Genomic DNA, 55,518 nt, shown 5'->3' on the forward strand with positions numbered 1-55,518 from the left:
CTGCGCTCGATGCAGCCGCTCGCCCTGAACCTCGCCAACTCGATCTTCCTCGGCGACTATCTGACCAGCGAGGGCCAGGCGGGCAAGGCGGACCTGGACATGATCGCGGACGCCGGTTTCGTGGTCGAGGGCGCGGACGAGGTGACGCTGCCGGAACACCGGGTGGACGCGGCGGCGGGCTGCGGTTCACACGCGGCGCGGGGCTGCGGCTCGCACGAGGGCCAGGGCTGCGGTTCGCACGAGGGCGGTGGCGGCTGCGGCCCCTGCGGGACGAGCGAGCCCGCGGCCGAGTCCGACGAGGCGCGCACGGACCCGGTGGCGGAGCCCAACGAGGCGCGCACGGACCTGGTGGCGGTGCGCCGCCGGGGCGCGGGAACGGACCTGGCCCCCAATGCCTGACCTTCCCCTGGGCGACCTCCGCGAGCTGGACCGTCGCCATGTGTGGCACCCCTACGGCCCGATGCCGGGGCGTGAGGATCCGCTGGTCGTCGAGTCGGCGAGCGGGGTGCGGCTGCGTCTCGCGGACGGCTCGGGCGAGCTGATCGACGGCATGTCGTCGTGGTGGTCCGCGATCCACGGCTACAACCACCCGGTGCTGAACGACGCGGTGCGCGGCCAGCTCAACCGGATGAGCCATGTGATGTTCGGCGGGCTCACGCACGAGCCCGCCGTGGCCCTGGCGAAGCGCCTTGTCGATATGTCTCCCGAGGGTCTCGAACATGTCTTCCTGACCGACTCCGGCTCGGTCTCGGTCGAGGTCGCGGTGAAGATGTGCCTGCAGTACTGGCGTTCGCTCGGCCGCCCCGAGAAGCGACGGATGCTGACCTGGCGCGGCGGCTACCACGGCGACACCTGGCAGCCGATGTCCGTCTGCGATCCCAAGGGCGGCATGCACGAGCTGTGGCAGGGGGTCCTGCCGACGCAGGTCTTCGCGGACGCGCCTCCGGCCGCGTACGAAGAGACGTACGCGGACCATCTGCGCGAGCTGATCGAGCGGCACGCGGGCGAACTGGCCGCGGTGATCGTGGAGCCCGTGGTGCAGGGCGCGGGCGGGATGCGGTTCCACTCCCCCGACTATCTGCGGGTGCTGCGCGAGGCGTGCGACGCGCACGACGTCCTCCTGGTCTTCGACGAGATCGCGACGGGCTTCGGCCGCACGGGCGCGCTGTTCGCGGCGGACCACGCCGGGGTCACACCCGATGTGATGTGCCTGGGCAAGGCGATGACCGGCGGCTATCTGACGATGGCGGCGACGCTGTGCACGCCGAGGGTCGCGGACGGCATCTCGCGCGGTGAGGTGCCGGTCCTCGCGCACGGGCCGACGTTCATGGGCAATCCGCTGGCCGCCGCGGTGGCGGGTGCCTCCATCGACCTGCTCCTCGGGCAGGACTGGCCGACCGAGGTCAAGCGCATCGAGACGGGGCTGCGCGAGGGCCTCGCGGAGGCCGAGGCCCTCGCTTCCGTACGGGAGGTCCGCGTCCTCGGGGCGATCGGTGTCGTCCAGCTCGACCACCCCGTGGACATGGCGGCGGCCACCCGGGCGGCGGTGCGCGAGGGCGTGTGGGTGCGGCCGTTCCGCGACCTCATCTACACGATGCCGCCGTTCATCACCTGCGACGACGACGTGGCACAGATCGCGCGCGCGGTGTGCGCGGCGGCCAGGGAGGGCTGACATGACGGTGATCGTGGTGTCCGGGACGGGCACGGAGATCGGCAAGACGGTGACGACGGCCGCGGTGGCCGCGGTGGCGCTGGCGGCCGGGCGGAGCGTGGCGGTGCTCAAGCCCGCGCAGACCGGGGTGGCGCCCGGGGAGCCGGGCGACGCGCAGGAGGTGGCGCGGCTCGCGGGCGGTGACATCACCACGCTCGAACTCGCGCGTTTCCCCGAGCCGTTGGCGCCCAACACCGCGGCGCGGCGGGCCGGTATGACGGTGGTGCGTCCGCACGATGTGGCCGACGCCGCGGGGAAGCTGGCGGCGGAGCACGAGTTGGTCCTGGTGGAGGGGGCGGGCGGACTGCTCGTGCGCCTCGACGACGAGGGCGGCACGCTCGCCGACGCCGCGAGGCTTCTGGACGCCCCGGTCCTGGTGGTGACGCCTGCGGGCCTCGGCACGCTGAACACGACGGCCCTGACGGCGGAGGCCCTGCGGGCACGCGGCGTACGTCAGCTGGGCGTCACCATCGGCAGCTGGCCGGCCGTCCCCGACCTGGCCTCCCGCTGCAATCTGGCGGACCTCCCGAGAGAGGCGGACGCCCCGCTCCTCGGCGCGATCCCGGAGAACGCCGCCGCCCTGGACGTCCCGGACTTCCGCGCCGCGGCCGGGAGCTGGCTGGCTCCCGTACTGGGCGGCACGTGGGACGCGGAGGCCTTCACGCGGGGGCAGGCGCCGGGGCCGGTGGCGCGCTGAGCGGCGCGGGGTGCGTGCGGGCGCGGGCGGGGTGCGTACGGGCGCGGCGGATCGCGCCGCGTACCGCCCCGCGAGGGACCCGTCGCCGTGGGCGGGAGGGGAATGGGCCCCACCGGGGCACCATTGCGGTAACCGCTCGCCCCGCCGAGGAGGGCCCATGTCACCGCGCTCCGCCAGACCGGCGTCCCGGGACGCCGTGCACCACCCCGTCTTCGCCCGGTTCTACGCCCGCCAGAGCGTGGCCGTCGAGCCCGTGATCTCCGCCCACCGCGAGGAGTTGCTCGCCGGGCTCTCCGGCCGGGTCATCGAGGTCGGGGCGGGCAACGGGCTGAACTTCGCGCACTACCCCGGCGCGGTCTCCGAGGTCGTGGCGATCGAACCGGAGCGCGTCCTGCGGCAGCTCGCCGTCTCCGCGGCCCTGCGCGCCGACGTCCCCGTCGACGTGGTGCCGGGCGTCGCGGAGGCGCTGCCCGTCAAGAGCGAGGCGTTCGACGCGGCCGTCGCCTCGCTGGTGCTGTGCAGCGTGCGCGATGTGCGGCGGGCGCTCGGCGAGCTGCGCAGGGTGCTGCGGCCCGGCGGCGAGCTGCGCTTCTTCGAGCACGGGCGGGCCCCGGGCGCCTTGATGGCCGCCACCCAGCGCGTCCTGGACCGCACGGTGTGGCCCCCGCTGTTCGGGGGCTGTCACGTCGCGCGGGACCCGCTGGCCGCGCTGCGCGAGGCGGGCTTCGAACTTGGCCCGTACCGCCGGGTCCTGGTGCCCGCGAAGGGGCCCCGCCTGCCCACCTCGTACTGCGTACTGGGCACGGCGCGCCGCCCGCGGGACTCGTGACGCCCGGGGCGCGAACCGCGCCCCGGACACCCGTGTCCGGTGTCAGATCGGCTGGATCAGGTTGAGCGCGTTGCCGTCCGGGTCCCTGACGTGCGCGACGCGCTGGCCCCAGGGCATGTCGTTCGGCTCCCCCAGCACCGTCCCGCCGAGCGGCTCGACCCGCTTGAGCACGTCGTCCACGGCGTCCACCCGCACGCTCAGGAGCACCCGCCCCGGCGTGCCGGTCACGGCCTCGGAGTTCGCGACGATGCCGAGTCCCGCGTCGCCGATCCGCAGGTCCAGGAAGAAGACGTCGCCGTCCGGCGGATACCGCTCGGCCTGCTCGGCCCCGAGCAGCTCGCGGTAGAAGGAGTGGAGGCGGTCGACGTCCGGGGTGACGAGGATCGGATGGATCGCGGCGGGCATGGGGTTCTCCTCCTGCTGACGGGCACCGGGAGCGGGCGGGTCCGCTGGGCGTGCCCGGGCCGCTGTCGGCGGGTCACCTCTGATGACCGTCCTCTCTGACTCTCCCCGAGGTGACAACTCATCGCCCGGCCGTGCTCAGAGGCTCCACTGGCGCAGCCGCTCCGCGATCGCGTGCACGCTCGCGCCGTCCTCCTTCGCCAGGCGGGCCAGGTCGCGCACCTGCTCGGGCGAGGTGACGACCTTCAGGCCGCTGGAGACGAGGTAGGCGTAGGCGACGGAGCAGGCGAAAAGCGCGTTCGAGCGTTCCAGCGCGGGGATGTGGAGCAGCAGTTGCAGGAGCGCCGCGGCCTTGTCGTGCGGCGTTTCGTAGACGGGCACGCCGAATATCTCCGCCTCGTGCCGGCTGAGGGCGGCGACGAGCGCGCCCCAGTCGGTGACCTGGGGGTCTCCGGGGGTCTTGTGTTCGGCGATCATCAGGAGCCAGGCAAGATCGATTCTGAGATTCAACGGCTCAACGACGACCTTCACCGAGCGGCCGCGCGGGGTCCTGCACGGTGTGGACGGGGCGGGGGGCCTCGCGGACCGGGCGGGTTCCTTCGCGGTCCGTTCCGAACTCCTCGGCGAACACGCTCTCGTACTGCTTCATGAAGTCGGCGGCCGCCTCGACGAACGTATGCCCGACCTCGCCCGCGTCCTGTCTCACGAGTTCCTCTATGTAGCGGTTCACGCTCATGCCTCGGGCCAGGGCGCGCTCCCGCGCGGCCCGGGCGGTGTCCTCGTCCACCCGCACGTTCAGCTGCGTCTTCGCCATGCCTTCAAGCTAGCGCCGGGGTGCTAGCGCGACAAGGGCCTTGGAATCTTGTCCCTTACATACGTCTGCGGGGCCCGACTTCGGAGGGATACCGCAGCGTGGTCCCCACCACTACTCTCGGCGCAGTCAAGGGAGTTGACACGGGCACAACCCAGGAGGCGGCCTTGTCCACACCTGCTTCGGCACCCTTCACCGGCCGTTCCGGAGCCGCCGGGACCGCCGCGCGCGCCCGCGGTCTGACCAAGGCGTACGGCTCGGGCGAGACGACCGTGCTCGCCCTCGACTCGGTCGACGTGGACATCGCGCGCGAGCGGTTCACGGCCGTCATGGGCCCTTCGGGTTCGGGGAAGTCCACGCTGATGCACTGCCTCGCCGGGCTCGACAACGTCTCGGCGGGCCAGGTCTGGCTCGGCGACACGGAGATCACGGGTCTCAAGGAGCGGGAGCTGACGCGGCTGCGGCGCGACCGCATCGGCTTCATGTTCCAGTCGTTCAACCTCATCCCCACGCTCAGCGCGCTGGAGAACATGACGCTCCCGATGGACATCGCCGGGCAGCGGCCCGACGGAGCCTGGCTGGAACACGTGATCGACACGCTGGGGCTGCGGGACCGGCTGAAGCACCGGCCCGCGCAGCTCTCCGGAGGGCAGCAGCAGCGGGTGGCCTGCGCACGGGCGCTGGCCTCGAAGCCGGAGCTGATCTTCGCCGACGAGCCGACGGGCAACCTCGACTCGCGGGCCGGCCTCGAAGTCCTCGGCTTCCTGCGCGACGCGGTCGACCAGCTCGGTCAGACCGTCGTGATGGTGACCCACGACCCCGGCGCCGCCGCCCACTCCGACCTGGTCCTCTTCCTCGGTGACGGGCGGATCGTGGACGACATGGAGCGCCCGACGGCGGACGCGGTGCTCGAACGCATGAAGCGGTTCGACACCCTGCACGCGGTGGCGAGCGGCCCGCCACCGGGCTCACAGGGCGGCCACGACACCGCCCGGGGCGCGCACGGCGGCCATGCGCCCACCGACAGCGCGTCCGAGCAGAGCTGAGGCGGGGCCACGGTGCTGAAGGCGACACTCAGGAGCTTCCTCGCGCACAAGGGCAGGCTCGTCCTGTCCGCCCTCGCCGTCATCCTCTCGGTCGCGTTCGTCGCGGGCAGCCTGATCTTCTCGGACACGGTGACCCGCACCTTCGACCGCCTGTTCGCCTCCACCTCGGCCGACGTGCTGGTCGCCCCGGAGGAGGACCTCGACGAGTCGGTGCCCTCCGGACGGACGCCGACGCTGCCCGAGAGCCTCAAGGAGAAGGTGGCGCGGGTCGAGGGTGTCGCGGACGCCCATCTCGACGCCTCCGTCGAGAACGTCACCGTCGTCGACCGCGACAACGAATCGGTGGGCCCCACGACCGGCGCGCCCACCATCGCCACCAACTGGTACGTCACCGACCGCAGCCCCGTGAAGCTCACCTCGGGCCACGCCCCGCGCGGCGCGGGGCAGGCGATGCTGGACGCGGACACGGCCGACGCGAAGGACGTGGAGATCGGCGACACCCTCACCGTCCTCGCCCGCCCCGGCTCGTTCAAGGTCGAGATCGTCGGCATCGCCACCTTCACCACCACGAACCCCGGCGCCGCCCTCGTCTTCCTGGACACCCCGACCGCCCAGCGCAAGCTCCTCGGCTCGGCGGACGTGGCGTCGAGCATCTCGGTGACCGCGGAGAAGGGCGTGGACGACGGCGTGCTGAAGCGCCGGATCGCCAAAGAAGTGGGCGCGGGCTACGACCTGCAGACCGCCGACGAACAGGCCGAGTCCGCCGCGTCCTCGCTCGGCGGCTTCCTGGACGTCATCAAGTACGTGATGCTCGGCTTCGCCGGTGTCGCCGTGCTCGTGGGCATCTTCCTGATCGTCAACACGTTCTCGATGCTGGTCGCGCAGCGCACCCGCGAGCTGGGCCTGCTGCGCGCGCTCGGCGCCGACCGCAGGCAGGTGCGCCGCTCGGTGCTCATCGAGGCGCTGCTGCTCGGTCTGGTCGGCTCGACGCTGGGGCTCGCCGTCGGCATAGGGCTCGCCCTCGGCCTCATCGAGCTGATGGGCGCGCTCGGGATGAACCTCAAGTCGACGGAGATGGTCGTCACCTGGGTGACCCCTGTCTCCTCCTACGTCGTCGGGGTCGGCGTCACCTTCGTCGCGGCGTACCTCCCCGCCCGCCGGGCCGCGCACGTCTCGCCGATGGCGGCGCTCGCGGACGCGGAGATCGCCGGGGTGGGGCGGCCGCTCAAGGTGCGGGCGGTGGCGGGGGCCGTCGTCGCGGTGGCCGGGGCGGCCGCCCTGGTGGGCTGCGCGGTCGCCGACGAGACCTCGTCGGCGGCCTCCCTGCTCGGACTCGGCATCGTCCTGACCCTCGTCGCCACCGTCATCGCGGGGCCGCTCCTGGTGCGTCCGGTGATCCGGGTGCTCGGCGGCGCGTTCCCCGCGCTCTTCGGCTCGGTCGGCCGGATGAGCCAGCGCAACGCGCTGCGCAACCCGCGCCGCACGGGGGCGACGGCGGCCGCGCTGATGGTGGGGCTCGCGCTGGTCGGCGGCCTCTCGGTGGCGAGCGCGTCGATGACCAAGTCGTTCGACCGGCAGATCGACGAGACGCTCGGCGCCGACTTCGTCGTGCAGAACAGCACCTTCATGCCGTTCTCCCCGGAGATCACCGGCAAGGTCGAGGAGACCGAAGGCGCGGGCCTCGTCGTACGCCAGCGCTTCAGCCCCATCGAGGTGGCACTGCCCGACGGCGAGAAGGTGGAGACGACCGCGGCCGGGTACGACACGCGGCTCGACGAGGTCGCCAACCTCAAGTTCGCCGAGGGCAGTACGCGAGCCGCGCTCGCGCCCGGGCGCATCGGCATGGACAAGGAGTTCGCGACCGAGCACGAGGTGCGCGTCGGTGACGTGCTGCCGGTGACGTTCCCCGGTGGGCGTGCGGCGAAGCTGACGGTGGGGGCGTTCACCGATCAGGCCTCGCCCGAGGGTTTCGCCGTCGAGGGCGGGCTCTTCCTCGGGCTCGACACGGTCGAGAAGTACGTGCCGGACGGGCAGGACTCGGCCGTGTACGTCAACGCCGCCCCCGGCACTGACGCGGACGCCCTGCGCGCCCGCCTGGAGAAGACCCTCGATCCGTATCCGCAGGTGCAGGTGCGCGACCAGGCCGACTACAAGGAGCTGATCCGCCAGCAGATCGCCGTGATGCTCTACCTCGTCTACGCGCTGCTCGGGCTCGCGATCGTCATCGCGGTGCTCGGGGTGGTCAACACCCTGGCGCTGTCGGTCGTGGAGCGCACCCGGGAGATCGGACTGCTGCGCGCCATCGGCCTCGGGCGGCGTCAGCTGCGCCGGATGATCCGCCTGGAGTCGGTGGTGATCGCGGTGTTCGGGGCGGTGCTGGGGCTCGCGCTCGGTCTGGTCTGGGGTGTCGCCGTACAGCAGGTGCTCGCGCTCCAGGGCATGAAGGAGCTGGCGTTCCCGTGGACGACGATCCTCGCGGTGGTGATCGGCTCGGTGGTCGTGGGCCTGGCCGCGGCGCTGCTGCCCGCGCTGCGCGCGTCCCGGATGAACGTACTGGAGGCCATCGCGCACGAGTGAGGGGCGGGGTCCGCGGACCGCCCCCGCCCTGTCCGCATTCTGGGAATCATCTGCGGCGCGGCCCGGGCCGGTGATGAGATGGATCCATGGACGATCTTCGGATACGGGCCGCTGTGCCCGAGGACCTGGACGCCGTGCTCGCCTTCTGGAAGGTGGCCGCCGAGGGCACGAGCATCAGTGACGACAGCACCGGAGTGGAGCGCCTGGTCTCCCGCGACCCCGAGGCGCTGATCCTCGCCGAGCGCGGCGGGGATCTCGCGGGCACGGTCATCGCGGGCTTCGACGGCTGGCGCTGCCATCTGTACCGCCTCGCCGTCCACCCCGAGCACCGCCGCCAGGGTGTGGGGTCGGCGCTGCTGGCCGCCGCGGAGGAACGCTTCGTACGCCTGGGCGGGCGGCGCGGGGACGCGATGGTCCTGGACCGCAATGACCTCGCCCACCACACCTGGCGCGCGGCGGGCTACGCCCCCGAACCGCAGTGGAGCCGCTGGGTGAAGCACCTCACGGACTGAGTCCGGACCTGGCTCCAGGGGAGTTCCGGAGTGGTTTTGCTGATCCTTTACCATGGACGCACTACTCGTATCCGATTGAAAGGTGTGAGCGTCCGCCCATGGGCGAGCCTCCTAGTACCCGACATCGCGCATTCCTTCCGCCCCTGCCCGATCATGGGACGGAGGTGACCCGATGACCGAAGTGCTCCTGCTCCTCGTGGCGGTGCTGCTCTGCGTGATGTGCGGTGTCTTCGTCGCGGCGGAGTTCTCCCTCACCACGGTCGAGCGCAGCGAGCTGGAGCGGGCGGCCGAGCGCGGCGAGCGCGGCGCCGCCGGCGCCCTCAAGGCCGTCAAGAACCTCACCTTCCAGCTCTCGGGCGCCCAGCTCGGCATCACCGTCACCAACCTCGTGGTCGGTATGCTCTCGGAGCCCTCGATCGCCAAGCTGATCGCGGGCCCGCTGCGGGACGTCGGCCTGCCCCGCTCGGCGGCGTCCTCGGTCGCCCTGGTCATCGGTACGGCGCTTTCGACGGTCTTCTTGATGGTCATCGGCGAGCTGGTCCCCAAGAACTGGGCGATCTCCTCCCCGCTCGCCGTCGCCAAGCGGGTGGCGACGCCGCAGCGGCTGTTCAGCGCCGCGTTCCGGCCGTTCATCGCCCATCTGAACAACACGGCGAACCGTTCGGTGCGCCGTTTCGGCATCGAGCCTACCGAGGAGCTGGCCTCCGCGCGCGGCCCCAAGGAGCTGATCGCCCTCGCCCGGCACTCCGCCAAGGAGGGCGCGCTGGAGGCGGACACCGCCGAGCTGTTCGTGCGCACGCTGAACCTCGCCGACCTCAGCGCGGAGAACGTGATGACGCCGCGCGTCCAGGTGATGGCCCTCGACGCCCACGCGACCTGCGAGGACGTGGCGAACGCGACGCGTGCCACGGGGCTGTCCCGCTTCCCCGTCTACCGCGGCAACCTCGACTCGGTGGTCGGCGTCGCCCACATCAAGGACGTACTCGCCGTACCGGCCGAACGCCGCGCACGTGTGCCCGTCGCCGAACTGATGCGCGAGCCCCTGCTCGTCCCGGAGTCGCTGACCGTCGACCGGCTGCTCGACCGGCTCTCGGGCAAGCGCACGATGGCCGTGGTCATCGACGAGTACGGCGGCACCGCCGGAGTCGCCACCCTGGAGGACATCGTCGAGGAGGTCGTCGGCGAGGTACGGGACGAGCACGACCCGCACGAGACGCCCGACATCGCCCACGCGGGCGCCGACGACGACGGCAGGGCCCTCTACTCCGCCGACGGCGCGGCCCGTACCGACCAGCTCGCGCGGGTCGGCCTGCGCGCCCCCGACGGGCCCTACGAGACCCTCGCCGGGCTCGTCGCCACCGAACTCGGCCGCATCCCGGCCGTCGGCGACAGTGTCGAGGTCGGCGGCTGGCGGCTCGACGTGACGGACGCCGCCGGGCGGCGCGCCGCGCGCGTCCTGCTGCATGCCCCGTTGACCGCGGACGAGGCGGAGGACGCCCGATGATCGCCATCCAGTTGTTGATCGGTTTCGCGACGCTCGTCGTCAACGGCTTCTTCGTGGGCGCCGAGTTCGCCCTCATCTCCGTACGCCGCAGCCAGATCGAACCGCACGCCGACGAGGGCGACCGGCGCGCCAAGAGCGTGCTGTGGGGCCTCAAGCACGTGTCCGCGCTGATGGCGGCCGCGCAGCTGGGCATCACGCTGTGCACGCTCATCCTCGGTGTCGTCGCGGAGCCGGCGATCGCGCATCTCCTGGAGCCCGCGTTCGACGCGGTCGGGGTGCCGCACGGCCTGGTGCACCCCATCTCCTTCGTCATCGCGCTGACCCTGGCGACCTATCTGCACATGCTGCTCGGCGAGATGATCCCCAAGAACATCGCGCTCGCCGAGCCGGTGCGCACCGCGCTGCTGCTCGGTCCGCCGCTGGTGGCGCTCGCGCGGGCGCTGCGCCCGGTGATCTTCGCGATCAACGCGTTCGCCAACGGGCTGCTGAAGCTGTTGCGGGTCGAGGCGAAGGACGAGGTCTCGGCGAGCTTCTCCGACGACGACCTGGCCCGCATGGTCAAGGACTCCGGTGACGCGGGCCTGATCGACGACCGCGCGCAGGAGCGGCTGCACGACGCGCTCGAACTGGGCCGCCGTCCGGTCAGGGACGTGGTCCTGCCGCTGGAGGACGTGGTCTACGCGCGCGTGGGCGTCACTCCGGAGCAGTTGGAGAGCCTCTCGGCCGAGTCGGGGTTCTCCCGCTTCCCGGTCGTCGACGAGGGGCGTCGCATCGTCGGCTATCTGCACGTCAAGGACGCCCTGGACCGGGCGCCGCGCGATCTGCCGTTCCGGGTGCCGGACATGCGGAAGATCGCCCAGGTGCGCGAGACGACGCCGCTCGACGACGTGCTGACCGCGATGCGGGGCAGCCGTACGCACGTGGCCGCGGTGCTCGGCTCCGACGGCAGGCTCGCCGGCATGGTCACCATGGAGGACGTGCTGCGGGAGCTGTTCGGGCAGCGGGTGTAGCTAGTCGGCCGGGGCCCGGGGCGCGGTGGTGCGCGCCGGGTTCGGCCGCTCCGTGAGGCCGGGGCCGCCCGCCCCGGCCCCGGAGGCGCCGATCGCGGTCAGGACCGCGAGGAGCGCCGCCAGACCGGCGGTGGCGAAGGCGGCGCCCCAGGCGACATCCAGGAGGCTCGTCGCCCCGGCGACCAGCACGGCGGCCAGCGCCTGCGCGAAAGTACGGATCGCGCGCTCCGCCGTGGCCTTCCAGAACGCTGCGGTCCACATGGCGGGCTCGCTCTCTCGCGACGGCGGTGTGTCTACGGCATACCGCCGCCGCGGCGCTCTGCCCAGACGCGCGGCAGCGCGGGCCCAGGCCGGAGGCCGGTGACGTGGCCGGTCCCTGGCGCCGGTCCCCGCTGAGCTGACACCGCGGCGGGATACCATCGCTTTCGCCATGGAGATGAATGCCAACTACACCAGTCTTGTCGCGCTCGGCGACTCCTTCACCGAGGGCATGTCGGACCTGCTGCCCGACGGCACCTACCGCGGCTGGGCCGACCTCCTGGCCGCGCGGATGGCGGCGCACACGCCCGGTTTCCGCTACGCGAACCTCGCGGTGCGCGGCAAGCTCATCGGGCAGATCGTCGCCGAACAGGTGGACGTGGCGGCCGCGATGCAGGCCGACGTGGTCACCCTGGTGGGCGGCCTCAACGACACCTTGCGGCCCAAGTGCGACATGAAGCGCGTACGCGACCTCCTCGAAGAGGCCGTGGAACGCCTCGCCCCCTCCTGCAAACAGCTCGTCCTGATGCGCAGCCCGGGGCGGAACGGTCCCGTGATGGAGCGGTTCCGTCCGCGCATGGAGGAGCTGTTCGCCCACATAGACGACCTGGCGTCCCGGCATGACGCGCTGGTCGTGGACCTGTACGGCGCGTCCGTCCTCGGGGACCAGCGCATGTGGGACGTGGACCGGCTGCACCTCACGGCCGAGGGGCACCGCAGGGTGGCCGAGGCCGTGTGGCAGGCGCTCGGCCACGCGCCGGAGGAGGACTGGCAGACCCCGCTCTCCGAGTCCGCGCCCCTCAGGTGGGCCGCGCGCCGTGTCGCCGACGCCCGGTTCGCCCGCCAGCACCTGGTGCCGTGGATCGGGCGCCGTCTGACCGGCCGCTCCTCCGGTGACGGCCGCCCGCCCAAGCGGCCCGAGCTGCTGCCTTACGACGGTCCGCTCCCCTAGCCCGTGTAGCCCGTGCCCCTTTCGTAGCTTCCGACGAACAGGGCCGTGGCGCTGGCCTGCATGAATGCCCAGTAGAATCCGTACACGTGACTGCTGCGCCTGCAAAGCCCCGTATCCCGAACGTCCTCGCGGGACGTTATGCCTCCGCCGAGCTCGCCACCCTCTGGTCGCCCGAGCAGAAGGTGAAGCTGGAGCGTCAGCTCTGGCTCGCCGTGCTGCGCGCGCAGAAGGACCTCGGGATCGAGGTCCCGGACGCCGCCATCGCCGACTACGAGCGCGTCCTCGACCAGGTCGACCTGGCCTCCATCGCCGAGCGCGAGAAGGTCACGCGCCACGACGTGAAGGCCCGCATCGAGGAGTTCAACGCCCTCGCCGGGCACGAGCACGTGCACAAGGGCATGACCTCGCGCGACCTCACCGAGAACGTCGAGCAGCTGCAGATCAGGCTCTCCCTGGAGCTGATCCGCTCCCGTACCGTCGCGGTCCTCGCCCGGCTCGGCAAGCTCGCGGGTGAGTACGCCGAGCTGGTCATGGCGGGCCGCTCGCACAACGTGGCCGCGCAGGCGACGACGCTGGGCAAGCGCTTCGCGACCGGCGCCGACGAACTCCTCGTCGCCTACCGCCGCCTCGACGACCTCCTCGGCCGCTACCCGCTGCGCGGCATCAAGGGCCCGGTCGGCACCGCCCAGGACATGCTCGACCTGCTCGGCGGCGACGCGGACAAGCTCACCGAGCTGGAGGACCGGATCGCCGGGCACCTCGACTTCGACCGCGCGTTCACCTCGGTCGGCCAGGTCTACCCCCGCTCGCTGGACTACGAGGTCGTCACCGCGCTGGTGCAGGTCGCCTCCGCGCCGTCCTCGCTCGCCAAGACGATCCGGCTGATGGCCGGGCACGAGCTGGTCACCGAGGGCTTCAAGCCGGGCCAGGTCGGCTCGTCCGCGATGCCGCACAAGATGAACACCCGCTCCTGCGAGCGCGTCAACGGCCTCACCGTCATCCTGCGCGGCTACGCCTCGATGACCGGCGAGCTGGCGGGCGACCAGTGGAACGAGGGCGACGTCTCCTGCTCGGTCGTGCGCCGGGTCGCGCTGCCCGACGCGTTCTTCGCGCTCGACGGCCTCCTGGAGACCTTCCTGACCGTGCTCGACGAGTTCGGCGCCTTCCCGGCGGTCGTCGCGCGCGAGCTGGACCGCTACCTCCCCTTCCTCGCCACCACCAAGGTCCTGATGGCCTCGGTGCGCGCGGGCGTCGGCCGCGAGGAGGCCCACGAGGCGATCAAGGAGAACGCGGTCGCCTCCGCGCTCGCCATGCGCGAGCAGGGCGCCGAGCGCAACGAACTGCTCGACAAGCTCGCGGCGGACTCCCGCATCCCGCTCGACCGCGCGCAGCTCGACGAGCTGATGGCCGACAAGCTCTCCTTCACGGGGGCGGCGAGCGCCCAGGTCGCCACGGTCGTCGCGCAGATCGAGGCGCTCCTCAAGGAGCACCCGGAGGCCGCGGCGTACACGCCGGGCGCCATTCTCTGAGGCTCGTGCCGCACGCCGCGGCCCCGGGGCATCGTGCCTCGGGGCCGCGGCGTGTTCCGTGGAGCCACAGGTCCAGGAGAGCTACAGGCCCACGTCCCTGCTGCGGAAGTCCTCCAGGGATTCACGGCGCACCAGCAGCCTGGCGTGTCCGTCGGCCACCGCGACCACGGGTGGCCGGCCCACGAGGTTGTACCCGGACGCCATCGACAGGTGGTACGCCCCGGCCACCGGCACGGCGAGCAGGTCACCGGGGCGTACGTCGCCGGGGAGCGGCACATCCGAGGCGAGGACGTCGCCCGCCTCGCAGTGCCTGCCCACCACCGTCATCGGCTCGGGCGCGGTGGCGGAGCGCCGGCCGACGAGCCGGGGCGCGTACCGCACTCCGTACAGGGCGGGTCGCGGGTTGTCGCTCATGCCGCCGTCCACCGCGACGAAGATCTGCCCGCCGGTCCGCTTGACGGCGAGCACCCGGTAGAGCGCCACCCCGGCGGGGCCCGCGATCGCCCGGCCCGGCTCCACGATGAGCCGCGGCACGGGCAGGCCCGCCGCCGCGCAGCTCTCGGCCAGTTCGGCGCGCACCTTGGCGGCGAGCGAGGCGATGTCGAGGGCGTCCTCGCCGGGGCGGTAGGCGATGCCGTGCCCGCCGCCGAGGTCCAGTTCGGGGAGGGTGACCCCGTGCTGGTCCTTGATCCGTGCCATCAGCCCGACCAGGCGGCGCACCGCGCAGAGGAAGGGCTTCTCCGCGGTGATCTGCGAGCCCAGGTGGCAGTGCAGGCCCACCAGGTCGAGGGCGGGCTGACCCAGGATGCGGGCGATGGCGTGCTGTGCCGAGCCGTCCGTGAGGGAGAGCCCGAACTTCTGGTCGTCCGTGCCCGTACGGATCTTGGCGTGGGCGCCCGCCGCGATGCCCGGCACCACCCGGACCATCACCTTCTGGCGGCTGCCCGGCGGCACGGCGGCGGCCAGGCGCGCGATCTCCGACGCGCTGTCGATGACGATGCGGCCCACGCCGAGCCGGAGCGCGGCCCGCAGGTCGTCGGGGCTCTTGGCGTTGCCGTGCAGCACGATGCGCTCCGCGGGGAAGCCCGTGGTGACGGCCAGCTCCAGCTCCCCCGCGGAGCAGACGTCCAGGCCGAGGCCCTCCTCGTCGATCCAGTGGGCCATGGCTCGGCACAGGAACGCCTTGGCGGCGTAGAGGACCTCGGCGTCCTTGAAGGCGCGCAGGTAGCCGCGGCAGCGGGCGCGTACGTCACCTTCGTCGAGGAGGTAGGCGGGGGTGCCGAAGCGCTCGGCGACCTCGGTGAGCGGCACACCTCCGACGGCGAGGTCACCGTGGGCGAGCGGCGTGGTGGACCCGGGCCAGACGGACAGGGCCTCGTCGGCCGGGGAGGGCGTCCGGGCGGCGGGGGCCGGGAACGGGGGTACGTGCACAGTGGTCATGGCAGGTTCTCTCTTCGCCTCGTCCTCAGCCGGTCCACGGGGTCGGCGCGCCCACGAGGGCCGCCGTGCCGGTCGCGCGCGGTGTGCCCGGCGCCTGCGGGTCCCGGTCGCGGCGGGCGGCGGCCCGCCGCTCGCCAGGTCGGACGGGCGCCGGGCCCACGGGGTGGGCGGCGAGCCGGGGGTCGACGGTGATGCCGCGGACGCCGAGCGGCGCGGCAAGGGCACGCAGTGCCGGTTCAGAGAGCCTGATCCACGTCTGCCCGGGGCCGAGGGCCGCGCTCAGGCGCCCCCGGCTGGTGAAGGCGACGGCGGTGCGCTCGCCGATGGGTGTGCGGAACAGGCGGGCCACGCAGCCCGCGGGTCCCGGCCGGACGGGGACGAACAGCTGCCCGGCCGGGCCGGGTTCACAGGGCTCGGGGTCCTCGCCGCACAGAAGCTCTGCCATGGGGGGGGTTCCTCCGGTTGGAAGGTGGGAGAGAGAAAGTGGCGCCTCTGCAGACGTTATGCCCGGCACGCAGTGCCAACCGACCCTCGGTAACGCCACGTTGACGCGACGCCGCCCCTCCCTGACGCGATTCTGGCGCGCCTTCGGCCTCCGCCGTCTCCGTGTGGGTGACCCTCCCGGGCCCGGGGCGCGTCCTAGCCGTCCGCCCGTTCGAGATCAAGAGCGACGAGAAGAGGGCAAGGTCACAGGCCCTGATGACACCGTGTGCCAGGGGTTGCGCCCTAGCATCAGGGCATGACGGTCCTGCCTGACGACGGGCTTTCCCTGGCCGCCGAGTTCCCTGATGCGACCCATGAGCAGTGGCACCGCCTTGTGGAAGGCGTGCTGCGCAAGTCGGGTAAGGACGTATCGGGCACGGCCGCCGAGGATGCTCTGTCCACCGCTCTCGAGGACGGGCTCACCACCCGCCCCCTGTACACCGCGCGCGACGCCGCGCCCGCTGTCGGCCACCCCGGCTTCGCCCCCTTCGTACGGGGCGGCACTCCCGGCGGCAGCGCCGCCGCGGGCTGGGACGTACGGCAGCGGCACGCGAGCACCGACCCCTCCCGTACGAACGAAGCCGTACTGGGGGACCTGGAGAACGGCGTCACCTCGCTGTGGCTGGGCGTGGGCGCGAACGGCGTACCGGTCTCCGGTCTCGCGCGGACGCTGGACGGCGTCTATCTGGACCTCGCCCCGATCGCGCTCGACGCGGGCGCCGAATTCGGTCCCGCGGCGGGCGCGTTGCTCCGTCTGTACGAGACCGCGGGCGTCCCGAAGGAGTCCGCGCGCGGCACGCTGGGTGCGGACGTGCTCGGCCACGAGGCCCGTTCCGGCGAGGCGTTGGACCCGGCGGAGGCCGTCGAGCTGGCCCGGCTGTGCGACCGGGAGTATCCGGGGCTGCGGGCCCTCGCCGTGGACGCGCTGCCGTACCACGAGGCGGGCGGCTCGGCCGCACAGGAGCTCGGCGCCTCCCTCGCCACGGGCGTCGCCTATCTGCGGGAGCTGACCGCGGCCGGCCTGACGGTCGAAGGGGCCTGCGCGCAGCTGGAGTTCCGTTACGCGGCGACCGCCGACCAGTTCCTGACCATCGCCAAACTCCGTGCGGCACGCCGCCTCTGGGCACGCGTGGCCGAGGTGTGCGGGGCGCCCGGCGCGGGCGCGCAGCGGCAGCACGCCGTCACGTCGCCGGTGATGATGACCCGCCGCGACCCGTGGGTGAACATGCTGCGCACGACGGTGGCGTGTCTCGGCGCGGGTGTCGGCGGCGCCGACGCCGTCACCGTACTGCCGTTCGATCACTCGCTGGGTCTGCCGGACGCGTTCGCGCGCCGCATCGCCCGCAACACCTCCACGATCCTGATCGAGGAGTCCCACCTGGCCCGGGTGATCGACCCGGCGGGCGGCTCCTGGTACGTGGAGCGGCTCACCGACGAACTCGCCCACGCGGGCTGGGAGTTCTTCCAGGAGATCGAGCGGGCCGGTGGCCAGGCCGCCGCCCTGCGCTCCGGGATGGTCGGCGAGCGGCTCGCCGCCACCTGGGCCGAGCGCAGCACGAAGCTCGCCCGGCGCCGCGAACCGATCACCGGCGTCAGCGAGTTCCCCCATCTGGCGGAGCGCCCCGTGGAGCGCGAGGCCGCACCGGCCGTGCCGGGCGGGGGGCTGCCGCGGGTGCGCCGCGACGAGGCGTACGAAGAGCTGCGTGCCCGCTCGGACGCGCACCTGGCGTCGAGCGGCGCCCGCCCCAAGGTCTTCCTCGCCGCGCTCGGCCCCGCCGCCGCGCACACGGCGCGTGCCACCTTCGCCTCGAACCTCTTCCAGGCGGGCGGCATCGAGGCCGTGCACGAACCGGCCACCGTCCACGCGGCGACGGCCGCCGACGCCTTCAAGGCCAGCGGCGCCTCCGTTGCGTGCCTGTGCTCCAGTGACGCCCTCTACGCCGAGCAGGCCGAGGCGGTCGCCCGGGCGCTCAAGGAGGCGGGCGCGGACCAGGTGTTCCTCGCGGGTCGCGGCGAGTACGACGGCGTCGACGCCTACGTCTTCGCCGGTTGCGACGCCGTGGCCGTGCTCTCCTCCACCCTCGACCGTATGGGAGTGGCGTAATGCGCATCCCCGATTTCTCCTCCGTCGATCTCGGTCCCGGCGCGGAAGCGGAGGGCTCGTACGAGCAGTGGCGCACCGCGGTGAAGGAGTCCACGGGCAGGTCCGAGAGCGATCTGCTGTGGGAGACGCCCGAGGGCATCGCGGTCAAGCCGCTGTACACGGGCGCCGACCTGGAAGGCCTGGACTTCCTGGACACCTATCCCGGTGTCGCCCCGTATCTGCGCGGGCCCTATCCGACGATGTACGTGAACCAGCCCTGGACGATCCGGCAGTACGCGGGTTTCTCCACCGCCGAGGAGTCCAACGCCTTCTACCGGCGCAATCTCGCGGCCGGTCAGAAGGGCCTCTCGGTCGCCTTCGACCTGCCGACGCACCGCGGTTACGACAGCGACCATCCGCGCGTCACCGGCGATGTCGGCATGGCGGGCGTGGCGATCGACTCCATCTATGACATGCGTCAGCTCTTCGACGGCATTCCGCTGGACAAGATGACGGTGTCGATGACGATGAACGGCGCCGTGCTGCCCGTACTCGCGCTGTACATCGTGGCGGCCGAGGAACAGGGCGTGCCGCCGGAGAAGTTGGCCGGGACCATTCAGAACGACATTCTCAAAGAGTTCATGGTCCGCAACACCTACATCTATCCGCCGAAGCCCTCGATGCGGATCATCTCCGACATCTTCGCGTACACCTCGCAGAAGATGCCGCGCTACAACTCCATCTCCATTTCCGGCTATCACATCCAGGAGGCGGGGGCCACCGCCGACCTGGAGCTGGCGTACACGCTGGCCGACGGTGTGGAGTATCTGCGGGCCGGGCAGGAGGCGGGTCTGGACGTCGACGCGTTCGCGCCCCGGCTCTCGTTCTTCTGGGCGATCGGCATGAACTTCTTCATGGAGGTCGCCAAGCTCCGCGCGGCGCGCCTGCTGTGGGCGAAGCTGGTCAAGCAGTTCGATCCGAAGAACGCCAAGTCGCTCTCCTTGCGCACCCATTCGCAGACGTCGGGCTGGTCGCTGACCGCGCAGGACGTGTTCAACAACGTCACGCGTACGTGCGTCGAGGCGATGGCCGCGACACAGGGCCACACCCAGTCCCTGCACACGAACGCCCTCGACGAGGCGCTCGCCCTGCCGACCGACTTCTCCGCCCGCATCGCCCGCAACACCCAGCTGCTCATCCAGCAGGAGTCGGGGACCACGCGCACGATCGACCCGTGGGGCGGCAGTGCGTACGTCGAGAAGCTGACGTACGACCTGGCCCGCCGTGCCTGGCAGCACATCGAGGAGGTCGAGGCGGCGGGCGGCATGGCGCAGGCCATCGACGCCGGCATCCCGAAGCTGCGCGTGGAGGAGGCCGCCGCGCGCACGCAGGCCCGCATCGACTCGGGCCGTCAGCCCGTGATCGGCGTCAACAAGTACCGGGTGGACACCGACGAGCACATCGACGTCCGCGCCGTCGACAACTCCTCGGTGCGTGCCCAGCAGATCGACAAGCTGCGGCGCCTGCGCGAGGAGCGCGACGACGCGGCCTGCCAGGACGCGCTGCGCGCGCTCACCGCGGCGGCCGAGCGCGGCCCGGGCCAGGGCCTCGAGGGCAATCTGCTCGCGCTCGCGGTCGACGCGGCACGCGCGAAGGCGACGGTCGGTGAGATCTCCGACGCGTTGGAGAGCGTGTACGGGCGGCACGCGGGCCAGATCCGTACGATCTCCGGTGTGTACCGCACCGAAGCAGGCCAGTCCCCGTCCGTGGAGCGCACGCGCGCGCTGGTGGACAAGTTCGACGAGGCCGAGGGACGCCGCCCGCGCATCCTGGTCGCCAAGATGGGCCAGGACGGGCACGACCGCGGCCAGAAGGTGATCGCGAGCGCCTTCGCCGACCTGGGCTTCGACGTCGACGTCGGTCCGCTCTTCCAGACCCCTGCGGAGGTCGCCCGCCAGGCCGTCGAGGCGGATGTGCACATCGTGGGCGTCTCCTCGCTCGCCGCCGGTCACCTGACCCTCGTACCGGCGCTGCGCGAGGAGCTGGCCGCGGAGGGCCGCGAGGACATCATGATCGTCGTGGGCGGGGTGATTCCGCCGCAGGACGTCGAGGCGCTGCACGACGCGGGCGCCACGGCCGTGTTCCCGCCGGGCACGGTGATCCCGGACGCGGCCTACGACCTGGTGAACCGGCTGGCGGCCGATCTCGGCCACGACCTGTGAGCCGGTGAGCGCCGACCCATGCCTGTGACGATCGACATCGACACGTATGTGAAGGGCGTTCTCGACGGGAAGCGCGCGTATGTGGCGCGCGCCATCACCCTCGTCGAGTCCACCCGGCCGCAGCACCGCGCCCTGGCGCAGCAGTTGCTGACCGAGCTGCTTCCGCACAGCGGGCGGGCGCGGCGGGTGGGCATCAGCGGGGTGCCGGGCGTGGGCAAGTCCACGTTCATCGACGCGCTCGGCACGATGCTCACCTCGCTCGGCCACCGGGTCGCCGTCCTCGCCGTCGACCCGTCCTCGACGCGCACGGGCGGCTCCATCCTGGGCGACAAGACCCGGATGGAGCGGCTCTCGCTGGATCCCGCCGCGTTCGTACGGCCGTCTCCGTCCGCCGGGACGCTCGGCGGGGTCGCCAAGGCGACCCGGGAGTCGATCGTGGTGATGGAGGCGGCGGGGTACGACGTGGTGCTCGTGGAGACCGTGGGCGTCGGGCAGTCGGAGACGACGGTCGCGAACATGGTCGACACGTTCCTCCTGCTGACCCTCGCCCGCACGGGCGACCAGCTCCAGGGCATCAAGAAGGGCGTCCTGGAGCTTGCGGACGTGATCGCCGTGAACAAGGCGGACGGCCCGCACGAGCGGGACGCCCGCTCGGCCGCGCGCGAACTGGCGGGCGCGCTGCGCCTGATGCACCCCGCCGACGCCGCGTGGACCCCTCCGGTGCTCACCTGCAGCGCCCGGGAGTCCAGCGGCCTCGACACGCTCTGGGAGCGCATCGAGCAGCACCGCACGCTCCTCGACTCCACCGGTCGCCTCGCGGCCAAGCGCCGCGACCAGCAGGTCGACTGGACGTGGGCGATGGTGCGGGACGAACTGCTCGGCAGGCTCCTGGGCCACGCGGACGTCCAGCGGGTGGCGCCCGGGCTGGAACAGCGCGTGCGGGAGGGGACGTTGACGGCCACCTCGGCCGCCGAACGGATCCTGGACGCGTTCCAGGGCAGCGGCCCCCACGCGCCCCCGGCCTGACCCGGGGGTTACGGTCTCCTTCGCACCGCGCCCCAAGTGAACGGAGCCACCCGCACCATGAACGCCACCCCCGACGACGCTCCCGTCCTGCTCCGCCGCGAGGGCCGTGCCGGGCACATCGTCCTCAACCGGCCGCGTGCCCTCAACGCCCTCAACCACGCCATGGTCCGGATGGTGGGCGACGCCCTGAGCGCCTGGCAGGACGACGAGTCGGTGGCGACGGTCGTCCTCACGGGCGCCGGGGAGCGCGGGCTGTGCGCGGGCGGTGACATCCGCTCCATCCACGACGACGTCAGGGCGGGCGGCGGGGCCGCGTCGGCCGCGTTCTGGTACGACGAGTACCGCCTCAACGCCCGCATCGCCCGCTTCCCGAAGCCGTACGTCGCCGTCATGGACGGCATCGTGATGGGCGGCGGCGTGGGCGTGTCGGCGCACGGCGGCGTGCGGGTGGTCACCGAACGCTCCCGGGTCGCGATGCCGGAGACCGGCATCGGCTTCGTGCCCGATGTGGGCGGCACCTATCTGCTGACGCGCGCCCCGGGCCTGCTCGGCACGCACCTCGCGCTGACCGGCACCGCGGTGGGCGCGGCCGACGCGCTGCTGTGCGGCCTCGCCGACCACTACGTGCCCTCGGAGTGCCTGGCGGAGTTCACCGCGACCCTCGCCGACACCGAGGCCTCGGACGCCGTACGGCGGTACGCGCGTCCGGCGCCCGAGGGTGAACTCGCCGCGCACCGCGAGTGGATCGACCACTGCTACGCGGCCGGCACCGTCGAGGAGATCGTGGACCGGCTGCACGCCTGCGGTGACCGGCACGCGAAGGAGACGGCCGAGACGATCCTGACGAAGTCCCCGACGTCCCTGAAGGTCACGCTCGCCGCGCTGCGCCGGGCGCGTGAACTGCCCTCCCTGGAGGCCGTCCTCGACCAGGAGTACCGCGTGTCGTGTGCCGCGCTCGGCTCGCCGGATCTTCCCGAGGGCATCAGGGCACAGGTCGTCGACAAGGACCGCAGGCCGCGCTGGTCGCCCGCCGCGCTGGAGCAGGTGACGGAGGCGGATGTGGACCGCTTCTTCGCAGGTGGCGGCTTCTTCGAAGGGGGCGGAAAGCTCCCGTCCGCGACTTAGGGCGGGTCGATCCCGGTGACCAGGGCGAGGAGTTGGAAGGGCAGCTCCTTGTCCCACTGGGCGACGCCGAGGGCTATCCAGCGGCCGTCGACGTGCCACAGGTGCAGGTCCGGCACGGACGAGCTGAGCTGGGCCCACGGCTCCGGTATCTCCTCGGCCTCCTCCTCGCCCTCGGCTCCCAGGACCGCGTCCATGGTGCGCTCGAAGAGGCTTGCCAGGCTGAACCTCTGGGGCGGCCCCCAGCGCTCGGCGAGCAGGACCGTCAGGCCGTCGCGCTCGGCCTCGTACTGCTCCTCGGTGAGGTCTCGGCGCGTGCCGTCGTCCTCCCAGAAGGTGTCGCTCGTCAGTAACTCGGCGATGTGGTACCCGGGACCCTCGGAGCCGCACTCCGACCTGCCGTGCTCGGCGGGGAACTCCCGCGAGCGCAGCAGGTCGATCACGGCGAGATGCTGTGCGGTACTCATGACGTCCAGTAAAGCGGGCACCACTGACAACCGGTCATGCGCCGTGGACACAGCGCGAATCGGGCGGCGACCCGGCGCGTTCCGCGAGCGCCGTGATCTACGCTGGCCGGAACCGGTCACCGTGACCGGCCGCAGCCGGGCGGACCCGCTCGCGGATCCGGTCCCGTCTCGCCCGGATGACGGCTGTACGCAGGGTGAATGCGGGCCCGGCCCTCGCCGCTGCCCCGTCCTACGAGTACGATCCGGCCATCACGCGCACGAGCTGGGAGGAAGGACGTTGGGGCAGCTGACCGGCGGGGACCCCTCTCTGTTGCGGCGGATCAACTCCGCGGTGGTGCTGCACGCGCTGCGCGCCACGGACTTGGCGACCCTCACGGAGATCACCCGAGTGACCGGGCTCTCCCGGCCCACCGTCGAGGGGGTCGTCGAGGGGCTCATCGAGGCCGGGCTCGTGGTGGAGTCCGCGCCCGAGGACACCGGCGCCCGGCGTCAGGGGCGGCCCGCCCGGAAGTTCCGCTTCCGGGCGGAGGCGGGGCATCTGCTGGGGCTGGAGGTCGGCCCGCACCGGGTGGCGGCCGTCCTCTCGGACCTGGACGGCACGGTGCTCGGGACGGCGTCCAAGGACGTCGGCGAGGAGGCCCCGGCGGACGAACGGCTCGAACGCCTGCGCACCACGGTCGCCGAACTGCTGCGCCGCGCGGGGGTGGCCCGCAGCTCGCTGCGCGCGGTCGGGGTGGGCAGCCCGGGCATCCTGGAGGCGGACGGCACGGTACGGCTGAGCACGGCGCTGCCCGAGTGGACGGGGCTCCAGCTGGGCGAGCGGCTGCGCCGCTCCTTCAAGTGCCCGGTGCTCGTGGAGAACGACGCCAACGCGGCGGCCGTGGCCGAGCACTGGAAGGGCGCGGCGACCGACACCGACGACGTGGTGTTCGTCCTCGCGGGGCTGAGCCCGGGCGCCGGGTCACTGATCGGCGGCCGGCTGCACCGCGGCTTCGGCGGCGCGGCGGGTGAGATCGGGGCGCTGCACCTGCTGGGCCGTGAGGTCACTCCGGAGACGCTGCTCTCCACCACGGGCGAGCCGCTGCACCCCCTGGACGAGCAGGCGGTCGCCGAGGTCTTCGCGCACGCGCGGGAGGGCGACGAGCGGGCGCGGGCGGCGGTGGACCGTTTCATCCAGCGCCTGGTGCACGATGTGGCGGCGCTGGTGCTCGCCCTCGATCCGGAGCTGGTCGTCGTGGGCGGCTGGGCGGCGGGACTGGACGGCGTACTGGAGCCGCTCCACCGGGAGCTGGCGCGCTACTGCCTGCGCCCGCCCCGCGTCGCGCTCTCGGCGCTCGGCGAGGCGGCGGTGGCGACGGGAGCGCTGCGGCTGGCGCTCGACCACGTCGAGGAGCAGCTGTTCGCCGTGGAGGGCACCGTCACCGCCCGTCGGTGAGGGGCGCGGGGCGCTAGTGCGCGCCAGGCGGCGGACGCAGCGCACAGCGCACAGAAACGCGCCCGGCACGTCGTGGGCCGGGCACGTTCGCGTGTCTGTTCCGGAAGTCTGCGCACGGCGGCTTCCGGAGGGGGGGTCAGGAAGCCTGACGCTCGGGACCGTGGTGGATCTCCACGCCGCCGGAGTCGCCGAAGGTGAGCCGGCAGGTGTCCGCGCGATAGGTGGCCACGGAGACGGCGGCCGTGTGGCCCTCGGCGAAGAAGCGGGTCGTCACGACGAGGACGGGGGCTCCCGGGAGCCGGTCCAGCGCCTTGGCGTCGTCCGCACGGGCCGAGCCCAGCTCGACGGCCCTGTCCTGCCCTTCCAGGTCCTGCCGCGCCAGCTCGCGCAGGACCACCCGCGCGCGTGCGGCACCGGAGGGGGCATCCATGCCGGTCAGTTCGGCGACGGACGACATCGGGACGTACAGCAGTTCGGTGGCGACGGGCTGGCCCTGCGAGACGCGGGTGCGGCGCACGGTGTGGACCTGCTCGTCGGGGTGGATCTCCAGGATGCGGGCGACGCTCGCGGGCGGGAGCGCCGGGGCGCAGTCCGCGGGCTGCCAGGCATCGCCCACCGCGCCCGGCCACGTGCCGTGCGCGGAACCGACGGCCACGCCCATCCGCGGCGGGGCCACCGTCGTACCGACCCCGCGGCGGCGCTGGAGCCGGCCTTCCAGTTCGAGCTGTTCGAGTGCTTGGCGCAGGGTGGCGCGGGCGACGCCGAAGCGGGCGGCCAGTTCGCGCTCGTTGGGCAGGATCTCCCCGACGGCGAACTCGGAGTCGAGCGCCTCACTGAGCACGGTCTTCAGATGCCAGTACTTCGGCTCCGGCACCGTTTCGAGCTGCGTGGTCCCCACCCTGTCCTCCGCAATCGCCGTTCACCGGCGGCTTTTTAGCGCCCTTGTTTATTAAAGGTTCCTGCACTATCCCTGCGACCATAGGCCTGCGCCCACCCTTGGTCAAGACCAATCCTCGATCCGTTACAGCCCGCACAGGAGTGATGCCACAGAGCATTCACGCGCTGTTCGCACGCGGCCAAGCAGGCGTAATCGGCCACGCGCGCGTGAAGGCGCACCGAAATTCCGCAGAAAGAAACCCCCACCGGCCGGTGGGGGTTTCTTTCTGCGGAATTGTGCGGTTTCGGCCGTCTTTTCGTCGCGGCGCTACCGCCCGAGGGCCACGAGCTTGTCCGGATTACGGATGATGAAGATGCTCTGGATGCGGCCGTCGACGACGTCGACCTGGAAGACACTGTCGAGCTTGCCGTCCACGAGGATGAGCAGGGACTCCGCTCCGTTGAGTTCGGTGAAGCGGAATTCCATCTCGGCCCCGGCGGCGCCCTTGCCCGCGACGCCGTGCAGGAAGCGGCCCACCTTGTCCGCGGTCTCGATGACACGCAGCGGGGCCTTCGCCTTGCCGCCGCTGTCGCCGACCAGGCGGACGTCCGGGGCGAGCAGCGACATCAGTCCGGCGAGGTCGCCTTCGGCCGCCGCCGCGAGGAACCGCTCGGTCAGATCGCGGCGCTCAGCCGGGTCCACCTCATAGCGGGGGCGGCCCGCCTCGACGTGCTTGCGGGCCCGCCCGGCGAGCTGGCGCACCGCGGCCTCGCTGCGGTCCAGCGTCAGCGCGATCTCGGCGAACGGGAACCCGAACGCCTCCCGCAGCACGAAGACCGCGCGCTCCAGGGGCGAGAGGGATTCGAGGACGACGAGGACCGCCAGGGAGACGGAGTCCGCGAGCACGGCACGCTCGGCGGTGTCGGGGACGGTCGGGCCGTAGTCGGTCACGTAGGGCTCGGGGAGCCACGGACCTACGTACGCCTCGCGCCGGGACTGCACGTGGCGCAGCCGGTCGATGGCGAGGCGGGTGGTGACGCGCACCAAGTAGGCGCGCGGTTCGCGCACTTGGCCGTGGTCGGCGGCGGACCAACGGAGCCAGGCTTCCTGGACGACGTCCTCCGCGTCGGCCACCCGGCCGAGCATGCGGTAGGCGACACCCATCAGGACGGGGCGGTGCTCTTCGAAGAGGTCGGTCACGCTGTCGGTAGCCACCCCTCCATCCCAGCTCACGGGGCATCCGCTGTCCAGAAGGAAACGGTGCGGCGCTCGGCACACCGGCCGCTGCCCCGGCGGCCTCCGGCACGTCCGCGGCAGGTTCCCGGCAGCTCCCCCGGCAAGTTCCCGGCAGGTCCCCGACAAGGACGAGCGGCCTGCCTCTTGAAGTGGGGCCTACCGAGCGGTAATTGTTGCTGACAACGTGTCTAACGCATCTGAGGATCCGTCGTCCGGCGGCGGGGACAGGAGCAGTCATGGCCGCAGAGGTGTCCTTCGGCGTCGCGTCGCCCAGCGGACCGCGCACCGTGAGCATCGCCTACGAACGTCTGGGCGCGGGCGAGCCGTTGCTCCTGCTGCACGGCATAGGCCACCACCGGCAGGCCTGGGACCCCGTCCTTCAGATCCTGGCCGCCGAGCACGACGTGATCGCGGTGGACCTGCCGGGCTTCGGTGAGTCACCCGCGCTGCCGGACGGCCTCGCGTACGGCCTGCCGACGATCGTCCCGGCGCTCGCCGCGATGTGTGACGCCCTGGAGATCGAGCGCCCGCACGTGGCGGGCAACTCCCTGGGCGGGCTGCTCGCCCTCGAGCTGGGCCGCGAGAAGCGCGTGCGCTCCGTCACCGCGCTCTCGCCCGCCGGGTTCTGGACGGCCGCCGAGCGCAGGTACGCGTTCGGCACGCTGCTCGCGATGCGCCGGGGGGCGCGCCTGCTGCCGCCGCCGGTGATCGAGCGGCTGTCCGGCAGCGCGGCCGGGCGCACGGCGCTCACCAGCACCATCTACGCCCGCCCATGGCGCCGCTCACCGGAGGCGGTCGTCGCCGAGACGCTCGCGCTGCGCCATGCCGCGGGCTTCGTCGCGACGCTGACGGCCGGGCGCGACGTCCTCTTCCGTGACGATGTGCCGGATCTGCCGGTCACCGTCGCCTGGGGCACCCGGGACCGGCTCCTCCTGCGCCGCCAGGGGATACGCGCCAAGCACACCATCCCCGGCGCCCGGCTCGTGCGGCTCCCCGGCTGCGGCCACGTCCCGATGAACGACGACCCGGCCCTGGTCGCCCGCGTCATCCTCGACACCTGCCGCTGACGGGCGCCGGCGCAGCACCCCGGACCCCACGGCCACCCCGGCGCCGACGAGGGCGCTGCCGACGGCCTGGGCGGCGCCGTACGTGCCCGTGCCGACCAGGGGCGCGGTGCCCGCCGCGGCGACCGGGATGAGGCCCGAGAAGAGCGTGGCCCGCTCGGCGCCGATGTACTGGAGCCCGGTGTACCAGAGCACGAAGCCGACCACGGTGACGATCACCGCCTGCCACAACAGGGCGGCGCCTTCGGTGAGGTCGGGCACCCGTACGAACTCGCTCCCGTCGATGACGACCCCGACGACACCGAGGACGGCCGACTCGACCGCGGCGAGCGCGCACACGGTCGCCGCGAGCAGCCTGGGTCCGAGCGGACGCACCACGGGTACGGCGAGCACCGCGAAGCCGACCTCCCCGGCGAGCGCGCCGACGGAGAAGAGGAGCCCCAGCGCGTCGGTGCGCCCCCACCCCTGGACGACGAAGGCGCCCGCGGCGACGAACAGCGCCCCCTGGATGACGGTGCGTTGAGGCGTCCGGCGTTCGAGGAGCGGCACAAGGAGGGCGACGACCACGGGGGCGCATCCTACGAAGACGCCCGGTACGGCAGGTTCCGCCGACCGTTCCGCGGCCAGGATGGCCATGTTGAACCCGACCATTCCCACGGCGGCCAGGAGCGCGAGGCGCACCCACTGGAGCCGTGACAGGCGCCGGAGCGCTACGGCTCCGCCCCTTCCCAGCCAGGGCAGAAGGAGCAGGAAGGCCAGTCCGTAGCGGACGAACTGGCCACCGGTGTACGGATAGTCGCCCAGCAGGCTGTTGGCGGTGAAGGAGCCGCCGACGAGGAGGCAGGCGAGGGCCGCGAGCAGCGCCCCGCGTGAGGAGTTCGCGTTCATGCCCCGACGCTAGGAAGCCGGGCGGTCCGCATTAAGGTCCACTTTCGTGGCTGGTTCGGGGACCACTTCCGGTCCGGGGACCACTTCCGGTCCGGGGACCACTTCCGGTTCAGGGAACACTTCCGGTTCAGGGAACACTGCGAAAAAAGGGTGCATCGCTCTGACGTCACGAGGCCTGCAAGCGACCGCCGCCTGGGAACTCCTCCTGCCGGCCGCCTCCGCCCCTGCCCGCAGCCGGGGGCGCGGCCTGCGCTCCGCGCTGCGGGAGGCCGTCAGATCGGGCCGCCTCGCACCCGGCACGCGGCTGCCCTCCAGCCGCGCGCTCGCCGCCGACCTCGGCGTCTCGCGCGGTCTCGTCACCGAGGCGTACGAACAGCTGACGGCCGAGGGCTATCTGCGCAGCGACCGGGGCTCGGGGACCTGGGTGGGCGAGGCGGCACGGGCCGCGGCGCCCCCGGTGCGCGATCGCGCGCCCCGCCCCGGGCACGCGCGCGTGGACTTCCTCCCCGGCGTCCCCGACCTCTCGCTCTTCCCCCGCGCGGCCTGGGCCGCCGCCCACCGCCAGGTCCTCGCCGAGCTGCCGCACCACATGCTGGGCTACCCCGACCCCCGCGGGCTGCCCCACCTGCGTACCGTCCTCGCGAAGCTGCTGGTGCGGCGCCGGGGCGTGGTCGCGGATCCCGAGCGCGTGATCGTCTGCTCCGGAGTGGCGCAGGCGATGACACTGCTGGCGCTCGCGCTGCGTGCGCGGGGGGCGACGGCGGTCGGCGTCGAGTCCCCCGGCAGCCCCGAGCACGAGACGCTGCTCGCCGCCGCGGGGATCACCCCGGTAGGCGTACCGGTGGACGACGAGGGTGTGGTCACAAGTGTGCTGCGGGAGCGGGACGTACGCGCGGTCGTCACCACGCCCGCCCACCAGTTCCCCTCGGGGATCGGCTACTCCGCGAGGCGGCGCACGGAACTCCTGGACTGGGCGCGGTCGGTGGACGGTCTCGTCATCGAGGACGACTACGACGGGGACTTCCGTTACGACCGTGCCCCTGTGGGCGCCTTGCAGGGGCTCGACCCCGAACACGTGGCCTACACCGGGTCGGTGAGCAAGTCGCTCGCCCCGGGGCTTCGTCTGGGGTGGCTGCTGGTGCCGGACGGCCTCGCCGAGGAGGTCGTCGAGCGCAAGCGCGTGATGGACCTGGGCAATCCGGCGCTGGACCAGGCGCTCCTCGCCCGGTTCGTCGAACGGGGCGACTACGACCGGCAGTTGCGCCGCTGCCAGCGCGCCTACCGGGACCGCAGGGACGCCCTGGTCTCGGCGCTGCGCGCGAGCCTGCCGGGTGTGCGGGTGACCGGGATCGCGGCAGGCCTGCACGTCATCGCCCGGCTGCCCGCCCGCTGGGGGCCGCAGGACGTCTTCCTGGAGCGGGCCGCCGCGGCCGGGGTCGCGCTCCGGCCGCTGAGCGACTACGGGACGCCGGCCGGAGCGGGCGTGAGCCTCGTCCTCGGGTACGCCCACCTGACGCCCGCCCGGATCACCGAGGGAGTCCGGCTGCTCGCCGAGGCCGTCCAAGGGGCGCGGGAGGTTCAGGCGTTGGACCACGCGCGCGTGCAGAGCACCAGACGGTAGCCGTCGGGGTCCTCGACCGTGACGCCCCACTCGTTCCAGTAGGGGTTGGGCGACTGGACCCGCTTGCCGCCGTGCTCCTCGAGGCGCGTGACGAGTTCCTCGGGGACCTCGCCGTCCACGTAGACGACGAGCAGGTCCTCCTCGGTGGGGCGCGGCTGGACCGGGGCCGCGGCCTCGTGGACGAGTTCGAGGTGCCAGGAGGCGTCCGGCCACCCGGCCATGAGCAGGTCGTGCTCCCCGGGGGCGTCACCGCCCTCCGCCCGGTACACCACCTTCAGTCCGAGTCCGTCGACCCAGAACCGCTCCGCGGCGGCCAGGTCGCGGGAGGGGCGGGCGATACGGATGTGGCTATGGCCGTTGACAGGCATGGGGGTCCCCCTTCGGTGCGGCACGCCCGGTTGCGTGCCGTGGCCCGAGCCTAAGCAGCCCGTGATCATCCGGCCATCGGTCGTACGTCCTGGTACGTACGGCCCCCGGGGGTCCGTCGGCGGACCTGCGACCTTCGGCCGGGGCCAGGTGGTTCGCGCGCGCCGGTTCCCCCGCGCACGCGGTGAGTTGTTCACTTGTGGTTCGCGTGGTCGCTGTGGCGCGTCCCTGGTCAGGCACCCGCACACTGGTCGCACCCGTCAACTGGAGGCGCATTCATGTCATCACGTCAGCCGAGCCCCGCTCCCCGCCGCCGCAGCGTGCTGCGCGGATCACTCGCCCTGCCGGCAGCGCTCGCCGTGCCCGCCGTGGCCGGGGCGGCGCCCTCGTTCGCCCTGTCCGGACGCCCGAAGGCCGGGTGGGGCGTACAGGCGGGGGACGTGACCGCGCACACGGGGCTCGTCTGGACGCGCTCCGACCGGCCGGCCCGGATGATCGTGGAGACGTCGGCGACGGAGTCGTTCCGCAACGCGCGGCGCTGGCGCGGGCCGCTGCTCGGCCCCGGCACGGACTTCACGGGGACGACGAGGCTGCGCGGGCTGCCCGCGGGCGAACAGATCCACTACCGGGTCCTGCTCGCCGACCCCGACGACCCCCGGCGCACCGGCGAACCGGTCACCGGCACGTTCCGTACGACGCCGAAGAGCCGCAAGGAAGGGGTGCGCTTCCTGTGGTCGGGGGATATCGCGGGCCAGGGCTGGGGCATCAACCCCGACCGCGGCGGCTTCCGTGTCTTCGAGGAGATGCGCCGCCGCGACCCCGACTTCTTCCTGTGCAGCGGTGACAACATCTACGCCGACGGGCCGATCCTGCCGAGCGTCACCCTGCCCGACGGCTCGGTGTGGCGGAACATCACGACGGAGGAGAAGTCCAAGGTCGCCGAGTCCCTGGCGGAGTTCCGCGGCGCCTTCCGCTACAACCTGCTCGATGAGAACGTACGGCGGTTCAACGCCCAGGTGCCGTCCCTCGTCCAGTGGGACGACCACGAGGTGCGCAACAACTGGTACCCGGGGCAGATCCTGGACGACGCCCGCTACACGGAGAAGAACGTCGACGTCCTGGCAGGGCGCTCCTTGCGGGCGTTCAGCGAGTACTACCCGCTCTCGACGCAGCGGCCGGGTGACGAGGACGGGCGGGTCTACCGGGTGCTGCGGCACGGGCCGCTCCTGGACGTGTTCGTCCTGGACATGCGGTCGTACCGGAACGCCAATTCCCCGAACAGACAGACCGAGGACGCCACCGGCATCCTCGGCGCCCGTCAGCTGGCGTGGCTGAAGCGTGAGCTGTCGCGTTCACGGGCGGTGTGGAAGGTGATCGCTTCGGACATGCCGCTGGGTCTCGTCGTGCCCGACGGCAGGGTGAACTTCGAGGCCGTGGCCCAGGGCGACCCCGGCGCCCCGCTCGGCCGCGAACTCCAGATCGCCGACCTCCTGCGGCACATCAAGCACCGCAAGATCACCGGCACGCTGTGGCTGACGGCAGACGTGCACTACACCTCGGCGCAGCACTACGACCCCTCGCGTGCCGCGTTCAAGGACTTCGCGCCGTTCTGGGAGTTCGTGTCCGGGCCGCTGGCCGCCGGCGGTTTCCCGGCGACGAAGCTCGACGCGACGTTCGGCCCCGAGCAGAAGTTCATCAAGGCCCCGACCCGCGCGAACACCTCCCCGGCCGAGACCCCGCAGTACTTCGGCGAGGTCGACATCGACGGGGGCAGCGGCGACCTCACCGTACGTCTGCGGCAGGAGGGCGGCGGCGTCCTGTTCACGCAGGTCCTGCGGCCGGGCCGGGTGGGGCAGTAGCCAGGCCGGGTGGCGCACGCAACCGGGGGCCGGGTGGCGACGGCAGGAGCAGGCAGGAAAGGGCGCGAAACGGACAGATGACCTCTTAACCCATCAGTCACAAGGCGTTCGTGATCACGCAACACCGGTCCCCCACAGTGTCCGTATGAGAGCTGAGATGCCTGACGTGACACGGACCAAGCACGGCCGCCCGGTTCACCACTGGCGGCGCGATGTGGTCGAGCTGGCCGCCCTGTTCACCGCCGTCGCGGTGGCGGACGCCGTGGCGAACATGATCGGCCACGGCCCCGACGGGCCCGCCCTGCTCGCGATCTCGGCCGTGGTGCTGCTCGCCACGGCCGGGTTCCACCTCTGGTGGGCGCGGCGCCACGACCATGCCCCGCCGCGCGCGCACGATACCGGCGCCCGGCCGCCCGCCGTCGCGGAGCAGGCCGGGCCCACCGCTTCCGGTTCCTCCGCCGAACACCCCGCCGAGCACCCCGCCGGCCCGTCCGGAGCGACGTCCGGGGCGACGACACTGTGGCGGATGCGTACGACCGTACGAGACGAGCCGGGCTCGCTGGCGGCGCTGTGCGTGGCCCTCGCCGAACAGCGGGTGGACATCCTGAGCCTCCAGGCGCACCCGCTGGCCGAGGGCACGGTCGACGAGTTCCTGCTGCGCGCCCCCGAAGGGCTGTCCGCCGCCGAGATCACCCGGTCGGTCTCCCGGGCGGGCGGCACCGGAACGTGGATCGAGCGCGCCGACGCCCACGACCTGGTGGACGCCCCCACCCGCATCCTGGGCCTGGCCACCCGCACCGCCCTCGACGCCGCCGAACTGCCGCTCGCGCTGCGCCAGCTGCTGGGCCGCTGCACGATCCGGTCGCTGCCCGCCGGGGCGCGGGCGGTGGGGCGCCGGGACGAGGCGGCGCCCGGTCAGCCGGTCCCCGTCGACGGCGTACTCGAAGGGACCGTGCTGCACCTGAAGGGCCCGGAGGGCGAGGTGATCAGCGTGGAGCGGCCGTACCTGCCGTTCACGCCCACGGAGTTCGCCCGCGCGCGTGCCCTGGTGGAACTCGACACCCGGCTCGGCCCGCGCGTCCCGCGCACCCAGGACGTGCTGACGCTGCCCGAGGGCAACTCCATCACTCTGCGCCGGGCCGACACCTCCGACGTCGAGGCCGCCAAGGCCATGCACGACCGCTGCTCGCGGCGCACCCTCGACATGCGCTACCACGGCCCGGTCCGGGACGCCGACCGTTACCTCAACCACCTGCTCAGCCCGCGGTTCGGCCGCACCCTCGCGGTGCGGACCGTCTCCGGCCGGATCGTCGGCATCGGCCATCTGCTCTGGGACGGCGACGAGACCGAGATCGCACTGCTCGTCGAGGACGAGTGGCAGCGGCGCGGCATCGGCGGCCAACTGCTCGACCGGCTCGTGGCGATGGCGGTCGAGGCGGGCTGCGGGAGCGTGTACGCGGTGACGCAGGCGTCCAACACGGGCATGGTCGCCGCGATGCGCGGGCTCGGTCTGCCGCTCGACTACCAGATCGAGGAGGGCACGCTGGTGATCACGGCCCGCCTCGACGCGCCGGCCGTCACTTCGCCATCGCCGTACGACCGTGAGCGGGACGCTCGTACGCAGGAAGGCAGTGAGCGGGACGGCCGTGTGGAGCGGCACCAGCGGGCGGCCCGCTGACCGGCCCGAGCGCGCAATCCAGATCGCGCCACAGGTCCTCCACGTCCTCCAGGCCGCACGACATGCGCAGCAGCCGGTCGCTCACCCCGGAGGAGTGCCGGTCCGCCGCGTCCACCACGCGGTGACTGATGGACGCCGGATGCTGGATGAGCGAGTCGACGCTGCCGAGGCTCACCGCCGGGGTGATCAGCCGCACTCCGGCGATCACCTCGTGCGGGTCGCCGCGCACCTCGAAGGCGACCATGGCGCCGCCGATCCGCGGGTAGTGGACGCGGGCCACGCGCGGGTCGTCGGCGAGGCGGCGCGCCAGCTCCGCCGCGTTCGCCGACGCCGCCCGCACCCGGACGGGCAGCGTGGCGAGGCCGCGCAGCAGCAGATACCCGGCGAGCGGATGCAGCACCCCGCCGGTGGCGAACCGCACCTGCCGCAGCTGCCTCGCGAACTCCTCGTCGCACGCGACCACTCCCCCGAGGACGTCGCCGTGACCGCCCAGGTACTTCGTGGCGCTGTGCAGCACCAGACGTGCCCCGCTCGCCGCGGGCCGCTGGAGTACGGGCGTCGCGAAGGTGTTGTCGGCGAGCAGCGGCACCTCGCCGCAGGCGTGGGCCACGGCGGCCAGGTCGAGTTCGGCGAGGGTGGGGTTGGCCGGTGACTCGACCATCACCAGGCCGGTGTCGGGGCGGATGGCGGCCGCGATGCCGGCCGGGTCCGCCCAGGTCACCTCGGTGCCGAGCAGGCCCGCGTGGAGCAGGTGGTCGCTACAGCCGTACAGCGGGCGCACGGCCACGACATGGCGCAGGCCCGCGGCGCCGCGTACGAGAAGCACCGCGGTCAGGGCCGCCATGCCGCTCGCGAACGCGACCGCGCTCTCGGTGCCTTCGAGCCGGGCGAGCGCGGTCTCGAAGCGGGCGACGGTCGGGTTGCCGAGCCGGGCGTAGACGGGCGGCCCGTCGTCGAGGGTCCCGTCGGCGGCGAAGGCGTCGATGCGGGCGGCCTCGGCGCGGCTGTCGTGGGAGGGGTACGTCGTGGAGAGGTCGATCGGCGGGGCGTGCAGGCCAAGACCGGCCAGATCGTCCCGCCCGGCGTGCACGGCCTCGGTGGCCAGGGCGCGCGGCACGGTGACCGCGTGCGCCCCTGTCCCGTCCGCCCCTCGCGAGCTGTCGAGCGGCACCTCGTGCATGGCTGTGTGCGTGTTCGCATCCATGCCCCATAGGCTGAACATTCGCCGGGGGTCGAGCGCCATATGCCGTGTTACGTTCGCCCTATGGCCGACTCCGTCGCACTGGATCCGGTGGACCTCCACATTCTGCGCCTGCTGCAGAACGACGCCCGGACCACCTACCGCGACCTGGCGGCGCAGGTCGGCGTCGCTCCCTCCACCTGCCTTGACCGGGTGACGCGGCTGCGGCGCTCGGGGGTGATTCTCGGACACCAGCTGCGGCTCGACCCGGCGAGGCTCGGCCGTGGACTCCAGGCCCTGCTCTCGGTGCAGGTCCGGCCGCACCGCCGGGACCTCGTGGGGCCCTTCGTGGAACGGATCCGGGCGCTGCCCGAGTCGTTGTCCCTGTTCCACCTCACGGGCCCCGACGACTTCCTGGTGCATGTGGCGGTGGCCGGTCCCGCGGATCTGCAGCGGCTCGTCCTCGACGAGTTCACGGCCCGGCGCGAAGTGGCGCGCGTGGAGACGAGGTTGATCTTCCAGCAGTGGGAGTGCGGTCCGCTGCTGCCGCCCGAGCCCGTCGCCGACGGGGGACGCGAAACCGCCGCCGAATCTTGGTGACGCGCGCCCTCTCCGCGTACGAGGATGTCCGCATGTCAGCCACGATGAACCCGCATCCGAACACCGGACCCCTCCCCCGCGAGGTCGCCGACACCTACGTCGACGAACTCATCGCCCTCGACCCCATCATCGGCACCTATCTCGGTGTGAAGGAGAGCCACGGCAAGCTCCCCGACACCTCGCCCGCGGGCCAGGACGCCCTCGCCCGGCTGGCGCGCACGACCCTGGTCCGGCTCGACGAGGCGGAGGCCCGGCCGGGCGCCGACAGGGAGATCGAGCGCCGCTGCGGCCGACTGCTGCGGGAGCGCCTCACCGCCGAACTCGCCGTGCACGACACGGGGGAGAAGCTGCGCTGGGTCGGCAATCTGCACACGGTCCCGCACGAGGTACGCGAGATCTTCACCGTGACGCCGATGGAGACCGAGGAGGACTGGGCGGCGATCACCGAACGGCTGCGGGCCGTGCCGGCCGCGTACGAGGGCTACCGCGCCTCCCTCGAACTGGGCCTTGAACGCAAGCTGTTCGCGCCGCCGCGCCCCACCGCCACGTTCATCGGGCAGCTCACCGAGTGGGCGGGCGAGGAGCCCGGCGCCGGTGGCCGCGGCTGGTTCGAGGAGTTCGCCGCCGCGGGCCCGGAGGCGCTCCGCGCCGACCTGGACGACGCGGCGCGGGCGGCCACCGCCTCCGTGGTGGCGCTGCGCGACTGGATGCGGGACGTGTACGCGCCCGCGATCGAGGGCTCCCCCGACACCGTGGGCCGCGAGCGCTACGCCCTGCTGTCCCGCTACTTCAACGGCACCGACCTGGATCTCGACGAGGCGTACGCGTACGGCTGGTCAGAGTTCCACCGGCTGCTCGCGGAGATGCGGGCCGAGGCCGAGAAGATCCTGCCGGGCGCGGCCACGCCGTGGGTGGCGCTCGCCCACCTCGACGAGCACGGCACACACATCGAGGGCGTGGAGGAGGTGCGGGTCTGGCTGCAGGAGCTGATGGACGAGGCGATCGAGGCGCTGGACGGCACCCACTTCGAACTCGCCGAGCGGGTACGGAAGGTGGAGTCGCACATCGCCCCGCCCGGCGGCGCCGCGGCCCCTTACTACACGGGCCCCTCCGAGGACTTCTCCCGCCCCGGCCGCACCTGGCTGCCGACGATGGGTGAGACCCGCTTCCCCGTCTACGACCTGGTCTCCACCTGGTACCACGAGGGTGTGCCCGGCCACCACCTCCAGCTGGCCCAGTGGGCCCACGTCGCCGAGGACCTCTCCCGCTACCAGGCGACCGTCGGCATCGTCAGCGCCAACGCGGAGGGCTGGGCGCTCTACGCGGAGCGGCTCATGGACGAGCTGGGGTTCCTCACCGACGCGGAGCGCAGGCTCGGCTATCTGGACGCCCAGATGATGCGCGCGCTGCGGGTCATCGTCGACATCGGCATGCACCTGGAGCTGGAGATCCCGGCGGACTCGCCCTTCCACCCGGGTGAGCGCTGGACGCCGGACCTGGCGCAGGAGTTCTTCGACGCGCACTGCAGTCGTCCGACGGAGTACGTCGCGAGCGAGATGACCCGCTACCTCACGATCCCCGGCCAGGCGATCGGCTACAAGCTGGGCGAGCGGGCCTGGCTGCTGGGCCGCGAGAACGCGCGTCGCCGCCACGGGGACGCGTTCGACGCCAAGGCGTGGCACATGGCAGCACTGTCCCAGGGCTCGCTGGGCCTGGACGACCTGGTGGACGAGTTGTCCAAGCTGTGACGGGACGGGCGGCGGGGCCGGACGCCCGGCCCCGCCGCCCGTCAGCGGCGGAAGCCGCCCTCGGAGTCGATGACCTGGCCGGTGATCCAGGCCGCCTCGTCGGTGGCGAGCCAGGCGATGAGCCGGGCCGGGTCGTCGGGCATCCCCCAGCGGCCCGCCGGGAACCGGGCCTCGATCTGCGCGTACGCCTCGCCGGTGAGGTAATCGGTGTCCACGGGGCCCGGGTTGACGCAGTTCACGGTGGTGGCGAGGTCGGCGAGGCCGGTCGCGAGCGAACGGGTCACCGAGGCGAGCGCGCCCTTCTGGAGGCCGTACGCGATCTCTCCCGGCATGCCGCCCGCGATGTCCTGCCCCGAGGTCATCATCACGACGCGCCCGCCGGGAGCCCGGGACGCCGTCCGGGCGCGCAGCCGTGCGTACGCCTGGACGAGAAGGATCACGGAGCGGGTGTCGACCGCCCAGTGCGCGTCGAGCATGGCGGCGTCCACGGCGTCGAGGGAGCCGTCGCTGCCGCTCAGCGCGTGGTTGGCGACGAGGATGTCGACCCGCCCGCCGAGGGCGTCGGCCGCCGCGTCGATCAGCTCGGCCGGAGCGGAGGGTTCCGAAAGATCTCCGGGCCCCGCGCAGACCGTCGCGTCCGGGTCGCCGAGCGCCTGGCGCACTCCTTCGACGACGTCCTGCGGCCGGTCGGCGCCCCAGGGCATGGCGGCGTCGTGGGGGACGTGGTGGTGCAGGTACACCCCGGCTCCATGGGCGGCGAGCCGACGCGCCACCGCGTACCCGATGCCTCCGCGGCGACTGGCGCCGGTGACGAGAGCGGTACGGCCGCGCAACGGAAGCGGATCGCGGCGGAGTTCGGCGGGCGAGGGAGAAGGCAGGTGTGGCATGGCAGTTCATGATGGGCGCCGGGGCCGCGACGCGCACGGGGTTTTCGCGGAGCGGGGTGCTCACCGGGGCGCCCGCGCCCGTGGCCCTCAGCAGCCGCAGTCGTCCGCGTCGACGGGAGCCGTGAGCGCGTCCGGGGCGCGCTGTTCCTCGCCCTCCCAAGTCTCGAACGCGAAGCCCTCCCGCGCCCAGTACTCGAAGCCGCCCAGCATCTCCTTGACCTGGAAGCCCAGCTGGGCGAGGGCGAGGGCCGCACGGGTCGCGCCGTTGCAGCCGGGGCCCCAGCAGTACGTCACCACCGGCACCGACCTGTCGAGCAGTGCCTCGGCCTGCTCCGGGATGAGCGCGGTGGGCAGGTGGATCGCGCCCGGAATGTGCCCTTGGTCCCAGGACGCGGTGGAGCGGGTGTCGATCACGACGAAGCCGGGGTCGCCGTCGGCGGCCAGCGCGGACGCCACGTCGGAGACGTCGGCGTGGAAGGCGAGGCTCGCACCGAAGTACGCGGCGGCCGCGGCCGGGGAGGCGGGCGGGATGCGCAGAACTGAATTCACGGCGGTGTCGACCGAGGTGGAGGAGGCGGGGGAAGCGGCACTGAGCTGCACGTTCGTGGTGTTCATGGCAGAAAATCTACGGCTGCGGACGGGAAGTCTGAAGCGGCGATCCCCGGCGTCCCTCTTGATCAGCCGAGGATTTCCCTGTTACCTCTCGGGGATGACCGGTTATTCCACGGACGCCACCGACTGGCGCATCCTCGACGTCCTCCAGCGTGAGGGCCGCGCCAGCTACGCCGAACTGGCGCGCGCCGTCTCGATGTCCGCGAGCGCCGTCACCGAGCGCGTGCGGCGCCTGGAGGAGGCGGGCGTCATCCAGGGCTACGCGGCCGTGGTCGACCCGGAGCGGCTGGGTCTGCCCATTCTGGCGTTCGTACGTCTGCGCTATCCGACCGGCAACTACAAGCCGTTCCACGATCTGGTGGAGGCGACGCCGGAGATCCTGGAGGCCCATCACGTCACGGGCGACGACTGTTTCGTCATCAAGGTCGCCGCGCGGTCGATGAACCACCTCGAAGAGGTCTCGGGCCGGATCGGCGCGCTGGGGTCGGTGACGACGAGCGTCGTCTACTCCTCGCCCCTGCCGAGGCGGCCCCTGGGACGCTGAGGGCGCCTGCCCTCACCGAAGGGCGGCGCGGCAGGGACCCTGAGTGCGCCGGGTGTGCGGGGGCGGGGCGGCGCCGCCCCACCCCCGCACACCGTCAGGTCAGCGCAGGCCGTACTGCGCCCGGCCGACCACCTTGTTGTTGGTGAAGGTGAACGCGGCGCTGCCGTAGGTGCTGGACTGCTCGCACGAGTAGCTGGCGGACTTCGCACCGGCGGCCTCGGCGTCGGCGACGCGCACGCACACGCCCTTGCCCGCGATGTCGTGCATCTGGGCGATGGTCTTGCCCTTGGTTATCTTCTTGTACTTCGCCTTGGTCATCTTGCCGTTGGACTTCTTGCCGTCGAGGCCGCCCTGCGACTTCATGGCGAGCTTGCCGTTGCCGAAGGAGAACATCGCGGAGCTGTACTGCTTGTTGCCCTTGCACTCGTAGACCTTGCTCGAGTAGCCCGAGCCACCGCTGCTCGACGTCAGCTTGCAGGCGCCGCGGCCGGCGACGGAGTGCATCTTGGAGATGCTCGCCCCCAGCTTGACCTTGTCGTACTCGGCGCGCGTGATGGTCGGCGAAGCCGCCTGCGCGGTGGGGGCCAGGGTGGCGGTGAGGGCGGCGGCGAGCAGACCGGAGACGGCCAGCGTCTTGCGCGACATACGTGTTCCTGTTCGTGCGGGGGTGACATACCCGTGGCAGACATGACGGGGGCCAACGCCCCCAAATGATCATGACTCCCGACATCGCCCCTTGGTTGTGCCCCGGCCCGGACGAGTTCGGAATGTCCGGTCGCGGGCACCGTGCTTCACGCCGCGCCCCGCTGGCGCACGACCGAACCGGCGCGCCCCTTCACCACCTCCAGCTGCGCGTGCACCCGTCGGCGCAGATCGGCGACGTGGCTGACGATGCCGACGCTGCGGTCGCGTTCACGCAGGGAGTCCAGGACGTCCAGGACCTCGTCCAGGGTCTGGTCATCCAGGCTGCCGAAGCCCTCGTCGATGAAGAGCGTGTCGAGCCGTACGCCGCCCGCCTCGTCCGTGACCACGTCCGCGAGGCCGAGCGCCAGGGCGAGCGAGGCGAAGAACGTCTCGCCGCCCGAGAGGGTCGCCGTGTCCCGCTCGCGGCCGGTCCACGCGTCGACCACATGCAGACCGAGGCCCGAACGGCCGCGTCCCGTCCGGTCGTCGGAGTGCACGAGGGTGTAGCGCCCGGACGACATCCGCCGCAGCCGGACGGTCGCGGCCGCGGCCACCTGCTCCAGGCGGGCGGCCAGTACGTACGACTCCAGGCGCATCCTGCGTTCGTTGTCGGCCGAGGTGCCCGCGGCGAGGCCGGCCATCCGCGCCACCCGGTCGTGGGCGGCGCGCAGCGGCGCGAGGCCGCGCGTCCCGGCGGCGGTGCGGGCGGAGAGCCTGTCGAGTTCGGCGCAGCGCCGTGCCGCGGCGTCGCGCGCGGACGCGGCGGCCCGAAGGCGTCTGGCGGCGGCCTCAGCCTCCTCCCGCGCGGCCGGCAGGTCGGCGGGAGGCTGCTGCGCGGCGGTGGCCGTGTCCGGTTCGGCGAGGACGGAGCGGACCGCGGCTTCTTCGTTCCGCCAGGCGTCGAGGCGGTGCTGGAGTTCGCGGTGGCGGGCGTCGTCGAGGAGGGCGTCAGCCGCGGCGACCGGCGTGTCGAATCCGGCGCGGAAGGCCGCGTCGGCGAGGCGCGCGTCCGCCGCCTTGAGGCGCTCGGCCGTCTCGTCGGCGACGCGCACGGCGTCCGCGGCCTCGGTGAGCAGGGCGGCCTGCCGCTCCAGCTGGGCGGCGCGGGCCGCGACGCTTCCGGTCGTTCCGCGCGCGTGGGTCAACTCCTCTTCCAGGGCGTTCTGTTCGCGGTCGAGGGCCTCGCGCAGGGTGGCCCTCGACGCGGCACGCCGGGCGGCCTCCTGCCGGCCGGTGACTCGGCGGTCGTACTCGCGCTCGGCCCGCGCCAGCGCCTCGCGCGCGGCGTGCAGTCCCGAGGCGTGGTCGCGCGCTTCGGCGTGGGCGCGCCGCAACTCCTCCACGGCGGCGGCGAGTTCCTCGACACTCGGCTCGGTACCCCCGGGCGCGGACTCGTCCGCCCCCGTTTCGCCGCTTCGCGCCGCCGCTGTCGCCGCCGCCAGCGAGGCCTGTACGTCGCTCAGTTCGCGCTCGGCGGCCGTGCGGGACTCCAGGGCGGCGCGGTGGGCGGACAGCGCCTCCTCCTCCGCGCCGCGGTCCACGTGCCCGGCGCTCTTGCGGGCGGGGGCGGGGTGTTCCGTCGCCCCGCACACCGCGCACGGTTCGCCGTCGGTCAGGTGCGCGGCGAGTTCGGCGGCGATGCCGGTGAGGCGCTGTTCCTTCAGGGCGAGCCAGTGTTCGTGCGTGCTGGTGGCGTGTTCGCGGGCGGTGAGGGCGCGATCCTGTGCCGCCGCCGCGTCCTGGGCGAGCCGGTCGCGGCGGCGGGCCGCGTCCAGCCGGGTCCTCACCGGTTCGAGGCGCCCCGCCAGCCGCTCGGCGTGGGTCGCGGCCTCCTGGGCGGATTCGACGCGCTCCTGGAGGGCGGCCCGGGTGGCCTCCCAGCCGTCGAGCCAGCCCGCCGCGTCCTGCGACACCTCGTCGTCGGCGCGCTCCTGCCGGTCCAGGGCCGCGCGCTCGGCGGCGATGTCGGCGAGCCGCTGCTCGGCACGCCGCGCCGATCCCAGGCCGCCCAGCTCCTCGGCGGCCTTGCGCGCGGCGGCGGCGAGCCCGGACGCCCCGGCGGCTTCGAAGGTGCCGGGGAGGCGGCCACGCGCGCGTGTCTCCTCCTGCGCGGCCCGGCGGTGCTCCGCCTCCGCGGCGTCGCGCAGTGCGAGCGCCGGGGCGACCGTCTCCGCCTTGCGCGCCCGCTCCAGGCGCTGCTCGCACTCGCGCCGCTCGGCCTCGCGCGCGTGCAGCCGTGCGGCGCGCTCTTGTGCCTCGGCGAACCGGCTCTGCAGCCGGTCGAGTTCGCGTACGTCACCGAGTCGGCGCTCCGCGGCCACCTGCGCGGATTCGGCGGCGGTGAGCGCGCCGTCCGCGATGGTGAGGCGCTCTCGGGCCGTCGTGCGGGCGACGGCGGCCCAGGCGAGGACTTCGGTGGCGAGGCCCGGGTCGCCGGGAGCGAGGTCGGGCAGGGGCAGTTCGGCTTCCCGGCCGTCTTCCGCCGCGGCCTGCTGCATGCGGTGCGCGTCGGCGAGGAGCGCCGCGTCGCCGTCCTTGACCTCGGCCGCGGTGGTGCGCCGCTGCTCGACGAGCCGCTGTTCGACCGCGGCGAACCTGCGGGTGTCGAAGAGCCGCCCGAGCAGCTTGCCGCGTGCCTCCGCGTCCGCGCGCAGGAAGCGCGCGAAGTCGCCCTGCGGCAGCAGGACGACCTGGCAGAACTGCTCCTTGCTCATGCCGAGCAGTTGGGCGATCTCCTCGCCGATCTCCTGGTGGGACCGGCTCAGGTCCTTCCAGCCGCCTTCCGGGGTGCTCTCGCGGAGCCAGCTCTGGGCCTTCTCGGTGGTCGTGCCGGTGCCCCTCTTCTTGGGGCGTGCCCACGGTGGCTGGCGGGTGATCTCCAAGCGGCGTCCGGCGACGGTGAGTTCGAGGCACACCTCTGTGCGCGTGCCCTGCTGCGCGTGGTCGCTGCGCAGCGTCATGCCCTGCCCGCTGCCCTGGCGCGCGCCCGGCACCGATCCGTACAGCGCGTAGCAGACGGCGTCGAGGACGGAGGTCTTGCCCGCGCCGGTCGGGCCGTGCAGCAGGAAGAGCCCGGCGGCGGATAGCTCGTCGAAGTCGATGTCCTGGGTGGTGCCGAAGGGCCCGAACGCGGTGACGCGGAGCCGGTGGAGTCTCATCGGGCGACCTCGCGCAGGGTGTCGTCGGCGCGGACCGCGTCGAAGGCCGACCGCAGCACCGCCCGCTCGTGCCCGTCGGGGCCCGCCCCGCGCACATGGGCCACGAAGTCCTCGGCGATCTGCTCGTCGCTGCGGCCCTGGAGACGCTGGGCGTACGAGACGTCCGGGTCGTCCGGGGCCCGGTCCGGGTCGAAGACGAGGCTGAGGGTGTGCGGGAAGCGCGCGCAGAGGCGGGCCATGGGGTCGTCGGGGCGCACCGCGTCGGTGAGGGTGGCCTCGACCCAGGCTTCCTCGTGGCGGGTGAGGCCTGGGTCGTCGAGGAGTTCGTCGAGGGTGCCGCGGATACGGGCGAGTGCGCGCGGCACCGGGCAGTCGACGCGCTCGGCCTCGATCTGCCCCTCGGGGCCGAGGTCGACGAGCCACATGCTCTTGCGGTGGTCGGCTTCGGAGAAGGAGTACGGCAGCGGGGAGCCGGAGTAGCGCACGCGCGTGCCGAGCGTCTGGCTGCCGTGCAGATGACCGAGCGCCGCGTAGTCGACGCCTTCGAAGACTCCGGCCGGCACCGCGGCGACTCCGCCGACCGTGATGTCCCGCTCGCTGTCACTGATCTGCCCGCCGCTGACGAACGCGTGGGCGAGGACGACGGAGCGGGTGCCCCGCGCGCGGGTGGCGAGGTCGGCCCGCACCCGGTCCATGGCGGCCCCGATGACCGCCTCGTGGCCCGCCTTGGCCACGCCGAACTCGTCCTTCACCAGGGCGGGTTCGAGGTAGGGCAGGCCGTAGAACGCCACGTCGCCGTGGTCGTCGGCGAGGAGCACGGGCTCCGCGCAGGCGGCGGGGTCGGTGCGCAGATGGATGCCCGCGCGGTCGATGAGGCCCGCGCCGACGCCGAGGCGGCGCGCCGAGTCGTGGTTCCCGGAGATCATCACCGTCGGCACGCCGAGGTCGGCGAGCCGGTGCAGCGCGTCGTCGAACAGCTCCACCGCGGCGAGCGGCGGCACCGCCCTGTCGTACACGTCCCCGGCCACCAGGACGGCGTCGACCTCGCGCTCGCGCGCGGTCGTCACCAGGTGACCGATGAACGCGGCCTGGGCGTCCAGCATGTTCACGCGGTGGAACGAGCGGCCCAGGTGCCAGTCGGACGTGTGCAGCAGCCTCATGAGCCCCGAGACTAACGGGCGGGTCGGACATCACGGGCGGCTGCTCCTGTAACCGCCGCCGTCCAGTGCCCCGGCTCCGCGGGGCGCGCCGCGCGTCAGGCGTCTCCGTACGCCTCTCCCCCGAGTTCGAACACCGCGCTGCCCGCCGTGGCGTCGGCCAGCCAGCCCCGGAAGGCGTCCACGTCGGCGTCCGGGAGACCGATCTCGATGGTGACCGCGTCGCCGTAACGAACGTCACGCACCTCACGGCCCGCGGCACGCAGATCGTTCTGGACCTTGCCCGCGCGCTGGTGGTCGACGGTGACGGTGGCGAGGCGGAAGCGGCGGCGGGTGACGGTGCCCAGGGTGTCGAGCGCCTCGCCGACCGCGCCTCCGTAGGCGCGGATCAGACCGCCCGCGCCGAGCTTGACCCCTCCGTAGTACCGGGTCACGACCGCGGCGACGTACCGCATGTCGCGGCGCAGGAGCATCTGCAGCATGGGGACGCCCGCGGTGCCGCCCGGCTCCCCGTCGTCACTGGCCTTCTGGATCGCCGCGTCCGCCCCGATGACGTACGCGAAGCAGTTGTGGCTGGCCGTGGGGTGCTCCTTGCGGACGCGTGCGACGAAGTCCTGGGCCTCCCGCTCGGTGGCAGCGGGTGCCAGGGCGCACAGGAAGCGCGAGCGGTTGATCTCGGTCTCGTGCACGCCCTCGCGGGCCACTGTGCGGTATTCGTCCTGCATCACGCCAGCGTAGGCGCTCCTCGGGAGACGCCGGTGGCCGGGAGCGGTGCCGAGTGGCACAGGTCACTGTCCACGCGCGCGTGCCGTGCGCCGGGTACCGTGATCTCTCGTGACGTCACCCTCGATATCCGTGCCCCAAGTCCCGGAAGCCTCGGGCCCCTTGGCATCCCTGCTGGCCGCCGTGCCTGTCACCGTCGTCGAGACTTATGGCGACCCGGCCGACGCCGTGCTCTTCCCGGAGGAGGAGGCGGTCGTGGCGAAGGCGGTGGCCAAGCGGCGCGATGAGTTCACCACCGTGCGGCACTGCGCCCGGGCCGCGCTGCACCTCATCGGCGTGCCGCCGGCCCCGATCCTGCCGGGCCAGCGGGGTGCGCCCCGCTGGCCGGACGGCGTCGTCGGCAGCATGACGCACTGCGCCGGGTACCGTGCGGCGGTCGTGGCCCGCGCCGGTGAGGTGACCTCGCTCGGCGTCGACGCGGAGCCGGGCGAGCCGCTGCGCGACCCGGACGTGCTGACCATGATCGCCGACGAGTCGGAGCGCGCGGCGCTCGCCGCCCTCGGCGCCCGCCACCCCGGCACACCCTGGGACCGCCTGCTCTTCAGCGCCAAGGAGTCGGTCTACAAGACGTGGTTCCCGCTCACCGGGCGCTGGCTCGGTTTCGAGGACGCCCGGGTGCGGCTCGACCCGGACGGGACGTTCACGGCGCGGCTGCTCGTCGAGGGGCCCGTGGTGGAGGGCGTGGAGCTGAAGGTGTTCTCGGGGCAGTGGATCGTGCGCGACGGGATCGCCGCGACGGCCATCGTCCTGCCGATCACCACTCCTGCCGATCCGTCCTCCGCTGTTCACGCGTAGGCCTCCGTCAGACATAACGGCTATAGGAGACATCACGCGCATTCAGGGAGCCGCTGCCCGGGATGAGGCCGCTGCCCGGTACGTGGGGCGGCCTCCGAGCCAGGTGCCCCGCACGCGCGCGTGGCGGATCGCCATCGGGTCGGCGGTGCGTGGGTCGGCGGAGAGCAGGACCAGGTCGGCGGGGGCGCCCGGCGCCAGGCGCAGCCGGTCGTCGGCGCCCGCCTGGTGGGCGACCCCGGCGGTGGCCGCCGTCAGCGCCTCCTCGACGGTCAGCCGCTGGTGGGGGATCCAGCCTTCCGCCGGCTCCCCCGTGAACGTACGCCTGGTGACGGCCACTTGGATGCCTTCCAGGGGGATGTGCGAGCTGACGGGCCAGTCGCTGCCGAAGGAGAGCCGCACGCCGTCCCGCGCCAGCTCGCCCATGGGGTATTGCAGGGCCGCCCGGTGCGCGCCGAGCCGCGGGATGGACAGCTCGGTCTGGAGCGGGTCGGGCTGCGCCCAGAGGGGTTCGAAGTTGGCGATGACACCGAGCGCGGCGAAGCGGGGCAGGTCGGCGGGGTCGACCAGCTGGACATGGGTGATCACCGGGCGCCGGTCCCAGGCGGGGTTGGCGTGGATCGCGGTCTCGATCGCGTCGAGCGAGGCGCGTACGCCCGCGTCGCCGATCGCGTGAATGTGGGTCTGGAAGCCCGCGGCGTCGAAGGCGCGTACCGCCTCGGCGAGCGCGCGAGGTTCCCACACGGGCATGCCGCAGCTGTGCGACGCGTCCAGGTAGGGGGCGAGCATGGCGGCCGTACCGCCCTCGATGACGCCGTCGCTGAAGAACTTCACCGTCCGCGCGGTCAGCAGCTCGCCGCCCTCCGCGGCCACCCGCGCGCGTGTCTCGGCGAACGGCGCGAGCTGCCCGCGCCACCGGTCGGGATCCGCGCGCTGGGCGAGGTCGACCCGGAAGGCCAGGGCGTCACGCCGGGCGGCGGTGAGATAGGCGTCGGCCATCTCCGGTTCGACCCAGGCGTCCTGCACCCAGGTGATGCCCGCGCGCGCGTACGCGTGCCCGGCGCGGCGCACCGCCTCGACGAGTTCGTCCGTGGCGCGCGAGGGGACCTGGTCGAGCACGAGGTCGCAGGCGTGCCACTCGCGCAGGGTGCCGAGCGGTGTGCCGTCGGGGCGGCGCACGATCCAGCCGAGGCGCGGCTCCGGAGTGCTCTCGCTCACCCCGGCCCTGCGCAGCGCCTCGGTGTTGCACCACACGGTGTGGTAGTCGTGGGCGCGCAGCACGACGGGCCGGTCGGGCACCGCCGCGTCAAGCCAGCGCGCGTCGAACTCCCCGTCGGGCGCGAGCGCGGGGTCGTAGGAGGCGCCGACGATCCACTCGGCCTCCGGGTGCTCCCCGGCCCACCGCCCGACTTCGGAGACGATCGCGTCGACGGAGGCGAGCTCCTTGATCTGCGGCCCGAAGCTCTCCAGGCCGCCGAAGAGCGGGTGGGCGTGGCCGTCGCCGAAGGCGGCCATCAGCAGTCCGTCGCCGATGTCGACGACCTCGTCGGCGGTGGCGGCGAGGGCGCGGGCCTCGTCGCCGAGCGCCAGGACGCGGCCGTCGCGCACGGCGAGCGCCGTGGTGTCGTGGTGGGGGTGGCTCCCGGTTCGGGTGGTGCCGAGGAAGACCAGGGTCGTCATGCTGTCGGTTTCTCCTTGCTTGCCTACTCGCCTACTCGACTGCTCGCTTGCTCGCGGCCGCTCGCGGTTTCCGCCACCCTCCGCCACCCCTCAGACGCTCTCGGCGTCCACCGTCGTCAGCCGCTCGTACGCCATCGGATCGCGCGCCTTGACGCGCAGCGCCAGCATGGCGCCGACGACGAACAGCACCGGCAGCGGGAGGATCAGGGCCGCGTTCACACCGGTGGAGGCGCCGGTGAGCAGATCGAGGTGGGCACAGACCAGGACGATCATGACGGCGAGACCCGCGCAGGCGAGCAAGGGAGCGGCGACCACCCGCCAGGCCGGCAGCGCGCGCCGGTCACGGCGGAAGAACCCGTACACGGCGAGGGCGGCGAGTGCCTGCATGAGCATCACGCCGAGGATGCCGGAGCCGTTGGTCCACAGGAACGTGACGGTGTACGGATCGACCCCGCTGACCACCGTCACGACGATCACCGCGAGCGCGAGGGCCGACTGCGTGAGCACGGCCGCGGCCGGTGCCCGGGTCTTCGCGGAGACCGTGCCGAGGCGGGCCGGGAGCAGGCCTTCCCTGCCGAGCGCGTAGAAGTAGCGGGCGGCGCCGTTGTGGAAGGCGAGCGTGGCCGCGAAGGCGCTGGTGATGATCAGTACGTGCATGGAGTCGGCGGCCCAGGCCCCGCTGAAGCGCTCGGTGGCGGTGAAGACCATGTCGGCGCCGCCCTCTCCGTTCGCCACGGCCTGGGCGCGGTCGCCGTACGCGTTGATGATCATCCAGACGGTGAAGGTGTAGAAGAGCGCGAGGAACGCCACGGCGATGTAGGTGGCGCGCGGCACGGTCCTCTCCGGTCGCCGTGCCTCCTCCGCGTAGATCGCGGTCGCCTCGAAGCCGACGAAGGCGCCGATGGCGAGGACGAACATGCCGCCCGCCCCGGACGCGCCGAGATGGCCGGGTGACAGCGCCCCCAGGTCGACGCCCCGCGGGCCGCCGCCGTGCGCGAGGACGCCCGCTTCGAAGGCGAGCAGTACCAGCACTTCGAGGACCAGGGCGACGCCGAGGACCTTGGCGCTGAGGGTGACCCTGAGGTAGCCGAGCGCGCCGATGGCGACCAGTCCGCCCGACGCCCAGACCCACCAGGGCACATGGGCCCCGGTAAGGTCCTCGAAGCCCGACTCCGTGAACCATCCGAAGGCGGCGAGCAGTCCCACCTCGATCGCGTTGTACGAGAAGAGCGCGACGTACGCGGAGCCGGCTCCGGCCGGGCGGCCGAGCCCCCTGCCTATGTACGCGTAGAAGGCGCCGGCGTTGCGCACGTACCGGCTCATGGCCGTGAACCCGGCGGCGAAGACGATCAGGAGCAGGCCCGAGAGCAGATAGCCGAGCGGTGCCGCCCGGCCCGCCATGCCGATGGCCAGCGGGGCCACGCCCGCCATGACCGTCAGCGGGGCCGCGGCCGCCATGACGAAGAAGACCAGATCGCCGGTGCCGACGGCCCCGCCGCTGAGGCCGTGGGAGGAGGGAGGGGAGGTCGGTACGGAGGGAGGCGGTACGGAGGAGGGGGGTGCGGTCACGCGCGTACTCCCGAGGTCGGAGACGCAGAGAACTAAACCGCTTCGGCGAGGGCGTGGGAAGGGGCCGTGAAATCGATCCACTCGCCCCGACGACGGTCGGAGGAGGTGGAGAAGGCGGAAACAGGCCAAGAAGTGCGAGGAGCGGGAGCACGCGCACCCGAGCCGAATGCGCCCCGGCGGCTCCCCCCTCGCCCCCTCTGCCGGCCGCTCCGCGGCAGGACAACCCCACTGCGGCCGATGCCCAGTTCAAAACGTTTTTTCCCTTGTGCACACATGCGTCATTGAGTTGCGCACTCGTTGATTAAACCCACAAGTAGCAACGCGTTCACACACCGGCATATGCGTTTTTCCTATTGTCATACTTTCTGTCATGGTCTTGCAGCATCTTCCGGTTATGCACATAGCTGGGTGCTGCGACCTTTCCCGTCCCGGGTTCCCGATGAGCCCGGGACAGGCCGACGGAGCCCCCGCGCGCCGTCGACCAGGGAAGCGGTCGTCACCTCTATCCGAGGAGACGTCATGAAGAAGGCCTACGAAGCTCCGTCGCTCGTCCGGCTCGGGACGTTCCGGAAGAAGACCGGGCTGCTGGCGCGGTCCGGAAACGACCGACTCATTTTCAGCAAGAACTGACGACCGAAGGTTTCTGACCCGACGTCATGACTGAACTGCACGAGAGTGCGGGGACGGGCCCCGGCGACGCGCACTTCACGGTCTTCAACGACCGTGCGGACGCGGCCGCCGTGGCCCGCTCCTTCGCCCACCCAGGAACACGTGTCCTCAACCATTCCTCGGGCCGGCCGTGGCTGGTCGGCCAGTGGGCCGACGAAGAGATCGTCACGGCGCGCGTCGGCCGCGCCGCCCTGGCCGTCATCGGTTGCTGCCCCGTCACCACCGCCGAACTGGAGGCCCGGGCAGGGCGGTTGCGCGACCTGACGGAGCTGGACGTGTGGGCCCGCTCCCTGCCCGGCAGCTTCCACCTTGTCGCCGCCCTGGACCAGCGGCTCAGGATGCAGGGCACCGCGTCCGGGCTCCGGCTGGTCTTCCACGCCACCGTGGACGGTGTGCCCTTGGCCGCCACCCGCGCCGACGTCCTCGCCGCCGCCCTGGGCCACGACCCCGACGAAGAACAGCTCGCGATCCGGCTGTTGTGGCCTGCCCCCTATCCCCTTTTCGAGACCTCCCTCTGGTACGGCGTCACCGCGGTGCCCCCACAGGACGCGCTGATCGTCGGCGCGGACGGGCGGACCGTGCACCACTCACGGTGGTGGACCCCGCCGGAGCCGGTCCGCACCCTCGCCGACGGGGCGCCGCTGGTCCGCGAGGCCCTCGCCACGGCCATCGACGCCCGCACGCGCCAAGGCGGCGTGGTCAGCTGCGACCTGTCCGGCGGCCTGGACTCCACCTCCATCTGCTTCCTCGCGGACCGGTCCCCCGCCAAGGTGGTGGCCAGCACCTGGCCGGGACGCGACCCGGCCGACACCGACCTGCACTGGGCCGAGCGGGCGGTGAAACACCTCCCGGACGTCGAGCATGTGGTGTGGGACGCGCACGCCTCACCGCTGGTCTACGACGATCTGCTGAACATCGACGACCTGCTGGACGAACCGACCATCGGCGTCATGGACCGCTCAAGGGTGCTGAGCCATCTGCCGGACATGGCCCGGCGGGGCAGCCGAGTGCACATGACGGGCATCGGCGGCGATCACGTGGCCTGGTGCTCGGAGGCGTACTACCACCGGCTGTCGCGCACCCGCCCGCTGTTCGCACTGCGGCAGCTGCGGGGCTTCCGGGCCCTGTGGCAGTGGCCGCTCGGTACGACGGCCCGTGCCCTGGCCGATTCCCGGCCGTACGGCAGGTGTCTCGCCGACGCCGTCGGACACCTGCGCGACCCGCTCCCGGCATCGGCCACCACCAGTCTCGGCTGGGGCATGCCCCCACGTCTCTTCGAGTGGGTCACGCCCGACGCCACGCGCATGGTCGAGCGGGCGCTGCGGGAGGCCGCTTCGACGGTCGTGCCCCTGCACCCCGACCGTGGCATGCACGCCGATCTTGAACAGATCCGCTCGTGCACGCGCATCATCCGCCAGTGGGACCGCATGGCGGCCCGCGTCGGTGTCCCGATGGCCTCGCCGTTCCTCGACGACCGCGTCATCGAGGCGTGCCTCGCGATCCGGCCCGAGGAACGCGTCACGCCCTGGGCGTACAAACCCGTCCTCACCACCGCGATGCGCGGCATCGTTCCCGAGGAGTGCCTGCGGCGCACCACCAAGGCGGCCGCCGCCATGGACGCCGCCGACGGACTGCGCAAGCACCGCGCCGACCTGCTGGCCCTGTGGGAGGACTCCCGGCTGGAGCGGCTCGGCCTGGTCGACGGTGAGACGCTGCGCCGCCTCGCGCAGCGGCCCTCCGCGCCCGGGCTGCGCGACGGCATCCTCTACTCGACCATCGCCGCCGAGGTATGGCTCCGCGGCCTCTCCCCCGCCCGCACCCGATAGGCCCGCCACCGGAGAAAGGCAGTCACCCACCATGGCACTGCAGTTCGGCCCCGATGTCTCCACCACGGAGACCGACTACGGCACGGTCCTTCTCGACCAGCGCAGCGGAAACTACTGGGAACTCAACCCCACCGGGAGCCTCGTCGTGAAGACCCTCCTCGACGGCGGCGAGGAGGCGGCGGCCATCGACGCGCTCATCTGCGAGTTCGACATCGACCGGGCTCGCGCGCAGCAGGACGTCACCACTCTCGTACGGGAACTGCGGGACGCGGGGCTGGTCTCATGACGACACCGAGCGCCCTGGAGCGGCCCACGGGTGTCCCCTTCACCCGGCGTCTCGCCGCCCGACTCGTGCTGCTGCCCGCCGTCGCGCTCTCCTTGCTGCCCCCGCGCCGGATCCGCACCGTCCTCGGTGTCGTACGCCGTGGCGCCGCCCCGGCCACCGCCGCGCAGGCGAAGAAGGCCCGGGACGCGATGTGCGCGACCAGCCTGCTCTGCGCCGGCCCGAAAGGCTGTCTGCCCCGCTCGCTGGGCTCCGCCCTGCTGTGCCGACTGATGGGCGGCTGGCCGACGTGGTGCACGGGGGCGAGCGTGGTGCCTCCCTTCAACGCGCACGCCTGGATCGAGGCGGAGGGCCGGCCCATCGGAGAGGAGATGCCCGACGACTACTTCGCGCGGCTGCTCTCGGTGGGACCGGCGGGAACTTCTCGGGCCGGGTGCTAGTTTCTACAGTGTTGTAGTTTCTACGCTGCTGTAGAACACCCGATATCGATATGTGCATGGAGTTCCCCATGGCCCTGTGGGACCGCGTCAAGGAATCCGCGTCGACGATGCAGACCCAGCTGCTGGCGAAGAAGAACGACCTCAAGAGCGGCGCCTTCCGCGACGCGAGCATGGCGATGTGCGCCCTGGTGGCAGCCGCGGACGGCACGGTGGACCCGACCGAACGCGCCCGCGTGGCCCAGCTCATCGGTGCGAACGAGGTGTTGCAGAACTTCCCGGCGGACGACCTGCGCCGCCGCTTCGACGCCTACGTCGACAAGCTGACCGCCGACTTCGCGTTCGGCAAGGTGAGCGTTCTCCAGGAGGTCGCCAAGGCGAGGAAGAAGCCCGCGGAGGCCCGCGCGGTCATCCAGATAGGCATCGTCATCGGCGGCGCCGACGGCGACTTCGACAAGGACGAGCAGGCCGTGGTGCGCGAGGCGTGCTTCGCGCTGGACCTGCCGCCGCACGAGTTCGACCTGTAACGGCGCCGGCACGGGGCCCGTTCACAGCGGCGCAGGCTCGGGGCGGCGCCCGTTCACAGCGGTGTGGCCGCCCGCAGGATGAGGACCATCGTGACCGCGGAGTTCGCCGAGGACATCGCGGAGACGACGGTGCCGAACGCGGCGCACCACAGGGCGAGTCCCACCGCGGTGAACAGGGAGGGACGCGTGCGGGCGGCGGGCGCCGGGGCGAGCAGGGCGGCGACGCGGCGCGGCACGGGCCCCGGCGTGGCGAACCCCGCGAGGGCGGGCGCGGGCGCGCCCCGGGAGACCAGGGCGGCCCTGCCGATCGCACGGGCGACGACCCGCCTGTCCCGTACGGCCCGTGCCGCCGCCTCGTCGGCCCACCGTTCCGCGGTGAAGGCGACGGAGGTGCGCAGCGGGCGCAGGAAGGGGTTGGCGCGGGCCGCCAACTGCGTGACGAGGAGGTGACGGTGGTGCCGCGCGGTGAGATGGGCCCGCTCGTGCGCGAACAGCGCGCGCCGCTCCGGGGCGGCGAGCCGGTTCAGCATGCCGGTGGTGACCACGACGCGGCCGCCGTCGCGCGCCGGAAGGGCGTAGGCGTACGGAGCGTCGTCGGGGAGCACCGCGACGGACGTGCCGGGCAGCCCTTCGAGGGCGCGCCGCCCTCGAAGGCGTACGCGCGCGTGCCGCCACAGGGTGCGGGCGCAGGCGGCGCACACGGCGAGCAGTGCGGGGATGGCGGCCTTCCCCGCGACCTCGTAATAGGGGACGGCGGCCCGCACCTCGGGGTCGGACCAGGCGTCCGGCAGGGGGTTGCCCGGCAGTTGGGCGGTGCCGACGACCATGAGGAGCGCGAGACAGAGCGTGCTGCACAGGGCCATCACCCCGGCGACGGAGGTGAGCACGCGCGTGGCGGTGCGCGGGTGGAGGTGATGCTCGGCGAGGCGGGCGACCGGCCAGGCGGTCAGCGGCAGCACGAGGGGCAGGAAGACGAAGACGCCCATCAGGCAGAAGCTCCCATCGGGTGTCAGTCGTCCGTCTCGGCGCCCGCCCGCCCGAGCAACTCGCGCAGGAGCTGTTCGTCGTCGGGCGTCAGCGTCGTGACGAAGCTGGCGAGGACCGCTTCCCGGTCGCTCTCGCCGTCGAGCACCTTGCGCATGCGGAAGGCGGCGAGCCCCGCCTCGTCCGACGCGGACGTCCACGCGAAGGAGCGGCCCGCGCGCTCCCGGGTCACCACGTCCTTGGCGAGGAGGCGGGTCAGGATCGTCATCACGGTCGTATAGGCGAGGTCGCCGCCGATCCGCTCCTGCACCCAGGCGGCGCTGACCGGTCCGCGGGCGGCGTGCAGCGCGGCGAGGACCTGCTGCTCCAGCTCGCCCTGGGCGCGGCGGCGCAGGCGCGGCCGGCGCTCCTCGCGCTTGTCGTGGTGCTCCATGCCCGGGCTCCCTCCAGCCTGTTCGTGCTCCTCGGCGGCCGGGAGCGCCATATCGTAACGGCCCCTGACCACCCCACCCGCTTCTACATTCCTGTAGATTCTACGGAACCATCACCAGAAACGCGTCACTCGGATCTCAGGAGGACATTGTGGGAGTTTCCCTGGCCAAGGGCGGCAACGTCTCGCTCAGCAAGGAGGCCCCGGGCCTCACCGCCGTACTGGTCGGGCTGGGCTGGGATGTGCGCACCACGACGGGCACGGACTACGACCTGGACGCCAGCGCGCTGCTCTGCGACGACTCCGGCAAGGTCGTCTCGGACCAGCACTTCGTCTTCTACAACAACCTGACGAGCCCGGACGGTTCGGTCGAGCACACCGGTGACAACCTCACCGGTGAGGGCGAGGGCGACGACGAGGCAGTGAAGGTGAACCTCGCCCAGGTGCCCGACCAGATCACGAAGATCGTCTTCCCGGTGTCGATCCACGACGCCGAGAACCGCGGCCAGAGCTTCGGCCAGGTCCGCAACGCCTTCATCCGCGTGGTGAACCAGGCGGACGGCGTCGAGATCGCGCGCTACGACCTCTCCGAGGACGCGTCGACGGAGACCGCGATGGTCTTCGGCGAGCTGTACCGCCATGGTGCCGAGTGGAAATTCCGCGCGGTCGGCCAGGGTTATGCAAGTGGACTGCGGGGCATCGCGACGGACTTCGGCGTGAACGTCTGACCCGCGCTCCCTGACGGCATCCGGCCGCGAACTCGAGGAGGCAGGTCATGTACGGCGACCAGAAGACGGTGCGCAAGATCCTGACGGAGCTGGGCGACACCTGGGCCGTCGTGGGCCTGTCCGACAACCGCGAGCGGGCGGCGTACGGCGTCGCGGCCGTTCTGCGGGGCTTCGGCAAGCGTGTCGTGCCGATCCACCCCAAGGCCGGGACGGTCCACGGCGAGCAGGGGTATCCGTCCCTGTCCGCCGTGCCGTTCGAGATCGACGTGGTCGATGTGTTCGTCAACAGCGGCCTAGCGGGCCAGGTCGCCGACGAGGCGGTGGCGGCCGGCGCGCGGGCGGTCTGGTTCCAGCTCGGCGTGATCGACGAGGCGGCGTACGAACGGACGCGCGCGGCGGGCCTGGACATGGTCATGGACCGCTGCCCGGCCATCGAGATCCCCCGGCTGGGCTGAGAGACGGCGCGGGCCGGGGGCGACGGCGTCCTCGGCCGCGTCCCCGTCCTCGGCCTCAGAACTGCTTCGAGGGCCAGTCG

General features: G+C 72.7%; 53 protein-coding genes and 1 pseudogene (2 of these 54 cut by a window edge). 31 read left to right on the top strand and 23 right to left on the bottom strand.

Translation table 11 applies throughout. From position 1 onward, the window contains the following. From bioB to DMA15_RS01535, 4 genes are all read left to right on the top strand, one after another. A protein-coding gene (gene bioB / locus DMA15_RS01520; RefSeq protein WP_125510853.1) for a biotin synthase BioB crosses the window boundary here: on the top strand, positions 1-399 show its 3' end. Its footprint begins 840 nt before the window's first position; the window shows 399 of its 1,239 coding nt (coding positions 841-1,239); the start codon falls outside the window, past its left edge; its stop codon occupies positions 397-399. After that, positions 392-1,672 carry an adenosylmethionine--8-amino-7-oxononanoate transaminase gene (locus DMA15_RS01525; protein ID WP_125510854.1) on the top strand — a complete coding sequence of 427 codons (1,281 nt, stop codon included), beginning with the start codon at positions 392-394 and terminating at the stop codon, positions 1,670-1,672. The genes bioB and DMA15_RS01525 overlap by 8 nt, the downstream gene beginning before the upstream one ends. A gap of 1 nt (position 1,673) precedes the next feature. Then, positions 1,674-2,408 (top strand): dethiobiotin synthase, encoded by a 735-nt coding sequence (gene bioD, locus DMA15_RS01530; RefSeq protein ID WP_125510855.1) that lies wholly within the window; start codon positions 1,674-1,676, stop codon positions 2,406-2,408. Positions 2,409-2,565: 157 nt separating this feature from the next. Next, the gene (locus DMA15_RS01535) at positions 2,566-3,237 is read left to right on the top strand and encodes a class I SAM-dependent methyltransferase (protein ID WP_125510856.1); all 672 of its coding nucleotides are present in this window, start codon (positions 2,566-2,568) and stop codon (positions 3,235-3,237) included. Positions 3,238-3,279: 42 nt separating this feature from the next. Here DMA15_RS01535 and DMA15_RS01540 read toward each other — a convergent pair whose 3' ends face one another. The 3 genes from DMA15_RS01540 to DMA15_RS01550 form a co-directional block, all read right to left on the bottom strand. Then, the gene (locus DMA15_RS01540; protein WP_125510857.1) at positions 3,280-3,642 is read right to left on the bottom strand and encodes a VOC family protein; all 363 of its coding nucleotides are present in this window, start codon (positions 3,640-3,642) and stop codon (positions 3,280-3,282) included. 135 nt (positions 3,643-3,777) lie between these two features. Further along, on the bottom strand, positions 3,778-4,149 hold the full coding sequence (locus DMA15_RS01545; RefSeq protein WP_125510858.1) for a fic family toxin-antitoxin system, toxin component: 372 nt from the start codon (positions 4,147-4,149) through the stop codon (positions 3,778-3,780). A gap of 4 nt (positions 4,150-4,153) precedes the next feature. Further along, positions 4,154-4,453: an antitoxin gene (locus DMA15_RS01550; protein WP_125510859.1), complete on the bottom strand. Its 300-nt coding sequence runs from the start codon at positions 4,451-4,453 to the stop codon at positions 4,154-4,156. A 164-nt stretch (positions 4,454-4,617) separates the two neighbouring features. On the opposite strand from DMA15_RS01550, the gene DMA15_RS01555 reads away from it, so the two are divergent. From DMA15_RS01555 to DMA15_RS01575, 5 genes are all read left to right on the top strand, one after another. Further along, positions 4,618-5,496, top strand: a complete 879-nt coding sequence (locus tag DMA15_RS01555) for an ABC transporter ATP-binding protein (RefSeq protein ID WP_240659646.1) — start codon at positions 4,618-4,620, stop codon at positions 5,494-5,496. Between the two features lie 12 nt (positions 5,497-5,508). Further along, complete coding sequence (locus tag DMA15_RS01560; RefSeq protein ID WP_125510860.1) at positions 5,509-8,073, top strand: ABC transporter permease; 2,565 nt, start codon at positions 5,509-5,511, stop codon at positions 8,071-8,073. Between the two features lie 86 nt (positions 8,074-8,159). Continuing rightward, entirely contained in the window at positions 8,160-8,585 is a 426-nt protein-coding gene (locus DMA15_RS01565) for a GNAT family N-acetyltransferase (RefSeq protein WP_125510861.1), read from the top strand. 172 nt (positions 8,586-8,757) lie between these two features. Next, positions 8,758-10,089 carry a hemolysin family protein gene (locus DMA15_RS01570; protein ID WP_125510862.1) on the top strand — a complete coding sequence of 444 codons (1,332 nt, stop codon included), beginning with the start codon at positions 8,758-8,760 and terminating at the stop codon, positions 10,087-10,089. Further along, positions 10,086-11,099: a hemolysin family protein gene (locus tag DMA15_RS01575; protein WP_125510863.1), complete on the top strand. Its 1,014-nt coding sequence runs from the start codon at positions 10,086-10,088 to the stop codon at positions 11,097-11,099. Before DMA15_RS01570 ends, DMA15_RS01575 begins: the two co-directional genes overlap by 4 nt. On the opposite strand, the gene DMA15_RS01580 is transcribed toward DMA15_RS01575, so the two are convergent. Beyond that, complete coding sequence (locus tag DMA15_RS01580) at positions 11,100-11,360, bottom strand: holin (RefSeq protein WP_125510864.1); 261 nt, start codon at positions 11,358-11,360, stop codon at positions 11,100-11,102. 169 nt (positions 11,361-11,529) lie between these two features. Between DMA15_RS01580 and DMA15_RS01585 the strand changes: the two genes are divergently transcribed. Both DMA15_RS01585 and purB read left to right on the top strand, forming a co-directional pair. Continuing rightward, positions 11,530-12,309 carry an SGNH/GDSL hydrolase family protein gene (locus DMA15_RS01585; RefSeq protein ID WP_125510865.1) on the top strand — a complete coding sequence of 260 codons (780 nt, stop codon included), beginning with the start codon at positions 11,530-11,532 and terminating at the stop codon, positions 12,307-12,309. Between the two features lie 86 nt (positions 12,310-12,395). After that, positions 12,396-13,838: an adenylosuccinate lyase gene (purB, locus tag DMA15_RS01590; protein WP_125510866.1), complete on the top strand. Its 1,443-nt coding sequence runs from the start codon at positions 12,396-12,398 to the stop codon at positions 13,836-13,838. An 81-nt stretch (positions 13,839-13,919) separates the two neighbouring features. On the opposite strand, the gene lysA is transcribed toward purB, so the two are convergent. Together lysA and DMA15_RS01600 are read right to left on the bottom strand one after the other, a co-directional pair. Beyond that, positions 13,920-15,278: a diaminopimelate decarboxylase gene (lysA, locus tag DMA15_RS01595; protein WP_125510867.1), complete on the bottom strand. Its 1,359-nt coding sequence runs from the start codon at positions 15,276-15,278 to the stop codon at positions 13,920-13,922. 25 nt (positions 15,279-15,303) lie between these two features. Further along, a complete protein-coding gene (locus DMA15_RS01600; protein WP_125510868.1) occupies positions 15,304-15,723 on the bottom strand; it encodes an SAV_915 family protein in 420 nt (139 codons plus the stop codon). A gap of 294 nt (positions 15,724-16,017) precedes the next feature. Between DMA15_RS01600 and mutA the strand changes: the two genes are divergently transcribed. The 4 genes from mutA to DMA15_RS01620 are packed head-to-tail and all read left to right on the top strand — an operon-like array spanning position 16,018 to position 22,217. Continuing rightward, positions 16,018-17,865 carry a methylmalonyl-CoA mutase small subunit gene (gene mutA / locus DMA15_RS01605; RefSeq protein ID WP_125510869.1) on the top strand — a complete coding sequence of 616 codons (1,848 nt, stop codon included), beginning with the start codon at positions 16,018-16,020 and terminating at the stop codon, positions 17,863-17,865. Continuing rightward, positions 17,865-20,066: a methylmalonyl-CoA mutase gene (scpA, locus tag DMA15_RS01610; protein ID WP_125510870.1), complete on the top strand. Its 2,202-nt coding sequence runs from the start codon at positions 17,865-17,867 to the stop codon at positions 20,064-20,066. Before mutA ends, scpA begins: the two co-directional genes overlap by 1 nt. 18 nt (positions 20,067-20,084) lie before the next feature. After that, positions 20,085-21,092 (top strand): methylmalonyl Co-A mutase-associated GTPase MeaB, encoded by a 1,008-nt coding sequence (gene meaB / locus DMA15_RS01615; protein WP_125510871.1) that lies wholly within the window; start codon positions 20,085-20,087, stop codon positions 21,090-21,092. A 57-nt stretch (positions 21,093-21,149) separates the two neighbouring features. Continuing rightward, on the top strand, positions 21,150-22,217 hold the full coding sequence (locus tag DMA15_RS01620; protein WP_125510872.1) for an enoyl-CoA hydratase/isomerase family protein: 1,068 nt from the start codon (positions 21,150-21,152) through the stop codon (positions 22,215-22,217). Here DMA15_RS01620 and DMA15_RS01625 read toward each other — a convergent pair. After that, positions 22,214-22,681 (bottom strand): hypothetical protein, encoded by a 468-nt coding sequence (locus tag DMA15_RS01625; RefSeq protein WP_125510873.1) that lies wholly within the window; start codon positions 22,679-22,681, stop codon positions 22,214-22,216. The two genes, DMA15_RS01620 and DMA15_RS01625, sit on opposite strands and share 4 nt — an antisense overlap. Positions 22,682-22,958: 277 nt before the next feature. Between DMA15_RS01625 and DMA15_RS01630 the strand changes: the two genes are divergently transcribed. Continuing rightward, a complete protein-coding gene (locus DMA15_RS01630; protein ID WP_125510874.1) occupies positions 22,959-24,116 on the top strand; it encodes an ROK family transcriptional regulator in 1,158 nt (385 codons plus the stop codon). A 136-nt stretch (positions 24,117-24,252) separates the two neighbouring features. Here the strand turns inward: DMA15_RS01630 and DMA15_RS01635 are convergent, their stop codons facing one another. Together DMA15_RS01635 and DMA15_RS01640 are read right to left on the bottom strand one after the other, a co-directional pair. Next, positions 24,253-25,014, bottom strand: coding sequence for a GntR family transcriptional regulator (locus DMA15_RS01635; RefSeq protein ID WP_125510875.1), 762 nt, complete (start codon positions 25,012-25,014; stop codon positions 24,253-24,255). A gap of 306 nt (positions 25,015-25,320) precedes the next feature. Beyond that, entirely contained in the window at positions 25,321-26,208 is an 888-nt protein-coding gene (locus tag DMA15_RS01640) for an RNA polymerase sigma-70 factor (RefSeq protein ID WP_125510876.1), read from the bottom strand. A 257-nt stretch (positions 26,209-26,465) separates the two neighbouring features. On the opposite strand from DMA15_RS01640, the gene DMA15_RS01645 reads away from it, so the two are divergent. Continuing rightward, the gene (locus DMA15_RS01645) at positions 26,466-27,296 is read left to right on the top strand and encodes an alpha/beta fold hydrolase (protein WP_125510877.1); all 831 of its coding nucleotides are present in this window, start codon (positions 26,466-26,468) and stop codon (positions 27,294-27,296) included. Positions 27,297-27,335: 39 nt separating this feature from the next. Here the strand turns inward: DMA15_RS01645 and DMA15_RS37230 are convergent. Then, positions 27,336-28,181, bottom strand: a pseudogene (locus tag DMA15_RS37230) (EamA family transporter); the annotation flags it as partial. A 154-nt stretch (positions 28,182-28,335) separates the two neighbouring features. Between DMA15_RS37230 and DMA15_RS01655 the strand changes: the two are divergent. Then, complete coding sequence (locus DMA15_RS01655; protein WP_125517178.1) at positions 28,336-29,802, top strand: PLP-dependent aminotransferase family protein; 1,467 nt, start codon at positions 28,336-28,338, stop codon at positions 29,800-29,802. Here the strand turns inward: DMA15_RS01655 and DMA15_RS01660 are convergent. Beyond that, positions 29,760-30,170: a VOC family protein gene (locus tag DMA15_RS01660; protein WP_125510879.1), complete on the bottom strand. Its 411-nt coding sequence runs from the start codon at positions 30,168-30,170 to the stop codon at positions 29,760-29,762. The genes DMA15_RS01655 and DMA15_RS01660 overlap by 43 nt on opposite strands. A 276-nt stretch (positions 30,171-30,446) precedes the next feature. Between DMA15_RS01660 and DMA15_RS01665 the strand changes: the two genes are divergently transcribed. Both DMA15_RS01665 and DMA15_RS01670 read left to right on the top strand, forming a co-directional pair. Beyond that, a complete protein-coding gene (locus DMA15_RS01665; RefSeq protein ID WP_125510880.1) occupies positions 30,447-32,027 on the top strand; it encodes an alkaline phosphatase D family protein in 1,581 nt (526 codons plus the stop codon). Between the two features lie 145 nt (positions 32,028-32,172). Beyond that, entirely contained in the window at positions 32,173-33,705 is a 1,533-nt protein-coding gene (locus DMA15_RS01670; protein WP_206302616.1) for a GNAT family N-acetyltransferase, read from the top strand. On the opposite strand, the gene DMA15_RS01675 is transcribed toward DMA15_RS01670, so the two are convergent. Then, entirely contained in the window at positions 33,605-34,885 is a 1,281-nt protein-coding gene (locus tag DMA15_RS01675) for a PLP-dependent transferase (protein WP_125517182.1), read from the bottom strand. The genes DMA15_RS01670 and DMA15_RS01675 overlap by 101 nt on opposite strands. A gap of 84 nt (positions 34,886-34,969) precedes the next feature. On the opposite strand from DMA15_RS01675, the gene DMA15_RS01680 reads away from it, so the two are divergent. Together DMA15_RS01680 and DMA15_RS01685 are read left to right on the top strand one after the other, a co-directional pair. Continuing rightward, complete coding sequence (locus DMA15_RS01680) at positions 34,970-35,485, top strand: Lrp/AsnC family transcriptional regulator (protein WP_125510881.1); 516 nt, start codon at positions 34,970-34,972, stop codon at positions 35,483-35,485. 32 nt (positions 35,486-35,517) lie between these two features. After that, positions 35,518-37,233 (top strand): DUF885 domain-containing protein, encoded by a 1,716-nt coding sequence (locus DMA15_RS01685; protein WP_240659647.1) that lies wholly within the window; start codon positions 35,518-35,520, stop codon positions 37,231-37,233. A gap of 41 nt (positions 37,234-37,274) precedes the next feature. Here the strand turns inward: DMA15_RS01685 and DMA15_RS01690 are convergent, their stop codons facing one another. Beyond that, positions 37,275-38,120: an SDR family oxidoreductase gene (locus tag DMA15_RS01690; RefSeq protein ID WP_125510882.1), complete on the bottom strand. Its 846-nt coding sequence runs from the start codon at positions 38,118-38,120 to the stop codon at positions 37,275-37,277. Positions 38,121-38,207: 87 nt separating this feature from the next. Further along, positions 38,208-38,735, bottom strand: coding sequence for a rhodanese-like domain-containing protein (locus DMA15_RS01695; RefSeq protein ID WP_125510883.1), 528 nt, complete (start codon positions 38,733-38,735; stop codon positions 38,208-38,210). A gap of 94 nt (positions 38,736-38,829) precedes the next feature. Between DMA15_RS01695 and DMA15_RS01700 the strand changes: the two genes are divergently transcribed. Next, entirely contained in the window at positions 38,830-39,276 is a 447-nt protein-coding gene (locus DMA15_RS01700; RefSeq protein ID WP_125510884.1) for an Lrp/AsnC family transcriptional regulator, read from the top strand. 99 nt (positions 39,277-39,375) lie between these two features. Here the strand turns inward: DMA15_RS01700 and DMA15_RS01705 are convergent, their stop codons facing one another. The 4 genes from DMA15_RS01705 to DMA15_RS01720 form a co-directional block, all read right to left on the bottom strand. Next, positions 39,376-39,921 (bottom strand): hypothetical protein, encoded by a 546-nt coding sequence (locus tag DMA15_RS01705; RefSeq protein ID WP_125510885.1) that lies wholly within the window; start codon positions 39,919-39,921, stop codon positions 39,376-39,378. 146 nt (positions 39,922-40,067) lie between these two features. Further along, on the bottom strand, positions 40,068-43,118 hold the full coding sequence (locus DMA15_RS01710) for an SMC family ATPase (protein WP_125510886.1): 3,051 nt from the start codon (positions 43,116-43,118) through the stop codon (positions 40,068-40,070). Continuing rightward, positions 43,115-44,278: an exonuclease SbcCD subunit D gene (locus tag DMA15_RS01715; protein ID WP_125510887.1), complete on the bottom strand. Its 1,164-nt coding sequence runs from the start codon at positions 44,276-44,278 to the stop codon at positions 43,115-43,117. Before DMA15_RS01715 ends, DMA15_RS01710 begins: the two co-directional genes overlap by 4 nt. A 95-nt stretch (positions 44,279-44,373) precedes the next feature. Then, positions 44,374-45,000 (bottom strand): YigZ family protein, encoded by a 627-nt coding sequence (locus DMA15_RS01720; protein WP_125510888.1) that lies wholly within the window; start codon positions 44,998-45,000, stop codon positions 44,374-44,376. A gap of 160 nt (positions 45,001-45,160) precedes the next feature. On the opposite strand from DMA15_RS01720, the gene DMA15_RS01725 reads away from it, so the two are divergent. Beyond that, the gene (locus DMA15_RS01725) at positions 45,161-45,853 is read left to right on the top strand and encodes a 4'-phosphopantetheinyl transferase superfamily protein (protein WP_125517186.1); all 693 of its coding nucleotides are present in this window, start codon (positions 45,161-45,163) and stop codon (positions 45,851-45,853) included. 42 nt (positions 45,854-45,895) lie between these two features. Here the strand turns inward: DMA15_RS01725 and DMA15_RS01730 are convergent, their stop codons facing one another. Together DMA15_RS01730 and DMA15_RS01735 are read right to left on the bottom strand one after the other, a co-directional pair. Further along, positions 45,896-47,530 (bottom strand): amidohydrolase, encoded by a 1,635-nt coding sequence (locus tag DMA15_RS01730; RefSeq protein WP_125510889.1) that lies wholly within the window; start codon positions 47,528-47,530, stop codon positions 45,896-45,898. 90 nt (positions 47,531-47,620) lie between these two features. Next, positions 47,621-49,099, bottom strand: a complete 1,479-nt coding sequence (locus DMA15_RS01735) for an APC family permease (protein WP_240659648.1) — start codon at positions 49,097-49,099, stop codon at positions 47,621-47,623. A 519-nt stretch (positions 49,100-49,618) separates the two neighbouring features. On the opposite strand from DMA15_RS01735, the gene DMA15_RS01740 reads away from it, so the two are divergent. The 5 genes from DMA15_RS01740 to DMA15_RS01760 all read left to right on the top strand — a co-directional run bounded on the left by DMA15_RS01740 (position 49,619) and on the right by DMA15_RS01760 (position 52,841). Continuing rightward, positions 49,619-49,729 carry a keywimysin-related RiPP gene (locus DMA15_RS01740; RefSeq protein ID WP_125510890.1) on the top strand — a complete coding sequence of 37 codons (111 nt, stop codon included), beginning with the start codon at positions 49,619-49,621 and terminating at the stop codon, positions 49,727-49,729. 26 nt (positions 49,730-49,755) lie between these two features. After that, positions 49,756-51,594 (top strand): lasso peptide isopeptide bond-forming cyclase, encoded by a 1,839-nt coding sequence (locus DMA15_RS01745; RefSeq protein WP_125510891.1) that lies wholly within the window; start codon positions 49,756-49,758, stop codon positions 51,592-51,594. Between the two features lie 31 nt (positions 51,595-51,625). Continuing rightward, positions 51,626-51,880 (top strand): lasso peptide biosynthesis PqqD family chaperone, encoded by a 255-nt coding sequence (locus DMA15_RS01750; protein WP_125510892.1) that lies wholly within the window; start codon positions 51,626-51,628, stop codon positions 51,878-51,880. Beyond that, positions 51,877-52,317, top strand: coding sequence for a lasso peptide biosynthesis B2 protein (locus DMA15_RS01755; RefSeq protein ID WP_125510893.1), 441 nt, complete (start codon positions 51,877-51,879; stop codon positions 52,315-52,317). Before DMA15_RS01750 ends, DMA15_RS01755 begins: the two co-directional genes overlap by 4 nt. A 68-nt stretch (positions 52,318-52,385) precedes the next feature. Then, on the top strand, positions 52,386-52,841 hold the full coding sequence (locus tag DMA15_RS01760) for a TerB family tellurite resistance protein (protein ID WP_125517189.1): 456 nt from the start codon (positions 52,386-52,388) through the stop codon (positions 52,839-52,841). 53 nt (positions 52,842-52,894) lie between these two features. Here DMA15_RS01760 and DMA15_RS01765 read toward each other — a convergent pair whose 3' ends face one another. Together DMA15_RS01765 and DMA15_RS01770 are read right to left on the bottom strand one after the other, a co-directional pair. Beyond that, the gene (locus DMA15_RS01765) at positions 52,895-53,827 is read right to left on the bottom strand and encodes a M56 family metallopeptidase (protein WP_125510894.1); all 933 of its coding nucleotides are present in this window, start codon (positions 53,825-53,827) and stop codon (positions 52,895-52,897) included. Positions 53,828-53,850: 23 nt separating this feature from the next. Beyond that, complete coding sequence (locus DMA15_RS01770; RefSeq protein WP_125510895.1) at positions 53,851-54,258, bottom strand: BlaI/MecI/CopY family transcriptional regulator; 408 nt, start codon at positions 54,256-54,258, stop codon at positions 53,851-53,853. Positions 54,259-54,407: 149 nt separating this feature from the next. On the opposite strand from DMA15_RS01770, the gene DMA15_RS01775 reads away from it, so the two are divergent. Both DMA15_RS01775 and DMA15_RS01780 read left to right on the top strand, forming a co-directional pair. Further along, positions 54,408-54,983 carry a TerD family protein gene (locus DMA15_RS01775; RefSeq protein WP_125510896.1) on the top strand — a complete coding sequence of 192 codons (576 nt, stop codon included), beginning with the start codon at positions 54,408-54,410 and terminating at the stop codon, positions 54,981-54,983. Positions 54,984-55,030: 47 nt separating this feature from the next. After that, positions 55,031-55,438, top strand: a complete 408-nt coding sequence (locus DMA15_RS01780) for a CoA-binding protein (RefSeq protein ID WP_125510897.1) — start codon at positions 55,031-55,033, stop codon at positions 55,436-55,438. A 55-nt stretch (positions 55,439-55,493) separates the two neighbouring features. On the opposite strand, the gene DMA15_RS01785 is transcribed toward DMA15_RS01780, so the two are convergent. Beyond that, a protein-coding gene (locus tag DMA15_RS01785; RefSeq protein ID WP_125510898.1) for a helix-turn-helix domain-containing protein crosses the window boundary here: on the bottom strand, positions 55,494-55,518 show its end. It continues 1,037 nt past the right edge of the window; only the last 25 of its 1,062 coding nucleotides appear in the window; the start codon falls outside the window, past its right edge; the stop codon is at positions 55,494-55,496.

It is taken from the genome of Streptomyces sp. WAC 01529 (assembly GCF_003945545.1).
GTDB lineage: Bacteria > Actinomycetota > Actinomycetes > Streptomycetales > Streptomycetaceae > Streptomyces > Streptomyces anatolicus.

Bases quoted from the DNA above. Each gene is read 5' to 3' on its own strand.
- DMA15_RS01525 (WP_125510854.1), top strand. From the start codon at position 392: ATGCCTGACCTTCCCCTGGGCGACCTCCGCGAGCTGGACCGTCGCCAT.
- bioD (WP_125510855.1), top strand. From the start codon at position 1,674: ATGACGGTGATCGTGGTGTCCGGGACGGGCACGGAGATCGGCAAGACG.
- DMA15_RS01535 (WP_125510856.1), top strand. From the start codon at position 2,566: ATGTCACCGCGCTCCGCCAGACCGGCGTCCCGGGACGCCGTGCACCAC.
- DMA15_RS01540 (WP_125510857.1), bottom strand. From the start codon at position 3,642: ATGCCCGCCGCGATCCATCCGATCCTCGTCACCCCGGACGTCGACCGC.
- DMA15_RS01550 (WP_125510859.1), bottom strand. From the start codon at position 4,453: ATGGCGAAGACGCAGCTGAACGTGCGGGTGGACGAGGACACCGCCCGG.
- DMA15_RS01565 (WP_125510861.1), top strand. From the start codon at position 8,160: ATGGACGATCTTCGGATACGGGCCGCTGTGCCCGAGGACCTGGACGCC.
- DMA15_RS01570 (WP_125510862.1), top strand. From the start codon at position 8,758: ATGACCGAAGTGCTCCTGCTCCTCGTGGCGGTGCTGCTCTGCGTGATG.
- DMA15_RS01575 (WP_125510863.1), top strand. From the start codon at position 10,086: ATGATCGCCATCCAGTTGTTGATCGGTTTCGCGACGCTCGTCGTCAAC.
- DMA15_RS01580 (WP_125510864.1), bottom strand. From the start codon at position 11,360: ATGTGGACCGCAGCGTTCTGGAAGGCCACGGCGGAGCGCGCGATCCGT.
- DMA15_RS01585 (WP_125510865.1), top strand. From the start codon at position 11,530: ATGGAGATGAATGCCAACTACACCAGTCTTGTCGCGCTCGGCGACTCC.
- lysA (WP_125510867.1), bottom strand. From the start codon at position 15,278: ATGACCACTGTGCACGTACCCCCGTTCCCGGCCCCCGCCGCCCGGACG.
- DMA15_RS01600 (WP_125510868.1), bottom strand. From the start codon at position 15,723: ATGGCAGAGCTTCTGTGCGGCGAGGACCCCGAGCCCTGTGAACCCGGC.
- mutA (WP_125510869.1), top strand. From the start codon at position 16,018: ATGACGGTCCTGCCTGACGACGGGCTTTCCCTGGCCGCCGAGTTCCCT.
- scpA (WP_125510870.1), top strand. From the start codon at position 17,865: ATGCGCATCCCCGATTTCTCCTCCGTCGATCTCGGTCCCGGCGCGGAA.
- meaB (WP_125510871.1), top strand. From the start codon at position 20,085: ATGCCTGTGACGATCGACATCGACACGTATGTGAAGGGCGTTCTCGAC.
- DMA15_RS01620 (WP_125510872.1), top strand. From the start codon at position 21,150: ATGAACGCCACCCCCGACGACGCTCCCGTCCTGCTCCGCCGCGAGGGC.
- DMA15_RS01625 (WP_125510873.1), bottom strand. From the start codon at position 22,681: ATGAGTACCGCACAGCATCTCGCCGTGATCGACCTGCTGCGCTCGCGG.
- DMA15_RS01645 (WP_125510877.1), top strand. From the start codon at position 26,466: ATGGCCGCAGAGGTGTCCTTCGGCGTCGCGTCGCCCAGCGGACCGCGC.
- DMA15_RS01660 (WP_125510879.1), bottom strand. From the start codon at position 30,170: ATGCCTGTCAACGGCCATAGCCACATCCGTATCGCCCGCCCCTCCCGC.
- DMA15_RS01665 (WP_125510880.1), top strand. From the start codon at position 30,447: ATGTCATCACGTCAGCCGAGCCCCGCTCCCCGCCGCCGCAGCGTGCTG.
- DMA15_RS01670 (WP_206302616.1), top strand. From the start codon at position 32,173: ATGAGAGCTGAGATGCCTGACGTGACACGGACCAAGCACGGCCGCCCG.
- DMA15_RS01675 (WP_125517182.1), bottom strand. From the start codon at position 34,885: ATGCACGAGGTGCCGCTCGACAGCTCGCGAGGGGCGGACGGGACAGGG.
- DMA15_RS01680 (WP_125510881.1), top strand. From the start codon at position 34,970: ATGGCCGACTCCGTCGCACTGGATCCGGTGGACCTCCACATTCTGCGC.
- DMA15_RS01685 (WP_240659647.1), top strand. From the start codon at position 35,518: ATGTCAGCCACGATGAACCCGCATCCGAACACCGGACCCCTCCCCCGC.
- DMA15_RS01690 (WP_125510882.1), bottom strand. From the start codon at position 38,120: ATGCCACACCTGCCTTCTCCCTCGCCCGCCGAACTCCGCCGCGATCCG.
- DMA15_RS01695 (WP_125510883.1), bottom strand. From the start codon at position 38,735: ATGAACACCACGAACGTGCAGCTCAGTGCCGCTTCCCCCGCCTCCTCC.
- DMA15_RS01700 (WP_125510884.1), top strand. From the start codon at position 38,830: ATGACCGGTTATTCCACGGACGCCACCGACTGGCGCATCCTCGACGTC.
- DMA15_RS01705 (WP_125510885.1), bottom strand. From the start codon at position 39,921: ATGTCGCGCAAGACGCTGGCCGTCTCCGGTCTGCTCGCCGCCGCCCTC.
- DMA15_RS01710 (WP_125510886.1), bottom strand. From the start codon at position 43,118: ATGAGACTCCACCGGCTCCGCGTCACCGCGTTCGGGCCCTTCGGCACC.
- DMA15_RS01715 (WP_125510887.1), bottom strand. From the start codon at position 44,278: ATGAGGCTGCTGCACACGTCCGACTGGCACCTGGGCCGCTCGTTCCAC.
- DMA15_RS01720 (WP_125510888.1), bottom strand. From the start codon at position 45,000: ATGCAGGACGAATACCGCACAGTGGCCCGCGAGGGCGTGCACGAGACC.
- DMA15_RS01730 (WP_125510889.1), bottom strand. From the start codon at position 47,530: ATGACGACCCTGGTCTTCCTCGGCACCACCCGAACCGGGAGCCACCCC.
- DMA15_RS01740 (WP_125510890.1), top strand. From the start codon at position 49,619: ATGAAGAAGGCCTACGAAGCTCCGTCGCTCGTCCGGCTCGGGACGTTC.
- DMA15_RS01745 (WP_125510891.1), top strand. From the start codon at position 49,756: ATGACTGAACTGCACGAGAGTGCGGGGACGGGCCCCGGCGACGCGCAC.
- DMA15_RS01750 (WP_125510892.1), top strand. From the start codon at position 51,626: ATGGCACTGCAGTTCGGCCCCGATGTCTCCACCACGGAGACCGACTAC.
- DMA15_RS01755 (WP_125510893.1), top strand. From the start codon at position 51,877: ATGACGACACCGAGCGCCCTGGAGCGGCCCACGGGTGTCCCCTTCACC.
- DMA15_RS01760 (WP_125517189.1), top strand. From the start codon at position 52,386: ATGGCCCTGTGGGACCGCGTCAAGGAATCCGCGTCGACGATGCAGACC.
- DMA15_RS01765 (WP_125510894.1), bottom strand. From the start codon at position 53,827: ATGGGCGTCTTCGTCTTCCTGCCCCTCGTGCTGCCGCTGACCGCCTGG.
- DMA15_RS01770 (WP_125510895.1), bottom strand. From the start codon at position 54,258: ATGGAGCACCACGACAAGCGCGAGGAGCGCCGGCCGCGCCTGCGCCGC.
- DMA15_RS01780 (WP_125510897.1), top strand. From the start codon at position 55,031: ATGTACGGCGACCAGAAGACGGTGCGCAAGATCCTGACGGAGCTGGGC.